We start from the raw sequence: 56941 nt of genomic DNA, 5'->3' as shown, positions 1-56941 counted from the left end.
GCCCGGCCAGCGCCGGCAGCAACAGCGCCAGCAGGGTCTTGGCGGCGAAATACAGGGGCGCCACCGACTGCCCGCGCCAGCCGGCGTTCATGAAGCGGGTGCGCAGGGGCGACTTTTCCCAGCCCTGCTCGGGCAGCGACAGGGCGCCGAACGGCTGCGCCACCTTGGCCACCTTTTCCACCCAGCCATCGCTGCGCCCGACGCTGGTGTCGGCGGCGGCGGCGCCCACGCGCTTGAGGCGCTGGCGCATGTAGCCGGGCCAGAAGGTGGCCATGGCCAGCGCCGCCAGACCGACCACGACCCCGAACACGATCAGCAGAAACAGTAATTGCGAGCCGCTCATGGCTTTCTCCTAGACGCGAATATGAATCAGTTTGCGCAGCCACAGCACGCCGATGGTGATCATCGCGCCGGCGTAGTACAGCAGGGTGATACCTTCGGGATCGGTCCACAGCATGCTGATGTACTCGGGATTGGCGAAGTACATCATGGCGGTGACCCCGAACGGCAGGATGCCCAGGATCCAGGCCGAGATGCGCCCTTCGGCCGACAGCACCCGGATCTGGCCCAGCAGCTTGAGGCGCTCGCGGATGATGTGGCCGATGTTGCCCAGGATTTCGGCCAGGTTGCCGCCCGACTCGCGCTGGATCAGCACTGCGATCACCATGTAGCGCAGGTCGGTCAGGGGAACCCGTTCGGCCAGGCTGTGCAGCGCTTCGTTCATCGGCACGCCATAGTTGATTTCCTGGTGCACGATGCGGAACTCGCCGCTGAGCGGTTCGGGCAGTTCGCTGCCGACCATTTGCAGCACGTTGGTGAATGAATGCCCGGCACGCATGGCGCGCGCCAGGAAGTCGGCCGCCTCGGGCAACTGCTGCTCGATCTTGCCGAGGCGCTTGGCGCGCGCGCTGCGCAGCACGCCATACGGCAGGCCGGCCCCGGCCAGCAGCAGCGCCCAGGTCAGCAAGCTCGGCGTGTCCCAGGCATGCACCGCCAGCGCCGCTGCGCACAGCATCGCCAGCGAGGCTCCCAGGAACTGCGCCACCATCCAATTGACCCCGGCCTGCATCAGCAGGCGGTCGATGGCGTGCGCCAGGCCAAAGCGGTGCAGCGCGCCGTCGAGCGTATCGGAGGCGCTGTAGCGGCGCCGCTTGAGGATCGAGATCGTGCCGCCCTCGCTGTCGGTGCCGCCCGACATCACGCGCAGGCGGCGCGCGATGCGCAGGGCGCCGCCGCCGCGCGTTTCCGACCACAGCAGCCAGCCGCCCTCGACCATCAGGATCACGGCCGCGAACAGCAGCACGGCAAAGGCATAGAAGACATAATCCATGGCCGGTCCTATTCGAAAATGCGGCTGGGGTCGAAGGCCGAGTCGGGCACGGGCGCGCCGAACAGGCGCAGGCGGTCGGCGAAGCGCGGGCGCACCCCGGTGGCGCGGAAATGCCCGACCACCTTGCCGTCGGCGTCGACCCCGGTCTGCTCGAAGCAAAAAATCTCTTGCATCGCGATCATCTCGCCTTCCATGCCGGTGATTTCCTGCAGGCTGACCAGCTTGCGCGCGCCGTCGGTCAGGCGCGTGACCTGCAGCACCACCGTGATGGCCGAGCAGATCTGCTGGCGCACCGCGCGCGGGGTCAGGGTCACGCCGGCCATGCCGACCATGTTTTCCAGACGCGCCAGGGCGTCGCGCGGGGTGTTCGAGTGGATCGTCGCCAGCGAGCCTTCGTGCCCGGTGTTCATCGCCTGCAGCATGTCCATCGCTTCAGCCCCGCGCACCTCGCCCAGGATGATGCGGTCGGGCCGCATGCGCAGGGCGTTGCGCACCAGTGCGCGCTGGGTCACTTCGCCCTTGCCTTCGATATTCGGCGGACGCGTCTCGAGGCGCACCACGTGCGGCTGGCGCATCTGCAGTTCGGCCGCGTCTTCGATGGTGATGATGCGCTCGTTGGCCGGAATGAAGCCCGACAGCAGGTTGAGCAGGGTGGTCTTGCCGCTGCCGGTGCCGCCCGAGATCAGGATGTTAATCTTCGAGTGCCCGAGCGATTGCAGCACCTGCACCATGGGCGGGGTCATGCTCTTGAAGCGCAGCAGGTTCTCGACCGTCAGCGGGGTCGCCGAAAAACGCCGGATCGACAGGATCGCGCCATCGACCGCCAGCGGCGGGATGATCGCGTTCACGCGCGAGCCGTCCGGCAGGCGGGCGTCGACCATCGGGCTCGATTCGTCGACCCGGCGTCCGACCCGTGAGACGATCTTGTCGATGATCTTCATCAGGTGGGCGCTGTCGTGGAAGGTGATGTCGGTCAGTTCCAGCTTGCCGCGCCGCTCCACATACACCTGGTTGAAGGTGTTGACCAGGATGTCCGAGACGGTGGGGTCGGCCAGCAGCGACTCGAGCGGGCCGAAGCCGAGCATTTCGTGCTGGATGTCGAGCACCAGGTCGTGCCGCTCGTGCTGGTTGAGCACGATGTGCTCTTCTTCGATGATGTGCTGCACCAAGAGGCCCAGCTCGTGCTTGAACTGCTCGGGCGTGAGGCGCTTGAGGCGCTCCAGGTCGATCCGGTCGAGCACCATCTGGTGCATGTTCTTCTTCAGGTCGTGATAAGCGTGGTTGGACGACTCCGGCTCGGCCGGCTGGCTGTGGCGGCTGTCCTCGCTCGCCGTCAGGCGGTCGCGTAAGGTCATGGGATTCTCCTGGGCGGGTGATTGTTCGGCGATGGTTCGGCTACCGTTCGGCTATTGTTCGACTTCGGCGCGCCCGAACAGGCGCGTGAGCAGGCCCTTCGCTTCCGGCACGCGGCGCGCGGTCACCAGCTCGACCAGTTCGGCCAGGCTGCGCGCCACCGGGCTGGCGCGCGACAGCTGCAGCACCGGCACGCCCTGGTTCACCGAATCGGTCACGTTCACGTAGTCGTTCGGGACCGTGTGCATGACCTCGGCGCCGAGCGAGGCTTGCACGTCCTGCAGGCGCAGGCGCCCGCCCTTTTCGTAACGGTTCACGATCAGGCGCGTGTTGTCGTTGGCGTAGCCGAGCGAGCGGAAGATGTCGAGCAGGCGGCGGCCGTCGCGCAGGTCGGGCAGCGCCAGTTGCAGCACCGGGTAGATGGCGTCGGCGTTGTCGAGCGCGCGCAGCGAAATGGCGTCGATCTGGCGCCCGACGTCGAGCACCACGTAGTCGTAGTGCTGGCGCGCCACGCGCAGGATCGCGTCCATCTGCTCCGGTTTCAGTTCGACCGCGTGGGCCGGGTCGTCGGCCGCGGCCAGGATCCCGAAACTGGGCGTCACGTGCACCAGGCAGGAGTCGAGGAAGGCGCCGTCGATGCGCGCGATCTGGCTGCACACGTCGGACAGGGTCATGGCCGGCTTCTGGTCCGACACATACAGGGTGGCGTCGCCGAACTGGCCGTGCAGGTCGATCAGGATCACCTTCTTGTCGGCCAGGCTGGCCAGGGCGTAGGCGAAATTGGTCGACAAGAAGGTGGCGCCGCTGCCGCCCTTGCAGGAGATGAAGGCCAGTACCTTGCCGTCGCACACCTTGCCCGCGTTGGCGGCGTCGGCGATGCGGTTGATGGCGTCGTGGAAGGCGCTGTGCACCAGCGGCAGTTGCAGCACTTCGCGCACGCCGGCGCGCATGGCGCGGATCAGGAGGTTCTGCTGCTGGTCGCGGGTGAGCAGCATGAAGACCGCGCCCGGATACAGCCTGGCCAGGCGCACCAGCAGTTCGGCCTCGTCTTCATCGAGGCCGCTGGCGTCGACGATGACCAGGGCCGGGGTCTCGGGAAGCACCCGCTCGATCGCATCGCGCAGGCGGCTGCGCACCGCCACCAGGGTCACGGGCGGCATGCGCGCGGCGCCCTGGGCGGCGATTTCGCCTTGCAGCTGGCTGTCTTGGGTAATCAGTAAAGCTTTCATGGAACATCCTCGTGGGTGGTGGCGCGCGCCTCAGAACGCGGGGCAGACTTCGGTCACGCCGCTCTGGTGGCCGAGCGAGCCCGCCGGCGTGACGGTGGCGAAGGTCGGGTAGGAAAAACTCCAGTTGAGATACGAGCCGCTGAACAGCGGCTTGTAGCGGGCCGGCACGCACTCGGGGCCGCTGCCTGGTGCGCACAGGCGTGCCTGGATGTAACGCACGCAGGCGCCCCCGTTGGGATTGGTGTTGCAATTGATGATGTTGCGCGAGGGGCAGGGCGGGACCGCATCGACCCGGTTCAGGTCGCTGCGCAGGTGGGTGATCACGATCCGCCCGTCGAGCCCGGACGTGCCGAGCGCCATCCCGCCCGCGCGCGCCGCCACGCTGGCCCGCTCGCCCAGCGCCGCCAGTGCGTCGCTGTCGGCGGCATCGACCGTGGCGGCGGCGCGCGCGGCGGCGCGGGTGGCGTCCGAGAGCGCGCTCCACAGGTAAATGGCGCGCGCCACTTCGAACAGGCCCAGCATGAAGAGCAGGAAGATCGGCAGGGTCATGGCGAACTCCACCACAGTGCCGCCGCCCTCGCCGCTGCGGCGCTGCGCCCGGGTGCGGCGGGTTGCTTGAAGGATCATGGTCGGCTCCCGCTGCTCAGTTAGTGTAAGGAACGGTGACAGTGGTGAAGACCAACAAGGTGCCGCCGCCGGTGTCGAACATATTCATCACCCCCACCATCGGGATGTTCATCGCCAGAGTGACCGTGATCGACTCGGGCCGGTCGATGCCGCCGCAGTTCTGGCTCGGCATCCCCCCGCGCACGCAGGTGATGACGACATTATCGAGCGCGAGGGTGGGCGTGACGCCGGTGTCGGCCAGGGCCCGCTCGACGAGCGCGATGGCGCGCAGCTTCATGGGACTGGTCGCGGACGCACTGGTGACCCACTCGGCCATCGGGACCGCGGCCAGCGAGGCGGCGGCGTCGTTGTTGGCCTGCTTGAGCGCCGCGGACACATAGAAAATCCGGCCGAAGCTGAAAATGAGCGGCAGCAGTATCCACATGACCGACAGGACCAGCGCCAGTTCGATATGGGCGATGCCGCGGACGCGGCGGCGGACAGGGGGCGTCATGGAGAATCCTTTCATCGGAACAGGACGGTGGTGGAAACCAGGTTGGCGGGCGTGGCCAGGCCGCCGAATTCACCGAATACCGCGCCCGGGCTGCTGGTGGCGCGCGAGGTCATCAGGAAGCGCCCGACCGCCAGCACCGTGGCCGTACCGCCTGTCACCGGGCACGACAGCAGCGGGATGTTGAGGATCCTGCGCCCCCTCAGCCCGGGGGCGCTGGGCGCGCCCGGCGCCGTGCGGAATGCCGGCAGGGTCGAGTCGTACGGCATGACGTCGTTGTCGCCCGGGGCGGTCGCATTGGTCTTGACCGTTCCCGCATCGACCGGGTACAGGCTGCTCCAGGAACTCTTGAGAAATTTGGTGCCGGGACTGGCCGGGGTAGCGCCCTGATAGCGCAGCGGCTTGGAAAACGCCCACAGCGGACCATAGCTGGCCTGGCCGGTCAGGGGCACCTTGAAGCGCTCCTCGGCAATCGTGACGAGCCGGTTGTCCATGACGTGGCTCAGTGCGCTGCCCTCGATGCGGGTCGGGACCGGGGGCCCCGCCGGCAGCTCCATCCAGAACGCGGGCAGCGTGTATTCCTTGACGTTGGTATCGGCCGGGGCCGCGGCCGGATCGCAGCCGGCCACGCTGCCGAAGCGCGAATTGAGTTCGCTGGCGAGCGAGGATGGAAAATCCTGGCGCACATACACGCTGGTATTGTCGGGCAGGAAAGGCAGCGCCATGCTGCCGCTGCACACCATGGGGCGCAAGGCGTCGAGCGCGCGGTTGGACGCGCTTTCGGTGGCGGGTGGAAAATCGACCGGATTGACCTGGAAATGCAGCGGCGCCGTGCCGACCGGGTTCAGATTGAGCAGATTGTAATTGACCCCGCGCCGGAATCCATGTTCGATCCACTCGAGCGTGCCGTCCGGGGTGTTGTGCGCGCCGAAGCGCTGCTGGTCGAGCGCGCAGATGGCCAGCGGGGTGACCTGCACCTGGCTGCGCCCGGCCACCGCGCTGGCGTTCACGTTCAGCGTGGCGTACGCGCCGTCGATGGCGCCGGCGAACACGGTGCGCACAATGCCGTACACGGAGTCCAGCCCGGCCGTATCGACGCGCGCATAGCGCATCCGGGACACGTTGGCGCCGCTGCCGGCGGCGTTGGCCGGGAGCCAGTTGCCGTTGCGGTCGGGGCTGTCGCTGAAGCGCAGCGCGGCGGACGACCAGCTCATCCGGGTAAAGCCGAAAAAGCTGGCGTTGATGATTGCCGCGGCGCGCAGATCGGCATTGTCGATGCCGGCCGCGGTGCCGTCGAGCGCGCGCGCCGCGGCCAGCGCGGCCGCGTCGACCGCGCTCTGCAGGTCGGTGCGCCGCTTGAACGCCATCGACATGTCGATCGCCATGCCGCCGAGCAGTATCAGCGGCGTCAGCATCAGCGCGAACATGACCACGTAGGAGCCGCGCTGGCGCCGCCGGCGCCCGGGCGCAAGACGCGGCGGCTTCATTTTGCGGCCCCGACGGCCAGCGGCGCCAGCGCGGCGGGCGCCTCGGCCGAGCGCTGGTAGCGCTCGTGGGCGGCGGCCGCGGCCTTGCCGTCGAGTCCATTGACGGGCGCGTTGGCGCGCGCCGCGCCCGGATGGATCACTTGGGCCGCGAGCGAAGCGCGCACGGACTGGCCGAAGCGCGCGTCCCAGTGCGGGGTGCTGGAGCAGGCGCCCAGCCAGCAGGCCGCTGCCAGCACGCCGGCGATACGGCGAACGATGTGTGGATTCATGGCATTCTCCTATTTCAATTCGAAACCGCTGTGCGTGACCGGCCGGGCGGGGACGCCGGGCGCCGTTGCGGACGCCGTTGCGGGCGCCGGCTGCGCCTGTCCTTCCATGCGCGCGCCGAGCAGCGCCTCGCTGCGCGAGAGCGGCGCCAGGCCGTCGGTGGGCAGGGTGTAGCCGGGCGCCAGCGGCTTGACCAGGTGGGCCGTGACGACAAACACCAGTTCGGTGCGGTCTTGCTGGAAATCGGTGCTGCGAAACAGCGCTCCCAGCACCGGCACCTCGCCCAGCAGCGGCAAGCCCTTGCGGTTGGCGATCAGGTTGTTCTTGATCAGGCCGCCGATGGCGAAGCTCTGGCCATCGTGCAGCTGCAAGGTGGTGCTGGCGCGCCGCGTGGTGATCAAGGGCAGCACCGCGCCGCCGCTGAACCCCGCGGCCGAAATGCCGATCCCTTCGCGCGAGACTTCCGACACTTGCGGCGCCACCTTCAGATTGATGCGCCCGCCGGCCAGCACGGTCGGGGTAAAGCGCAGGCCGATCCCGAATTCCTTCTCTTCCAGGGTGACCTTGTTGTTGTCCTGGGCCACCGGGATGAAGATGCTGCCGCCGGCCAGGAAACTGCCTTCCTGGCCGCTGACGGCCATCACGTTCGGCTCGGCCAGCACGCGCACGATGCCATCCTGCTTCTGGGCCTCGAGCGTGGCGCCCTTGCCGCTGGCGCGGCGCACCCCGAGCGCGCCCTGGGCATTACCGGTGATGAAATCGGCCAGCAGGGTGGTGGCCCAGCTGCCCGAGCCGAAGCCCCACTTGACGCCGCCTTCGAGCCGTTCGAGCAAGCTTTTCGAGACTTCGGCGATTTTCACTTCGAGCATCACTTGCTGGGGTGCCCCGACCGCCAGCAGGTTGATCACGCGCGCCGCCGGCGCCGCACTGCCGGCCCCCGCCGCACCGCCGGCCGCGCCGGTGGCGGCGGCCGCGCCGCCGGTGGCGGCGTCGCCGCCCTGCTGCGCCAGCGAACGCAGCGGCCGGCTGACGAAGGCGGTCGCCAGTTCGACCGCGCGCAGCACGGCGGCGCCATCGGCCACGGTGCCGCTGAGCACGAGCGAATCGGCGGCGCTGTGCACACGGATATCTTTTTCTTCCGGCATCAGGAGCGCCAGGCTCGCTTGCAGCGCGGCCGGGTCCATGCCGACCACGATGTCGATGATGCTGCAGGCGCCGCTCTTGCCCTGCACAATCATATTGGTGGTGCCGACATCGACCCCGAGCAGATACAGGGTATCGGGCGCGACCAGCATGGCTTGCACCACGGCGGCGTTGCCGATGCTGCGGTTGCGCACCGGTTCGGGCAGGCGCATCAGGTTCGACTTGCCCACCAACAGGGTCATATTGCCGGGGCGCGCGGCCTGGCCGCTGCAACGCGGGCCGCTCTCGGCGCGTTCGGCCTGGGGCTGGGATGGCTTGTCGGCGGCGGCATGCGCGCCGCCGGCGGCCAGCGCCAGCAGCACAGCGAGTGCGCCGGCCCGGGTCATGTTGCCTTGCTTGATGCAGTTGTTCATAGAGGCCATCCTGTGAGGTGACGGAAAGGACATTGCACGGACATCAAAAACATTCTTGCGAGGTGGTCACGCCATTCAAGACGCTGACGCAGTCGCGGCGGGCATGCGCCACCACCACCGGCGCGCTGCGCGGCGCGGCGCGCGCGCCGGCCTTGGGCCGGGCCGGCGGCGGCGCGCTTTTGGCCGGCGCCGGCGTCACCGGCGCGGCGGCGGCGGCGGCCAGCTGGTCCAGCAGGCTGGCCTTGGTGGCGCCGGCCGTCTGCGGCGAACCGGGATCGACCTGGTTGCGCAGCGCCAGCGACAGCGAGCCGACCCCGCGCGCCAGGTCGAGCGATTCGGCCTGTTCCGGCGTGACTTCGAGGGTGACCGCGTTGACCACTTTCGGCTTGGTTTCGTCGCGCCCCACTTCCTGCGCCACCGCCAGCACCAGGATGCGTTCGAGCACGATTTTCGAAATGTGCAGCCCGTTGCGCGCCTGTTTGGCGTGCTCGTCCGGATCGCGCTCGGTGTGCACGATGACATCGACGTAATTGCCCGGCAGCGCAAAGCCGGCCACGCCGATGACATCGTTGACGCGCACCGTGATGGCGCGCTTGCCTTCGCTGATCAGGGCCGACAGGCCGCCCAGGGTGCCGGGCGGAGCCAGCTTGGTTTCGGTCAGCGGTTCGCCCTTGAGGATGTTGGCCTTGAGCACCCGGTCGCTCAGCTTGAGGCTGTCCTTGAACGCATCCTTGGGCGTGGTGGCGGCCGGCCAGTCGACCAGGCGCAGCATGTCGGGCGAGAGGCGCTGGCCGCGGCTGATGTCGCCACTGGCGACGACGATGCGGCTGGAGGCATTGCCGGGCTGGCGCAGCAGCCACAGCGACGCGAGGACGACCGCGGCGATCCCCAGCAGGACCGCCACGCCCATGGTCAGCAAGGCGCGTTTGTTTTTCATATGATCCTCTCGTACAGGGTGGTGCCGCTATCGGCGGAAAAAGTCATCGGTGAGGCGGGGGCGGCCGCCGCTGTGCCGTGGCCCAGCGCCATGCTGTGCCAGGCTTGCTCGATGGCGGCCGCCGAGAGGCGCGCGCTGGTGCCGGCGAAGGCGGCGAAATCGTGCAGGCGCCCGAGCAGCTCGGACGGGTAGCTGGCCAGCAGCGGGCGCCCGCTGCCGTAATGCAGGCGCGTGATCAGGTAGTACAGCACGTCTTCGTCGCAGGCCAGCGCATGCTGGTGGCACTGGCGCCGGAACAAGGCCGCGTACGCTGCTTCCGACAGCGGCCCGACCAGGATCTTGTAGCCGATGCGGCGCAGGAACGATTCGTCCAACAAGATCTGCGGCGCCAGATTGGTGGCCAGCACCACGGTGACGTCGAACGGCACCGCGATCTTGCAGCCGCCCTCGATGGTGAGCTGGTCGCAGCCGCTGTCGAGCGGGGCGCTGAAACGGTTGAGCAATTCTTCGGTGGGCAGGCGCTGGCGTCCCAGGTCGTCGATCACCAGGATGCCGTTGTTGGCCATGAAGTGCGGCGGCGCGCGGTACACGCCGCTGGCGTGGTCGAGGCGCAGGTCGAGCATCTCGTAGCCCAGCTCGGCGCCGACCTGGACCAACGGGCGCCGGCACAGCGTCCAGCGCGCGTCCGGGTTGCGCCGGTCCTCGTTCTGGCGCCCGTGCTGGGGCGGGGCCGGCAGGTGCACGGCGGGATCGTGGAACTGCACGATATGGCCTTCGACCAGGATCGCATGCGGAATGGCCACCAGCCCGGTTTGCAGCTGGCCCAGCTTGCGCGCCAGGGTGGTCTTGCCGCTGCCGGAAGGACCGTGCAGCAGCAGCGGGCGGCGCGACTGCAGGGCTGCGCCGAGCAGGTCGCGCACATCCGGCTCGAGCACGTCGTCGGCAAAGGCGGCGGCCATCTCGGCCATGCCGATGTGCCCGACCCCGGCCTGCCGGCCCGACTGGCGCTGGGCCAGGTCGCGGTAGGCTTGCAGGGTGACCGGCGCCGGCCCCACATAGCGGCAGCGCGCCAGGAATTCGGCCGCGCGCAGGCGTCCGCCCTCGGTCAGCTGGTAGTGGACGTCGAGGTCGGAATCGCCGCGCCCCGCCACTTCGGCCAGGTGATCGGCCTGCATGGCGTCGAGCGCTTCGCGCAGGACCGTGATCGACAGCTTGAGCTTGCCGGTAAGGACGGGCAGGTGGATCTTGCCGATCGAATACATCGCCTTGGCGACCAGTTCGACGATCAGGCTCAGTTCGAGGCCGGTGTCGCGCACGCAGCGCGGCTGCGGCGGTGCGCTGCCGCCGGCGTAGTCGGGAGAAGCGGCGCGCATCCGCAAGCCGCTGGACGGCAGCGCTCCGGTCGGGGCGGTATGACTCATCTTGGATTCCTCGCATAAACAGGTGGCGTTTCCTGAAGCCACAATTTATTTTAGTCACCAGTCCCCGCGCCGGTTTGATGCGGCACAAGCTATGGCCGCACGGAAACTAGAGCCAGGGCCGCGCCAGAGTGAAAAACGACCCGGCGGCGATCGCGAGCGCATATGGCATATTTCCCACACTCGGGGTCGGCAGCGGCTCGGCCACCACCGGCATGCCGCACAGGCGCAGGAACAGGGGGCGCAGCAGCGCCATCAGGTTGGCGCCGGTGTCGCGCAGGCGCCCGCTGGCCAGGATCATCACCAGCGCCATCAGGCCACCGGCGCAGAACGCGGCGAGGGCGATCTGCAGGGCCATGGCCGGACCGGTAAAAGCGCCCACGGCGGCCATCAGCTTGACGTCGCCGGCGGCCATGCCGCGCAGGCAGTACAGGGGCAGGAACAGCAGCAGGCCGGTGGCGAAGCCGGCCAGGCCGGTATCGAGCAGGGCCAGCGGCCTGCCGGAACACAGGTGCAGGATAGCGGCGCAGGCAAGACCGGCGGCCAGCAGGCGGTTGGGGATGCGGCGCGACGCCAGGTCGGTGGCGGCGGCGGCCAGCAGCAGGGCGATCAGGACGAATTGCGAAAGGGTCAGGGCGGGCATGGGCGGCTCACGTGAAAAAGCTCCCGGAACAGGGTACTGTCCCGGGAAGCGAGATGCGGCGAACGATGGCTGATCAGCGCCAGGATGGCGTCAGGGAACTGTCAAGCCGGCGACAACCTGCTGGAACAAGACCACCAGTTGGCTCTTCACACTGGTGAGGGCCGTGACGAGTCCGACAGCGATCAATGCTGCGATCAGGCCATACTCGATGGCGGTGGCGCCGTCTTCGTCGTTGATAAAAGCTTGCACTGCGGTGGGTATGGTGCTCATGATGACCTCCGGTTAGATTGAAACTGCCACTTTCTGGCCAAGATGCGGCAGCGCTGCTGCCTTACCTGGAGGTACCTTGCTTCTGTACTCCAACTTCCGCCATTGAGTTCACTGTAACGATGTTGGGCGACAGCAACTTGATCTAAGACAATTTTCCCAAGTGGAATTATTCAGTGAGGGAAAGGGGAGTACGCGGATGCGCAAGGCCATGGCGGCGGACGTGAAAAAGCTCCCGGAACAGGGCCCTGTTCCGGGAAGCGGGTGTGGCTAGCGAACAGCTTGTCCGAGCTGCAAAGGATTACGGCGTAACCGTCAGGCCGGTGACAACCTGGCCGAACAAGGTTTTCAGCTGGACTTGCACAGACTTCAACGACGTGACGATCGCGACCGCGATCAGCGCGGCGATCAGGCCGTACTCGATGGCGGTGGCGCCGTCTTCGTCGTTGATAAAGGCTTGCACTGCGGTGGTGATGGTGCTCATGGTGACCTCCGGTTAGTTAAAAACTGCCAACTTCTGGCACAGGGTACGGCTGCGCTGCTGCCTTACCTTGAGGTACGTTGCTGCTGTACTTCAATTTTTCCGCCATTGAGTTCACTATAAAGACGCCGCCAAACAGTAACTTGACTTAACGCAACTTTCCTAAAGGTACTATTTTTGTTATTATGGAAACGGTCGATATACGACAGGATGGCGAAAAAGTTGCTGTGCGGTGAGCCGCAATGCGTCACACAACGGTAGAATCGGGTGAACGCGAGCGTTTATGCATGACAATTGCCTTAAAAGCAAAATGGGGTTATCGTGCAGGCGTCGCCTGATGCTGCGATGCCAGCCGAGGGAGTCCGGCGTCCGGTCACCGGCATCCGGCGCCCGCTCATCCGGCGCTCGCCCATGTCGATGGACATGCCCGCACTACGTGGTAGTTGTTTGATTTACATTTCCGAGAACGACATGGATTCCCTTCTTAAACACATGGTGGACATGACTGGCCACCGCGACCACACGATGCTCGACATCTCGGTGATCTCGGCGGTGCAGGAACTGGCACGGGCGTCGCAGACGCGCGTGCTGACCATCATGCATGTGCGCGGCCAGCAATACGTACGCGCGCGCGCCAGCATTTGCGCCGGCGGCGTGGCGCGCATGGAAGAGCCTGCCGATGTGAATGCACCGGGCGAGCCGATCGACAGTTTTCCGGAACTGGCCGCCTGCATCGCCAACAAGGACACCAGCGCCGAAAGCTTGTCGGCCGATGGCAAGCGCACCCTGTGGCTGCCGATCTGGATCGGCGAGAAGGCCGACACCTGCCTCGAAATCATCCACCCGACTCCGTACACGAGCGACACCATCCACGTCATCGGCGGGATTGTCAGCGTGTACCGCAATTTCCAGAACCTGCTCGACTACAGCGAGCGCGACTCGCTCACCGGGCTGCTCAACCGCAAGACCTTCGACGACCAGCTGGCCAAGATGCTGCACGTCACCGCCGAGCAGGAATCGCTGGAACCGGGCCAGGAAGAGCGGCGCCAGCATTCGGATGCCGAAAAGCAGTGGCTGGCGGTGGTCGATGTCGACCATTTCAAACTGGTCAACGATAAATTCGGCCACCTGTACGGCGACGAAGTGCTGATCCTGATCGCCAACCTGCTGCAATCGTCATTCCGCTCGCAGGACCGGGTGTTCCGTTTCGGCGGCGAAGAATTCGTGGTGCTGCTGCGCTCGACGACGCTCGACAACGCGCAAAAAATCATCGACCGCTTCCGCATCAATGTCGAATCGCACGATTTCCCGCAGGTGGGACAGGTGACGGTGAGCGTGGGCTTCGTGAGCATCAGCCCGTACGAGTCGCCGGTGATCATTCTGGGGCATGCCGACCAGGCGCTGTATTACGCCAAGAGCCACGGGCGCAACCAGGCCTGCCACTACGACCAGCTGGTCTCGGGCGGCCTGCTGCACGCGGTGGCGTCGAACGATACGGCGGAGTTTTTCTAAGCGAAGCGTCGCGCCGCCCTAAGCGACGCTGATGAACTGCATCGGATCCACATTCCACTTCTGGGGCGACTCGGGGCGCACGATCTTGTCGCCGCCGCCGAAGCCGACCGGGCGCGCTAAATCGACGGTTTCCGGCTTGATGTAGACATTGCGCCTGGTGTTGAAAAACACATTCACCTTGGGCGCCAGCAGGTTGGTCTCGTGCGGCGCGATCACCACCCCCAGCCGGCCCGATTCGAGCATCACCAGGGTGCCGACCGGATAAATCCCGACGCAGCGCATGAATTCCTGCGCGTAGGTGGGATGAAAGTGGAACTTGCTCCATTCGTAAATCTGGCGCAGCGCTTCGGCCGCCGACATGCCCTTGTGATAGCAGCGGTCGGCCGTGATGGCGTCGTACACGTCGACAATCGCCGCCATCTGCGCCAGCTCGCTGACCGTGCCCTCGCCCTGCTTGTCCGGATAGCCGCTGCCGTCGCGCCGCTCGTGGTGGTGCAGGGTGATGTCGAGCGGAATCGGGCCGATCTCTGGCGACTTGAGCAGGATATCGTAGCCGTCGCGCGGGTGCTTCTTGACGATGGCGAATTCCTCGTCCGTCAGCGGCCCCGGCTTGTTGAGGATATGGTCCGGCACCAGCGCCTTGCCGGTATCGTGCAGCAAGCCGCCCAGGCCGGCCTGGTAGGTGGTGTCCGTATCCATGCCGCGCGAGCGGCAAAACGCCACCAGCAAGGTGCACACGCTGACCGAGTGCAGAAAGGTGTAGTCATCCTTGTTCTTGATGCGCAGCATGCCCATCAGCGCGCCGGGATTGCGCAGGATCGATTCGGTGATGTTCTCCACCATCGGCGACACGCTGTCGAGTTCGATGGCCTTGCCCAGCCGCGCATCCTGCATCACGGTGCGCACCAGGCCGCTGGCCTGCTGGCGGATCACGGCGGCGCGCTTGAGTTCCTCGCCCAGGGTGGTGCGGGTGACGATCACCGGCCGCGCGGCAATCTCCACCAGCGCTTGTTCGGTACTCTGGCGGGTTTCTTCCAGGGTCGGCGCATGGTCGACATCGAGCCCCTTGCCGCAATCGATGACCACGTCGTGGATGCCGGCAGCGACGATCTTGCGGATTTCCTCCTCGCTGGTGAGCAGGAAACGGTTGCGCACGAACGGATGCGTCATCCAGTCGCAGCTCAGGTCATGGATGTACATGCCTGGCCTGAGTTGGGAAGCGTCGACTTTCTTCAGCATAGGTCCGTCTGTGGTGTAATCTCGCGCAATTGCGGCAACCCGGCCAGTATAGCGTCAATATTTCTTTATTGCATCTATGCTTTCCATAACTCACTAATCTGCGGACGACCATGGAATTACGCCAGCTGCGCTACTACGTCGCCATTGTCGACCACGGCTCGCTGTCGCGCGCGGCGCTGGTGCTGCACGTGGCCCAGCCGGCCCTGACCCAGCAGCTGCGCCAGCTCGAAGACGACCTGGGCGCGCAACTGCTGCACCGCTCGGCCCAGGGGGTGCTGACCACCGATGCCGGCAAGGTGTTTTACGAGCATGCCCAGGCGATCCTGAAGCAGGTCGGCGACGCCCGTTCAGCCGTGATTCAGTCTACCACCAGGCCATCGGGAAGTGTCACCCTGGGGCTGCCGCACAGCATCTCCGGCGCCCTCGCCCTGCCCTTGTTGATGGCGGCACGCAAAACCTATCCCGAGATCACCCTGCAGCTGACCGAGGAGCTGTCCGGCAACCTGAACGAACAGTTGAAATCGGGCCGGATCAACCTGGCGGTGCTGTTCGACGATGGCCAGCTGGGCGCGTTTGCCAGCAGCGCGCTGGTGGAAGAAGAACTGAGTTTCATTTGCCGCGCCGGTTCCGCTTTCAGCCCGCCGGGCGAGCGGGTGGCGCTGGCCGACGCGCTGGCCACCACCCTGATTTTGCCGGCCCAGCAGCAGGGCGTGCGCCCGCGCATCGAGAACGTGGCGCGCGAAGCCGGCCTGCACCTCTCCAACGTCATCGAAATCAACTCGATCGCCATCCTCAAGTCGGCCATCCTGGCGGACATGGGCGCCACCATCCTGCCGGTCGCCCCTTTGCTGGCCGACATCGAACGCGGCGCCATGCTGGCCCGGCCGATCCACAGCCCGGCGCTGGCGCGCAGCGTCACCCTGTGCGCGTCGCGCAATATTCCGCTGACCAACGCGGCGGCGGCCGTCAAGCGCCTGGTGCACCAGGTGACCGAAGAGCTGTGCGCCGGCGGCGCCTGGCCGGGCGCGCAGTTGCCCAAATAAGCGGCAGCGGCCACCAGCCATCATTTTTTCTTATACCCCCATCCGCAAACCGTATTTCCCCTAAGGACGGGAAGGTCATACACTCCACGCCATCGGCGCTCCATACCGGAGAGTCTTGTAGAATCAAGCTGCCTATAACAGCACCCTACCCCGTCATCGACGCGCCTACCCGGCGCCGAGCTGGCGGGGCGAGAACCCGAATACCCTTTTGGAGACACACCATGCCAGATACCACGGCAACGACGCCTGCGAAGCAGGACGTCGCTTCACGCCTGACCACGGTCACCCTCGACGACAAATACACGGCGACCACGGGCAATATTTTCCTGTCCGGTATCCAGGCGCTGGTGCGCCTCCCGATGATGCAGCGCGAACGCGACCAGGCCGCCGGCCTGAACACGGCCGGTTTCATTTCCGGCTACCGCGGCTCGCCCCTGGGCGGCCTCGATGAAAACCTGTGGAAGGCCAAGGCCCACCTTGAAGCCCACCACGTCAAGTTCGTGCCGGGCGTGAACGAAGACCTGGCCGCCACCGCGGTGTGGGGCTCGCAGACCGTCGACCTGATCGGCCCGGCCAAGTACGACGGCGTCTTCGCCATGTGGTACGGCAAAGGCCCGGGCGTGGACCGCTGCGGCGACGTCTTCAAGCACATGAACCATGCCGGCACGAGCAAGCACGGCGGCGTGCTGCTGGTGGCCGGCGACGACCATGGCGCGTATTCCTCGACCCTGCCGCACCAGTCCGACCACATCTTCTCGGCCTGCATGGTGCCGGTGCTGTACCCATGCAATGTGCAGGAATACCTGGACCTGGGCGTGCACGGCTGGGCCATGTCGCGCTTTTCGGGCTGCACGGTGGCCTTTAAGGCGCTGGCCGACACGGTCGAATCGAGCGCCTCGGTCGACGCCAATCCGTTCCGCGTGCAGGTGAAAATTCCGCAGGATTTCGTCATGCCCGAAGGCGGCCTGAATACGCGCCTCTCGTCCGACCCGCTCGGCCTGCAGGCGCGCAAGCAGGAAGCGCTGATGCAGGACTACAAGATCTACGCCGCGCTGGCCTATGCGCGCGAGAACAAGCTCAATCACACCACCATCGACAGCGCCAACGCCAAGCTGGGCATCATCGCCTCCGGCAAATCCTACCTGGACGTGCTGGAAGCGCTGGAAGAACTGGGCATCGACGAGAAAATGGCGGCCGATGTGGGCCTGCGCCTGTTCAAGGTCGCCATGCCCTGGCCGCTGGAGCCGGACAGCGTGCGCGAATTCGCGCAGGGCCTCGACGAAATCCTGGTGGTCGAAGAAAAGCGCCAGATCGTCGAATACCAGCTCAAGGAGCAGCTGTATAACTGGCGCGACGATGTGCGTCCGAAGGTGATCGGCAAGTTCGACGAAAAGGGCGAATGGGTCGCGCCGCGCGGCGAATGGCTGCTCACCTCCAAGGCCGACTTCTCGGTCTCGCAAGTGGCGCGCGTGATCGCCTCGCGCATCTCGCGCCTGATCACCGATGAGCGCACCTGCGACTTGATCAAGGCGCGCCTGACCTTCCTGGACGCCAAGGACGCGGTGCTGCGCAAGGCCATCAACACCCCGTTCCGCCCGGCGTTCTACTGCTCCGGATGCCCGCACAATACCTCGACCAAGGTTCCCGACGGCAGCTTCGCGCTGGCCGGCATCGGCTGCCACGTGATGGCCACCGCGATCTACCCGGGCATGAACAAGCTGACCACCCACATGGGCGGCGAAGGCGCGCCGTGGATCGGCCAGCAGGCGTTTTCGGAAGTGCCGCACGTGTTCCAGAACCTGGGCGACGGCACCTACTTCCACTCCGGTTACCTGGCGATCCGCGCGGCGGTGGCGGCCAAGGTCAACATGACCTACAAGATCCTCTACAACGATGCGGTGGCGATGACCGGCGGCCAGCCGGTCGACGGCCAGACCTCGGTGCCGATGATCGCCCAGCAGATGGCGGCCGAAGGCATCAAGCGCATCGCGCTGGTGACCGAAGACCTGTCGCGCTACAGCGACCGCTCCTCGCTGCCGGCTATCGTCAGCCTGCACGACCGCAAGGAGATGGACGCGGTCCAGCGCGAGCTGCGCGAGGTCGAAGGCGTATCGGTGCTGATTTACGACCAGACCTGCGCGGCCGAAAAACGGCGCCGCCGCAAAAAGGGCGAGTTCCCCGACCCGAACAAGCGCATGGTCATCAACGACGCCGTGTGCGAAGGCTGCGGCGACTGCGGCGTGCAGTCGAACTGCGTGTCGATCCTGCCCAAGGAAACCGAATTCGGCCGCAAGCGCACCATCGACCAGTCGTCCTGCAACAAGGACTACTCGTGCGTGAAGGGCTTCTGCCCGAGTTTCGTGACGGTCGAAGGCGGCACGCTCAAGAAAACCAAGACCGGCGTCACCAAGGGCAATGTGGATGATGGTTTCGGCGCGCTGCCGGAACCGGTGCTGCCGAATATCGACCAGCCGTACAACATCCTGATCAACGGCATCGGCGGCACCGGCGTGATCACCGTCGGCGCGCTGATGGGCATGGCCGCCCACCTCGAAGGCAAGGGCGCGTCGGTGCTGGACATGACCGGGATGTCGCAGAAAAACGGCTCGGTCACCTCGCACGTGAAAGTGGCGCGCTCGCCGGAACACCTGCGCGCGCAGCGCATCGCCACCGGCGAAGCGGACCTGATCCTCGGCTGCGACATGCTCACGGCCGGCGCGCAGGATGCGATTTCCAAGATGCGTCCGGGCCGCACCATGGCCGTGATCAACCTGCACGAGCAACCGCCAGGCACCTTCGCGCAGCAGGCCGACTGGGAATATCCGGCCGAGGAAGTGCGCGCGCTGATCATGGAATCGGTGGGTGCGCCGGCTAATGACGCGGCCGACTTCATCGACGCCACAAAACTGGCGACCGCGCTGATGGGCGACTCGATCGCCGCCAACCTGTTCATGATGGGTTACGCATGGCAGAAGGGCCGCATTCCACTGACCGAAGCATCGCTGCTGCGCGCCATTGAACTCAATGGCGTGGGCGTTGAGCCGAACAAGAAGAGCTTCCTGTGGGGCCGCCGCGCCGCCGTGGATCTGAAGCGTGTGGAAAAGGTGGCAACGCCGACCCAGGCCATCGTGGTGCAGATGCCGCAAAGCCTGGAGAACGTGATCAAGAAGCGGGTCGAGTTCCTGACCGAGTACCAGGATGGCGCGTATGCGGCGCTCTACGAGCAGCTGGTGGCCAAGGTGCGCGCGGCGGAAACGGCGCAGGGTCTGGGCAACCGGCTGTCGACGGCCGTGGCCAAGTACTACTTCAAGCTGATGGCGTACAAGGACGAATACGAAGTGGCGCGCCTGTACACCGACGGGCGCTTTGTGGAGCAGCTCAAGTCGCAGTTCGAGGGCGATTTTTCGGTCAAGTTCAACCTGGCGCCGCCGATGTTCGCCAAGAAGGACGCCAAGGGACACCTGGTGAAAGCGGAATTCGGATCGTGGATGTGGAAGGCGTTTGCGCTGCTGGCCAAGTTCAAGGGCCTGCGCGGCGGGACCTTCGATATTTTCGGCCGCACCGAAGAACGCAAGATGGAGCGCGCGCTGATCGTGGAGTATCGCCAGATGATCGAGGGTTTGATCGCCGGACTGAATGCGGACAATCACGCGACCGCGGTGGAACTGGCCAACCTGCCGGAGCAGATTCGCGGGTATGGACACGTGAAGGAAAAGGCAGTGGCGCAGTTCCGCGTGGAGAAGGCGCGGCTGCTGGGGGATGGGGCGCGCAAGCACGCGGCTTAACCTTACGTCGTCCCCGCGCAGGCGGGGACGACGGTTCAGTAATTGCGCTCCTCCCGTTACGGCTGTGTCGCTTGACGTTTACGTAAACGTCATATACCTTACAAGAACGCTATCGCAAGGATCATCATGAACGACCTGACTGCCGCCGCCAAACTCACTCCCCCCGAACAGCCGAAACTGGCCAACAAAGTCCGCTTCGTTACCGCCGCCTCGCTGTTCGACGGCCACGACGCATCGATCAACATCATGCGCCGCATTTTGCAATCGAACGGCGTCGAAGTGGTCCACCTCGGCCACAACCGCTCGGTCGACGAAGTCGTCACCGCGGCCCTGGCCGAAGACGTGCAGGGCATCGCCATCTCCAGCTACCAGGGTGGCCACGTCGAATACTTCAAGTACATGATCGACCTGCTGCGCGAACGCGGCGGCGCCCACATCAAGGTGTTCGGCGGCGGCGGCGGCGTGATCGTCCCCGACGAAATCGCGGACCTGCATGCCTATGGCGTGACCCGCATCTTCAGCCCCGAAGACGGCCAGCGCATGGGCCTCGTGGGCATGATCCAGTCGATGATCCAGACCTGCGACATCGACCTGTCCACCTATTCCCCGACCACCTTGGCGCCCCTGCAGCAGGGCGACGTGGCCTCGCGCCACCGCCCGCTGGCGCAGCTGATCACCGCCCTGGAGAACGACAAGGCCACGCCGGAACTGCGCAAAGCCATCGTGGACGCGGCCGAAGGCCTGCACGTGCCGACCCTGGGCATCACCGGCACCGGCGGCGCCGGCAAGTCGTCGCTGACCGATGAACTGATCCGCCGCATCCGCCTCGACCAGAACGACGCGCTCAACATCGCCATCATCTCGATCGACCCGTCGCGCCGCAAATCGGGTGGCGCGCTGCTGGGCGACCGGATTCGCATGAACGCGATCAACCCATGGACCGGCCAGGCGGGCGCGCAGTCTCGTGTATTTATGCGCTCGCTCGCCACGCGCGAAGCCGGCTCCGAAATCTCGCAGGCGCTGCCCGACGTGATCGCCGCCTGCAAGGTAGCCGGTTTTGACCTGGTAATCGTCGAAACATCCGGCATCGGCCAGGGCGACGCCGCCATCGTGCCGCACGTGGACGTGTCGATGTACGTGATGACACCCGAATTCGGCGCCGCCTCCCAGCTCGAAAAAATCGACATGCTGGACTTCGCCGACTTCATCGCGATTAACAAATTCGACCGCAAAGGCTCGCTCGACGCCCTGCGCGACGTCGCCAAGCAGTACCAGCGCAACCGCGAAATGTGGAGCAAGCGCCCGGAAGAAATGCCGGTGTACGGCACCCAGGCATCGCGCTTCAACGACGATGGCGTGACCGCCCTGTACCACGGCCTGCTGCCGAAACTCGGCGAATTCGGCCTGCACATCGCGCCGGGCAAGCTGCCGCAGGCGGACATCCGCCATTCCAGCGGCAAGCATGTGATCGTGCCGCCGGCACGCGCCCGCTACCTGGCCGAAATCGCCGACACCGTGCGCGGCTATCACAAGAACGCGTCGAAACAGGTCAAGCTGGCACGCGAACGCCAGCAACTGACGGAAGCGAAACGCATGCTGGCGCTGGCGTCCAAGACTGCGGACTTCGACGAACTGATTACGGAGCGCGACAATGCGCTCGACGCCACCGCCAAGAAGCTCTTGGCGATGTGGCCTGAAATGCAGGCCGCGTACGCGGGCGACGACTACGTGGTCAAGATCCGCGACAAGGAAATCCGCACGCGCCTCATTGCCCATACCCTGTCGGGCACCAAGATCCGCAAGGTGGCGCTGCCGCGCTACGAAGACCACGGCGAAGTACTGCGCTTCCTGATGCTGGAAAACGTGCCGGGCTCCTTCCCGTTCACGGCCGGCGTGTTCGCGTTCAAGCGCGAAGGCGAAGACCCGACCCGCATGTTCGCCGGCGAAGGCGATTCGTTCCGCACCAACCGCCGCTTCAAGCTGGTATCCGAAGGCATGGACGCCAAGCGCCTGTCGACCGCGTTCGATTCCGTGACCCTGTACGGCGCCGACCCGGCGCTGCGCCCGGATATCTACGGCAAGGTCGGCAACTCGGGCGTGTCGATCGCGACCCTGGACGACATGAAGGTGCTGTACGACGGCTTTAACCTGTGCAGCCCGAGCACGTCGGTGTCGATGACGATCAACGGCCCGGCGCCAACCATCCTGGCGATGTTCATGAACACCGCCATCGACCAGCAGATCGACAAGTTCGTGGTCGAGAACAAGCGCCAGCCGACCGATGACGAAGCCGCGAAAATCCGCGCCTGGGTGCTGCAGAACGTGCGCGGCACGGTGCAGGCCGACATTCTTAAAGAAGACCAGGGCCAGAACACCTGCATCTTCTCGACCGAGTTTTCGCTGAAAGTCATGGGCGACATCCAGGAGTATTTTGTACACCACCAGGTGCGCAATTTCTACTCGGTGTCGATCTCGGGCTACCACATCGCCGAAGCGGGCGCGAACCCGATTTCGCAGCTGGCGTTCACGCTTTCGAACGGCTTCACGTTCGTCGAAGCGTACCTCGCGCGCGGCATGCACATCGACGATTTTGCGCCGAACCTGTCGTTCTTCTTCAGTAACGGCATGGACCCGGAATACACGGTGCTGGGCCGCGTGGCGCGCCGCCTGTGGGCGGTGGCGATGCGCGACAAGTACGGCGCGAACGACCGCAGCCAGAAGCTCAAGTACCACATCCAGACCTCGGGCCGCTCGCTGCACGCACAGGAGATCGACTTCAACGATATCCGCACCACTTTGCAGGCGCTGATTGCGATCTACGACAACTGCAACAGCCTGCACACGAATGCGTACGACGAGGCGATCACCACGCCGACCGACGAATCGGTACGGCGCGCGCTGGCGATCCAGTTGATCATCAACCGCGAATGGGGCCTGGCCAAGAACGAGAATCCGAACCAGGGTTCGTTCATCATCGAAGAACTGACCGACCTGGTGGAAGAAGCGGTACTGCAGGAGTTCGAACGCATCGCCGAACGTGGCGGCGTGCTCGGGGCGATGGAAACCGGCTACCAGCGCGGCAAGATCCAGGAAGAGTCGATGCTGTACGAGCACCAGAAGCACGACGGCACCTTGCCGATCATCGGCGTGAACACCTTCCGCAATCCGAAGGCCAACGACACGCCGCAGAAGATCGAACTGGCGCGTTCCACCGACGACGAGAAGCAGTCGCAGTTGACGCGTTTGGACGACTTCCACAAGCGTAACGCCGAGCAGGCGCCGCAAGTGCTGGCGGCCTTGCAGCAGGCCGCGATCGACAATGCCAACGTGTTCGAGAAGCTGATGGAAGCGGTGCGCGTTTGCTCGCTGGGGCAGATTACGACGGCACTGTTCGAGGTGGGTGGGCAGTACCGCCGGAATATGTAATCACGCTCTCACTGGGGAAGCATGCGCCGCACGAATTCGGCGTATGCCTCGCCTGTCGGCAAATCGAAGTCGGTCTTGATCGCGCGCTTGCTAGAGACGACTTCCACCTGTTCTTTCGGGTTGTAGCCGCGCTTTTCCTCGTCCACCCAGTAAAACCCGGTGCCGCGCAACTGCCACGATGGCAGCGTGTGGAAATCGATGCCGCGGCTGGCCAGCAGCGCTACCTTGTCCTCGATGCCGCGGCCTTCGATCTGCGCCGCCGCGGCGCCCTTGGCCACGCCCTCTTTCCTCAACATCCAGTAGCAGTGCGCGTTCAGGCCATTGCGGTGCGCGTCCTCGTTACGCCAGCGGAAATAGTCGACCACGGTCTTGTGGTCCGGCAGCTCGCAAATGCGGCAATCGAAGGCCGCCAGCTCGCCCAGCATCAGGCTGAATTTGGCCGATGCCTCGCCCGCCAGGATCGAGGTGTACTTGCGCAGCTTGCGCCCGTACAGATCGATATCCGGATCGAACAGCAGCGAGATTTCGTCGCTTTCGGTGTAGGCGTAGACGACCTTGAAGCCGCAGTTCATCAGATGGCGCGTGGTGTCCATCATCAGGTCGCGAAAGCGCACGTCGAAGGGCGCCTCGAAGCTGACCTTTTCCTTGGTCAGTTTGGTAAAGCTGCGGCCGTCGATGCGCGCCACCATGTACACGCCCGGTTCGACGTAGCGGTCGGTCACGGTTTCGTGGGCGCGCATCATGGCGTCGAGTTCGTCAAATTTCATTCCATGCCTTTACGATAAATTGGTCGTCGATGATATCGACATAATGCATCGCGTCGAAGCCTTCCGCCATGGTGGGAAGCTCGATGCGCCTGTGGGTGTCGAAAATGCCCACGTCCGGGATCAGCGCGGCACCGCTGCGGCTGCGGTTCCAGGCCAGCGAGCGCTCCAGGTCGATGCGGAAGTACACGCAGCGAATCTTGAACTTGCTGCCCTTGAGGAGGTCGATGTATTTCGCCCGCACCTCGCGCGTGGGATTGGTGTTGTCGACCACGAAGGGCATGTCGGTGTCGAGGCAGATCTCCAGCAGCTTTTTCTCGCGGTATCTGGTTTTCAGCAGGTCGTTGCTGATGCGCAGATGGGTATTGAAATAGTGCTGCTTGTAATAGGTCGACTTGCCGCTGGCTTGCAGGCCAACGAAGATAATGGCTTCCACTTATGTCCTTTGTTGTTCCAGCGTGGGGAGCGAGTCGAGAAAGCCGGGCGCGCATCCTTTCAGGTGGATGTGGTGGTTGGTAATCCGCACCGGCACCAGCAGGCGCGCACTGGCGGTGGCGAACTGGATACCGATTAGCAGCAGCACCCCGGCAGGCAGCATCGCCCAGTAATTGCCCAGTGCGCATGCGCCAAGCAGTCCGATGGCGCCAAGCGGGCAAGCGGCATGCGCAAGGATCGAGAACCTGTGGCGCCGGCGGCGATGTTCGCTGCACAGCCCCAACACGACCACCGCCCGTTTTCTGACGAACAGGCAGACGACCATGTATACGAGAACGGGCATCAGGGCATACCAGCCGGGATGATGCCACAGATAGGCACGCGGACTGTCCATGGTGGCCGGCCGATTGCACTTGACGCAGCGCGGCGGCAGATGCGCATCCACAGGAGCGATCAGGATATCGTCCTCACGCCAGCATGCTCCGGCGTCGGGCGCGCTGGGTATGCTGGTCCCGGGCGCGAAGGCGGCTTTCGGTGGTGCATACGGATTGAAAGTGGCGGGCGTTTTGCTCATCGGCCCGGGAGCGAATCGAGAAACGCGGGGCCGCAGCCTGTCAGGCGGATGTCGTGCCGGTCGATGAATACCGGCCGCAGGACGCGCATGGCGGCGATGCGCAGCAGCAGGCTGGCCAGGATCACCAGGCAAGACAGCAACCACAGCAAGGAGTTACCCGACCGGGCGGACAGATACAGTCCGGCCAAGCCCGAGAAAAACACGGCGAGCGACGCCAGCGACAGATACAAGCGGCGGCGGCGATGCTGGTCGCACAGGCCCAGCACCAACGTCGCCTTCTTGCGCACGAAGCGGCCCACGATCACATACACCACCAGCGGAACCAGCAGATACCAGCCCGGATGGTGCCACTCGAAGGTGCGCGGCTTGTCCATCGCGGCGGGGGCGTTGCACTTCACGCAGCGCGGCGGCAGGTGTTCCGTCGTCGAAGCGACCAGAATGGGGCCTTCGCGCCGGCATCGTCCGGTCTGCACGCCATCGAAGGATGCGGTGGGCGCGGAATAGGGATTGGGGGAAGTCGGTGTCATTATGCGCTCTGCGAAAAGGGGAATTGGTCTGTAGTCCACGCTGCGACAGCAGCCAAGCTGTGTCGATCCTGCCTTACAACGGAGGATGCGGCCAGGCGATGGCGTCGAACAGGCGCTGCAAGCGCCCACCGCGCTGGGGATTGACCATGGTGACATACGCCACCTTCCCTGCCAGCCAGGCGCGAAAATCCGGCCGGTTCTCGCGGTCCTGCCCTTGCGGGCCGTGGCGCACGCAGTTGGTCAAGGTCGCCTTGAGCACGTCGAACTCGTCGCGCGCGATGTTGGGATGGCGGTTGACCACGATGCCGGTGACTTGCTGGCGCACGCCGGCGCGCATCACGCGCGTCTTGCGCGTGTTGATGGCGAAGCCTTCTTCGAGGGCGATGGCGCCGACCTGCGCGTGGACGCGGTCCATTGCCCGTTCCAGTTCGCGCCCGCCCGACAACACCAGGTCGTCCGCATAGCGGCTGTAGCGCGCGCCGAGCAATTGCGCCAGCGTCTCCAGGCGTACGTCGAGCCGCCAGGCGCAGGCGTTGGCCAGTGCCGGCGAACACGGGGAGCCCTGCGGCAGGTGCGGCGCGCGCAGTGCCTGGCGCTGGGTCCAGGTGAGCGCATTGCCGCCAGCCGGTTCGCGCAGCACGCCGGCCGGCACGCGGTTCACGCACAGGCGCGCCAGCACGCCGGCTACCGTCTGCGAGTAACCGAGTTTGGCGAACAGCGCGTGAATGCGCGAGGCCGGAATGCTCGGAAAGAAATCCTTGAGGTCCATGCGGATCACCACGCGCTGCCCTGTGTGCAGGGCCGCATGGGTGACGCAGGAATGCCCGCGCCGGAAGCCATGCGCGGCCGGATGCGCGGGCACGCGGTCGAGCAGCTCGCGCAGAATGATCGCCTGCATGGCGCGCAGGCGCGGCTTGGGAATTTCGATCAGGCGCACGCCGCCGCTGCGCTTGGGCACCCAGCGATAGTGGTAGTGCTCCAGTTGCGCGGCCGGCATCGGGTCCTTGCGCCACTGGCCGGCGAACCAGCCAAGTTCGTCGGGGCGCAGGCCCAGCCACCGCGCCAGCTCGCCCACGGACGGCAGCGCCGGCAGCGCGAGCGCGGCCAGCCAGTCGGGCGCAGGCGGAACCACGGGCAGGTCGAGGCAGTAGCGTTGGAGCTGTGGCGCGGGTCCCTCGCCGTCCCAGGCGGCATGAAACACGTCCAGCTCGAAAATGATCCGCGCCAGCTCATCGCGGCTGAAGTAGTAAAAGTGTGCGGCGGTGCGCGCGTGGATTTCTTCGCACAGCGCCGGTATCCACGGCCACGGATGGTCGAACGCCCAGGTCGCGCTGGCGATCAGGCCGGCGAGCGTTGCGTCGCGCGCCAGCATGGTGTCGGCGAGCGCCAGGGCGACGGCGTCTTTGGGAATCATACTTGGATAACTTTGAGGGGGCGGAGAGCCTTCAACCAGTCTCGTGAAGCTTGAGCTTAAGTGCGCGGCAGCGCACGGCGGCTCATGCGGTGAATTGCACAGCAATATAGTTCCCACGGGGTAGCCCCGCAGAGGCATGTCCCTGCACCAGGCAAGAACAGGCCGGCTTGAAGGATCCGCCCGCGTAGAGAGTAAGGCAATTTTGCATGAACGTCAATGCGGTTGCCGCACCGCAAGTCAGCCGATGCAGCGCCCCACAGTGGCGCCGGGCAGCAGCACCGGCTGCCACAGGACCTGCAACTGCGCCGGCGGCGTGCCTGCCACCAGCGCCGAGAGCATCTCGGTCATCTTGGCGCCCGCTTCGTTGGGGTCCGGCTGGTCGATGGTGGTAACGTTCGATCCGACCAGGCTATCTTCGATGCTGCCCCAGACGATGACCGACATGTCCTTGCCGATCTCGATACCGGCATCGAGCAGCGCGCGCACCGCGCCCACGCCGGAGAGGTGATTGTCGACGATGACGGCGGTCGGCCGCGGCGAACAGGCCAGCAGCTCCTGCATGGCCTGGTAGCCGGTGCGCCGGTCGAGCGTGTTCTCGACCAGGTGGCGCGGATCGACGGCCAGACCCGCCGCCGTCATGCAGGCGATGAAGCTGTTCTTGCGCTGGCACGCAAAATTGAGTTCGAGCGGTGCGCTCACCAGCGCGATGCGGCGGTGGCCATGCCCGATCAGGTGCGCGCAGGCCAGACCGATACCGGCCTCGTTGTCGTAGTCGAACCAGGCATAGGGCTGCTTGAGTTCCGTGCGGCCGTGCGCCACGAACGGAAAGCCCTTCTTCACCAGGTACGCAATGCGCTCGTCGTGCACCAGGGTGCGGCTGACCACCAGCCCATCGACGCGGCGCCCGCGCACCATCTGCTCGTACGAGGGCAGCTCGTTTTGCGGCGAGACCGGCGCGATGATCAGGTTCATCTTGCTCTTTTCGAGCGCGGCCGACATGCCGCCCACCACGCCCAGGAACATCGGATCGCCCAGGTCGCTCGGCAGCAGCGGATAGATGATGCCGAAGACGTTGGTGCGGCCCACCGCGAGGCTGCGCGCCATCGGATTGGCTTCGTAGCCGGCTTCCTTGGCGGCGGCCAGCACGCGTTCGCGGGTGTGGACATTGACTTCGGGGTAGCCGTTCAGGGCACGGCTGACGGTGGTCTTCGAAATCCCGAGCGTACGGGCCAGGCTCTTGAGATTCATGGTCGAACTTCGTTGGTCAATGGCGTAAAGACTGCAATTATAGCAATACGATCAAGCGGCATGATCGACCTGCCGCTTAAAGAAGTACAAGGTGATGAGCACCAGCGTGATCGGCACCAGCGTGAGGTAGAACGCGAAGTGGCCGCTGAAATTGCCGAACACGTAACCGGTGACGAACGAGCCGGTGGTGCCGCCCAGCGCCGAAAAAATCACCAGCAGCCCGGTCATCGACGAGTGCTGGTGCGGCGGCAGTGAACTGAGCATGACCGAATTGATGCCGGGGTAGATCGGCGCCATGAACAGGCCAATCAGCGGGAACAAGAAGGTCGCCAGCGGCGCGCTGGACCAGCTGATATTCGGATCGGCCACCACGTCGTGCGTGAGCGGGAGCGCCAGCAGCACCATGGCGGCCATGCCGATCACGCAGATGTTCATCACCGGGTACCAGTTCATGCGGCGCATGACGAAACCGGCCGACAGGCGCCCGATGGCGAGGCAGGCGGCGAAAATGCTGGTGACCTGCACGCTCATGGCAGCCGGCAGCTTGAGGATTTCGTTGTTAAAGGTCGGCAGCCAGGTACCCACGCTCTGCTCGATCAGCACATACAGAAAAGCCGTCATCACGAATACGCACACCAGCGGCTTGAAGAACAGCTTGAGCATGGCGGTGAAGTCATCCCAGCGGCTGCGCCCTTGCGGCAGCTGCGCCGTGCCTTCGTCGAAAGACGTGGACAGCACCAGCACGAAGGTGACCGCGCACAGCGCGGCCAGCACCCAGTACACCTGCAGCCAGCTGCGCGAGGCGGGATCGGACGAATCGATAAAGTAACCGAAGATCCAGTAGGCGCTCAAGACGCCGACCATGAACACGCCTTCCAGGGTATTCATGATGCCGGCGTGGTGGCGGCGGTCGCGCGCGATCAGGCCAAGGGTCGAATACACCGACACCTTGACCAGCGCGAACGCCACGCCCACGCACAGGAACAGCAGCTTGGCGGTCCAGAAGGCGGGCAGCAGCGGCATGGCGATGCAGGCCGCGGTGACCAGCGCCAGCGCGGCGAGCATGGCGTTCTTGTAGCCGATGCGCGGCAGGAAGGACGCCACCAGAAAGGACACCACCGCGATCGGCAAGTCCTTGAATCCTTCGAGGCTGCTGGCGCTCGATTTGCTCACGCCGTAGTTGCCGATGACCTGGAGGATGACCGTGCCGACGCTGTTGAGCAGGATCGCAAAGACGAAGTAAATCAGAAAAAGGGCTAACATGATGCGTTGGTTTTTCACACGGTCTCCAATATTTTTTTGTTTTGGTGTGCTACTTCCTGCCACTGACGCTTACTGGTAATCCTCCAGCTTGAAGCGGTCCAGCGCCGGGATCACCCGGTCGGCCTGCGCGAGCACGTCCGGGTTGCCGATGCCGAGCGCCCACATGCCGGCACTCTTGATCGATGCCACGCCGGCCACCGCGTCTTCCACGCCCAGGCAATCGGCCGGGGCCACGCCCAGTTCGCGCGCCGCCGTCAAAAAGATCTCCGGATGCGGCTTGCTGTTGGCGATCAGCGCGGCGTCGACCACGTAGTCGAAGCGCTCGCGAATGCCCAGGCGTTCGAGTACCGTGAACGCATTCTTGCTGACCGAGGCGAGGCCGATGCGCAGGCCGGCCGCGCGCACCGCCGCCAGCGCATCGACCGCGCCGGGCAGCAGGTCGGCCGCCGACATGGTGGCGATCAGCTCCTGGTAATGGCGGTTCTTGGCGTCGGCCAGCGCCAGCTTCTCCGCATCGCTGTAGCTGCGCGGCGCGCCGGTCAGGATCAAGTCCAGGGAACCCATGCGGTCGATGCCCTTCAACTGTTCGTTGAAGGCTTCGTCGAAATGCACGCCTTCCGACTCGGCCAGCCGCTTCCACGCCAGGTAATGATAGTGCGCGGTATCGGTGATGACACCATCGAGATCGAAAATGACTGCCTTGAACCTGCTCATGCTGTTTGCTCCTGACGTGGACGGGCGACCGAGACCGATGGCGCGGCGCGGGTGAGCGATACGCGCTCGCCGCAGTGGCTCAGCGCCAGCGACTCGCCCTGGACCAGCGTGTAGCGCGCTTCGGCGGCGTCGATGCGTACCGCTAGCCGCGCGCCGTGGATGTGAATCTGGAACTGGTAGTGCTGCCAGCGCGCCGGCAGGGTGGGCGCAAAGCGCAGCGCGCCGTCGGCCACGCGCATGCCGGCAAAGCCGTAGGCGACACCCATCCAGGTGCCGGCCATGGCTGCCGTGTGCACGCCGTAGTGGGTGTTGCCGTGCGTGTCGTCCAGGTCCAGGCGCGCGGTCTCCAGAAAATAGTCGTAGGCCTTGTCGTGGTAGCCCACTTCCGACGCGATGATGCTGAAGATGCAGGACGAGAGCGACGAATCGTGCGTGGTCACCGCTTCGTAGTAGTCGAAGTCGCGCTTTTTGTCGTCCTGGGTGAACTGGTCGGACAGCAGCAGCAGCGCCAGCACCACGTCGGCCTGCTTGCAGACCTGGTGGCGGTAGATCACCAGCGGGTGGTAGTTCAGCAGCAGCGGATAGTTTTCTTTCGGGGTGGCGGCGAAGTCCCAGGGCTTTTTGCCGAGGAAGCTGTCGTCCTGCTCGTGGATGCCGAGGGCGGCGTCGTACGGCAGCGCCATGCGGCCGGCGGCGCGGCGCCACGCGGCCGGTTCGGCGTCGTCAAGGCCGATGGCTTGCGCGATGCGCTCGAAGTCGTGCGGACGCGCGCCGCGCAGCTTGTCGACCATCTCCGCCGCGAAGCGCAGGTGCATCTGCGCCATGGCGTTGGTGTAGTAGTTGTTGTTGACCAGCGCCGTGTATTCGTCGGGACCGGTGACTTCGTTGATGCAGAAGCGCCCGGCGCGGTCGTAGTTGCCGATGCCGATCCAGATGCGCGCGGTTTCGAGCACGATTTCGGCGCCGGCCTGCGCCATGTAATCGAGGTCGCCGGTGGCGTCCAGATACAGCTTGATGGAGTAGGCGATGTCGGCGTTGATGTGGTACTGCGCGGTCCCGGCCGGGAAGTAGGCGGAGCACTCTTCGCCGGCGATGGTGCGCCACGGGTACAGGGCGCCTTTGGCGTGCGACATCTGGCGCGCGCGTGCGCGGGCCTGTTCCAGGCCGGCGTAGCGATAGGCCAGCAGCTGCTTGGCGATCTCCGGTTTGCTGTACAAGAAAAACGGGAAGATGTAGATCTCGGTATCCCAGAAGTAGTGGCCTTCGTAGCCTTCGCCGGTCACGCCCTTGGCGGCGATGTTGGTCTTGCCGTCGCGGCCGACCGATTGCAGCAGGTGGAACTGGTTGAAGCGGATGCCTTGCTGGAGCGCGTCGTCGCCGGCGATCTCGACGTCGGAACTGGCCCAGAAGTCGGCCAGATAGGCCGCCTGGCGCGCGCACAGGGCGTCGAAGCCATCGAGCCTGGCCTTGGCCAGCGCGTCTTTTGCGAGGCCCGCCAGTTCGGCTTCGGGATAGTCGCGCGAAGAGAAGTAGACCCCGTATTTGGTCAGACTTTGCGGCAGCATCACGTCCAGCTCGAACGTGAAACTGTGGCTGGCCGCCAGGTCGTGGTGGCTGGCGCTTCCCGCGACCGCCGCCACGGTGTCGATCGCGCTCACCAGGGTAAAGCCGCTGTTGTGGGTGCGCTGGGCGAGGCTGGACATGGTGGCGCCCTGCTCCACCGCCAGCAGATGCAGCGCGGGACCGGAGACGGCGGAGCCGATGCGCGGATCGTCGCCGGCTTCCTGGTTGCGCACGGCGCCGTCGATGGTCGAGACCACGCGCACGGACCCGGAGAAATTGAGCGCGGTCAGTTCCACATCGAGCGCGAACAGATGCTTGTCGGCCAGCGAGACCACGCGCCGCGTGACGAGGCCCAGGCGCTTGCCGCTGGCCGAGGTCCATTCCAGGCTGCGGCGCAGCACCCCGCTGCGAAAATCCAACACGCGTTCGTAGCGATCGAGCGTGCCTTGCAAAGGGTCGAAGCGTTCGTCGCCGAGCCAGACTTCGATGCCTTTGGCGTTGGGCACGTTGAGCATGAACTGGTTCGTTTTGGCCAGGCCGAAGGCCGCTTCCGGGTAGACGATGGGTTCGGACTCGTAGAAGCCATTGAGATAGGTGCCGTCGAGCGAGGTGCCGGCCGGGCCGCTGTAGCCTTCTTCGGGCGTGGCGCGCAGGCCGATGTAGCCGTTACCGAGCGCGAACAGGGTCTCGTTCAGAAAATGCGTGGCAGGGTCGAAGAAGGTCTCGCGAAGGCACCATGGGTCAAGCGGGAGAGCGTGGGGGGAGCTGGCGTGCGGCACGGTTTTGTCCTTTGTCTGTCTTTTGAAATTTGCGCTTCAAACCGGTTTGGATTCGAGCCGAGTCTATTTCAAATCGGTTTGGAATGTCAATTTATTTAGATTTGTTCGGGGAAATCAGGTCTGGCGGGCGATCAGGGTGGTCGGCAGCATTTCGGACTCGACCTGCTCGCCGTTCATCAGCGCCAGCATTTTTTTGGCAAGCAGCACGCCGCCATCGCGCAGGTACTGGTGCACGCTGGTCAGCGGCGGAACAAAACTGGCCGCGCCGGGCGTGTCGTCGTAGCCGATGACGGAGACGTCGTCGGGCACGCGCAGCTGGTGTTCGGTGAGCGCGCGGATCGCGCCCATGGCCAGCAGGTCGCTGGCGGCGAACACGCCGTCGAAGGCGTGGCCCTTTTTCTTGAGCAGCGCGGTCATGCTGTCGAAGCCCGATTCGAAAGTGAAGGCCTTGGGACGGATGATGTGCACCGTGCCCTGCCCGCCCAGCGCGTCGATGAAGCCGGCGCAGCGCTCCTGGACTTCGGCGTGATCGACATCGCCCAGGAACACCAGCTTGCGCCGGCCCTGCGCCAAAAAGCGTTCGGCCACGCTGGCGCCGCCGCGGCGGTTGTCGCTGCCGACCACGATGGTGGTGGCGCCAGCTTCCGGCGCGCCCCACACCACCAGCGGCAGGTTGGCCTTTTGCAGGAAGCGCACCGCTTCGCCGTGCGAGCCCTGGCCGAGCAAAATCAGGCCGTCGGCGCCCTGCACCGGGGCGGTGTCCATCAACTGCTTGGAAGTGAGCACCACGCTGTAGCCGGCCGTGGTCAGTTCCTGGGTGATGCCGCCCAACAGTTCAAGCGGATACGGGTCCGACATCGGGCGGCCCTTGACGGGCGTCATTTCGACCACGACCGCGACCGAGTAGCTGCGCCGCATGCGCAGGTTGCGCGCGCTGATGTTCAGGCGGTAGCCCTGCTCGTCGGCGATGCGGCGGATTTTTTCACGCGTCTTTTCCGTCACCAGCGGGCTGTCGCGCAGCGCGCGCGAGACCGTGATCGTGGATACGCCCGCCAGGCTGGCGAGGTCTTCCATCGTCAGGGCGGCGTCGTTCTTGCGCGGCGCGATCGTGCTTGCTGGGATAGATGCAGTCTTGCTTGCTGCCTTGCTTGCGGCCATGGGAACGCTCAATTTTGGTAAGAAAACAACGACACCGCCGCATTATGACAGGTTTACGCCGCGCCACAGGCCAAATGACATCGATAACATTTCGATTGACATCGATATCATTTCTTGTTTCAATGATTCGTCTTTTCTTGCCATCATAATAAATTGCAGACCGGCCCGATGCGCGGCGCGGCAGGAACAGACAGGGGACACGCATGGGGCAGGCACTCGGAAAGCGAATGCACCGCCAGTCCAGGAGGGGACCTCGCAAAACCGTAGCGAGCGGCGTCAGTTTCGTCCGAGAGCGCAGCCGTACGAAGGTACGGTGAGCATCGCAGGGCGAAAATGACGCCGCGCAGTAGGTTTTTCGAGGTCCCCAGGAGACGGATTTCAATAAGAACACAGATAAAAAGCGAGCATAACGATGAACAGTCACAAGCACTTCCTGCTTTCCTCAGTCACGCTGGCCGTGCTGACCCTGATGAACCAGGCCCAGGCAGCCGGCCAGGCCGCGCCCCCCGCCCCGGCGGCGCTGGACGCGGCGGTCGCGACCGAAATCCAACAGGTGGTGGTGACCGGCACGGCGTCGGCGCGCGGCACGCGCAAGATCGACACCAGCTTTTCGATCACCACGGCGACCGAGGAACAGCTCAAATCGGCCTCGCCCAGCAGCACCGCCGACGTGCTGAAACTGGTGCCTGGCGTGTATGCGGAGTCGACCGGCGGCCAGTCGGGCGCGAATATCGAGGTGCGCGGCTTTCCGTCGGGTAGCGATTCGCCCTTCGTGTCGGTGCAGATGAACGGCAATCCCCTGTATCCGGTGCCGGTGCTGTCGTTCTTCGAGGGGTCGTCCGCCTTCCGCCTGGACGATACGGTGGCGCGGGTGGAAGTGCTGCGCGGCGGGCCGAGCACGATTTACTCGGTCGGGCAGCCGGGCGCGACGATGAACTTCATCCTGAAAAAGGGCGAAGACACGCTTGACGCCACCCTGCGCTTTACCACCGGCACCGGCAAGCTGCGCCGGCTCGATGCATTTGTGGGCGGCAAGATCGCCGACGGCTGGTACGGGACCATCGGCGGCTTCGCGCGCCAGACCCAGGGCGTGCGCGATCCGCAATTCAAGGCCGACGACGGCAAGCAGCTGACCGCGTCCGTCACCCGCAAGCTCATTGATGGCGAAGTGACCGCCTACATGCGCACCACCAAGGACAAGAACGCGTTTTACACCGGCGTACCGCTCATTTCGAGCAACAACGGACGCACGATCACGGAGTTTCCCGGCTTCGATCCGCGCACCGGTACCTTGATGAGCAATGAGATGCGCCACTTCACCATCGACGCGGCGCCCGGCAAGACCCTCACGCGCGACCTGGCCGACGGGCGCGGCATGGATGCGACCGTGTTCGGCGCCGAGTACGAGCAAAAGCTCGGCGGCTGGGATGTGTCGAACAAGGCGAATTACTTCAGCGGCGACCTGAACACGATCTCCATGTTCACCGGGAACAATCCGCTGACGGCGGCGGCCTACCTGGCCAATGCCAACGCCACCCACAATCCCCTGGCGGCGGCCGGTTCGGGCAGCATCAGTTATGTGAAGGGCGGCGTGGTCGATCCCAACGACCAAGTGGTACAGGCGGGATTGTGGTCGGTCGAGAAGAAACTGAGCTCGTTCACCAACGAATTGCGCATCAGCCGCGAGCTACTCAAGAGCAACACGACGACTGCCGGCGTGTATGTGGCGCGCTACAAGTCGAATGACGAATGGTACCTGGGCAACAGCCACCTGATGACGGCCACGCCCAACGCCAGCCTGATCAACGTGCAACTGAGCAACGGCACCATCGTTTCGCGCAACGGGGTGGACGGGAATGTGTTTTATGCGCCAGTGGCATCGTACAAGGGCAACAATACCGCCCTGTTCGTGGCCAATGAATGGAAGGTGAACGAGCAGATCAAGGTGGACGTGGGTGCGCGCCGCGAAAAGCAGAGCCTGAAAGCGACAATCTCGAACCTGAGCTCGATGGATACGGACGCCAATCCGCTGACCGTCTACAACAACGGCACCTCGGTTCCGACCGGCACCAACACCCAGCTCAGCCGCGACGACAGCGTCAATTCCTTCACGGTGGGCGGGATCTACAAATTTTCCAAGGACATGAGCGTGTTTGCGCGCGCCAATACCGGCCACACCTTCATCTATTTCGACGACCTGCGCAACGCCGGCACCCAGGCGGCCGTCAACGACCGCAAGGGCGTGCCGACGCCGAAAGCGACGCAGTACGAAGTCGGCTTCAAGACCGTTGGGGAAATGTACAGCGCCTACATCAACGCGTTTTACACGGACTTTACCGGCATTTCGTTCCAGCAGATCACGACCGACGCGGTGTTGAACTCGGTGAGCGGTTCGCGCGGGCATGGCGTGGAGTTCGAACTGGCCGTGCGGCCGGTGAAAAACCTGCAGGTGAGCTTGATGGGCAACTATCAGGAGTCCAAATACCGCGACAATCCGGCGATTGCGGGCAAGCTGGTGCAGCGCCAGCCGAAGATGCAGTTCCGCCTGTCGCCAAGCTACCGGATTCCGATGGGCGACAATTCACTGAAACTGTATGGCACTTACGCGCACGTGGGCAGCCGCTGGGCCGACCAGGCCAATCTGTCCTACCTGCCATCGTACAAAACGGTGGACGCGGGCATCCTGGCATCGGTGGGCACGCATTGGGAATTCCGGCTCGCGGGCACGAACCTGGGCAATGAACTGGGGCTGACGGAAGGCAATTCGCGCCTGACCGGGGCGCAGAGCAGCGGTCCGATCAATGCACGGCCGATCTTCGGACGCGCGGTGGAAGCGTCGGTGCTGTACCGCTTCTAAGGTTTTCAGAGCAGGCGGCAGGCGTGGACATCTTGCATGTCCACGCCGGGGCCACGGCCCATTTACTCGACGACCCACGAATACTTGACCTTGGCCCACGCCAGCGCAGCCTGGCCGTCTTTTGCACCTGGTTCAAACTTGCAGCGGGCGCCGGCGCGGACCGAGGCACGATCGACGCGCACCGCGCCGCTCGATTCCACCACTTTCGACTGCACGACTTTGCCATCGGTATCGATCAGGTAAGCGACGGTCACGGTGCCGCTTTCGCCGTCATCCTGCCACCGCACTGGAAATTCCGGTTTTTCGCAGCCGGCTGCATCGAGACGGGCCGGGCGGTCCGCAGCCATGGCGTGGGTCGCGCTCAGGCACAGCAACGTTGCGGACAATACGGTGGCGAAACGGGTAGTGGCAAACATAAAACCTCCAGAGGGGATGATGGATAAGTCCGGCGCTTCTGGCGCTCGAATCGTCTGCTGCGTAGCCAGCTGACAGTTCAAAATATACTGCGCCGCAGCATATTTTCTCAATTTATTATCCCAATGGCGCTTATGTCAGTTTCGCATAACTTGTTGCCACGCACCAACATATCGCATTCACCAACCGCATAACAGTTATGTAAGAGCCATGTTGGTGCACATAGTCATGAAAACGGTTTCAAATGACCCGATTTATAGCAAAATCCTCTTTTAGTGCGTGATATTAGCATGTGGAAATTATGCGACGCCGATGCAAATAGTTTTCAGCCCGGTGCTGGATCGACCCGCTTCCACCACGCCTGACCGGGTGCCGGGTTGTTCAGGTCGAGTGCCTGCCCCATTTCGGGGGTGGTCAGAGGCACCCCGCGCGCGCTGGCGAGCGCGGCGATGCGGTCGAAGGGCTCGTGCCATGGATGCAGGCTGAGGTCGAAGGTGCCGTTATGCACCGGCATCAGCCATTTTCCCTTGAGGTCGAGAAAAGCTTGCAGGGTTTGTTCCGGCTCCATATGGACGTCGGGCCATTGCTTGTCGTAGGCGCCGGTTTCGAGCATGGTCACGTCGAAGGGGCCGAACTTGTTGCCGATGGCCTTGAAGCCGTCGAAGTAACCGGTGTCGCCGCTGAAAAAGACGCGCAAGTCTTTATGCACAAACACCCAGGACGCCCACAGGGTCGAATTGCCGTCGCTCAGGCTGCGTCCCGAGAAATGCTGGGCCGGGGTGGCGACCAGGCGCACCTTGCCGACCTTGCGCTCTTGCCACCAGTCGAGCTGGGTGACCTTGGCGGCGTCGATGCCCCAGGCCACCAGGCGGTCGCCGACGCCGAGCGGGGTGAGGAAGTGCTCGGTCTTGGCGGCCAGCGCCAGCACCGATGCATGGTCGAGATGGTCGTAATGGTCGTGCGAGAGGATCACGGCCTTGAGCGGCGGCAGCTCCTCGATGCTGATCGGCGGCTGGTGAAAGCGCGCCGGACCGGCCCACTGCACTGGCGATGCGCGCTTGGAAAACACCGGATCGGTCAGGTAAAAGGCGTTGTCGAGCTTGAGCAGCAGGGTTGAATGGCCGAGGCGGAACAGGGTGTTGTCTGGCGCCGCCAGCAATTGGGCGCGGGTCAGCGCCTGCACCGGAATCGCGCCACTCGGCACCGTATCCTTGTTCTTGCCCGTCAAAAAGGTCCACGTGAGACGGGCCAGCTGCGCAGGGCTCTGCTTGTACATGGGAACCGGGTTGCGGAATTTGCCGTCGCTGAACTGGGGCGATGGATGGTGCGGCGCGGGGCTGCCGGCGAAGGTGCAAGAGGCCATGAGGAATGTCCCTATTAACAGGAGGCTGAGAAAAAGTCGGTGCACAGGTGATCCAATCAGAAATGTACACTACACAGTGTAGTTTCAATTTTTGGAAAAGTAAACTGGTGGGTGTAAAATATTGGAATGAACGCACCGCAAACAAGCTCACCGCACACCAACGCGCCCCGGCGCCTGACCGACCGCAAGCGCCTGGCCATCCTGGCCGCCGCCGCCGAGCAATTCCGCAGCCTGGGCTTCGAAGCGAGCAGCATGGACAAGATCGCCGCCAATGCCGGCGTGTCGAAACGCACGGTCTACAACCACTTTCCCAGCAAGGATGAGTTATTCGCCGAGACCCTGGTGCAGTTGTTCGAGCGCAGCGCCGCCGCGCTGGACTTGCCTTATCGCGTAGACGTCAGCCTGCGCGCGCAGCTGACCGAATTGATGACGATTAAAGTCCGGGCGATGGCCGACCAGGACTTTCTCGACCTGGCGCGAGTGGCCATTGCCGAAGGGATGCACGCACCCGAGCGGGCGCGGGCGATCGTGGCGCGCCTGGGCGAGCGCGAGGAAGGCGTGACGCGCTGGATCCGCGCCGCCCTGGCCGACGGCAAGCTCAAGGAATGCGATCCGGTTTTCGCCGCCACCTTGCTGCAAGGACAGGTCAAGGCGATGGCGTTCTGGCCACAAGTGACCATGGGCGTGCCGCCGCTGGCGCCGGAAGGACAGGCGGCCGTGGTCGACGCCGCCGTGAGCATGTTCCTGAGCTACTTCGCTCAGGCAAAACACGCCGCGTAGACGGGCGGCATGGTGGTCGAGACCGTGTGCCAGCTGTCGCCGGCATTGTCGGACATCCACACCCCGCCGCTGGTCGAGGCCATCAGCAAGGTGGCGCCATCGTCGGCCACCGCCAGCCCGTGGCGGTACACCAGGTCGTAGCAATGCTGCTGCGGCAAGCCCGCATTGCCCACTTTGAAACTGTTGCCGCCATCGCTAGTGCGGGTGACCGCCATGGCGGCGCCGACCGGAATGCGGCGCTGGTCGGCTTCGGCCGGGGCGAACCAGGCGCTGCCGCCGTCAAGCGGGTGCGCGGCCACGGCAAAGCCGAAGTTCGACAGTGGCGCTTGCGTGATTTCTTTCCAGTGGTGGCCGTTGTCGCTAGAACGCCAGATGCCGTTATGGTGCTGGCACCACAGCACGTCCGGATCGCCGGCGCAGCGCACGATGCGGTGCGGATCTTGCACGGCTTCATTTTCGTTGAGTTCGGGCGGCATGTAGTCGGCGCGCATGCCGGTGGCGCTGATGGCCCAGCTGGCGCCGCCATCTTCCGTGCGCCAGACGCCGCCGCAGGAAACGCCGACCAGCACGTGGCCGCTGTTGCGCGGATCGACGCAAATGCTGTGAATGCCCGGCACGTCATAGCCGCCGCCGAACCATTCGGCGCGCTGGGGCACGTCCCACAGCGAACGCACCAGCTCCCACGACGCGCCGCGGTCGCTTGAACGAAACAGGCCGCCCGGCAGGGTGCCGGCCCACAGCACGCCGGGCTGGTCGGCGCCGCCCGCTTCCAGCGACCAGATGAGCTTGTTCTTCCACGCGACTTTGTCCGCGCTGTCTTCCGGTTTGAGCGGATAGGCGGGCGCGGCGATCTCGGTCCAGACCGCGCTGCCGGCCTCCTTGCGGTGCAGCTTGACGCCGAAGTGGCCCAGGTTCAGCGCCGCGTACAGGGCGCCGTCGCGCGGATCGGCAAGCGCGATCGAGACCGGCTCGCCGAGGAAGTGGCTGGGGCCGATGTCCCATCCGGTGCTGCCGCGCTGCAATTCAAACAGGCCCTTGCGGGTGGAGAGATAGGCACGCGCTTGCATGTTCAGCCTCCGGAAAGTGCTTGAAGAATGTAAACAGTACTGTGGGGTGCGAGGGGGTCGTCGAGCCGGATGCGTTCGTCGCTGCGGCGGCCATCGATGAAGACGACGACGTTCTCGCGCAGGTGGTCTTGATCGTCGAGAACATAGCCACGCAGCAGAGGATTGACGGCGAAGGCTGTGTCGAGCCCGGCGCGCAGGGTGGCGGCGCTGGTGTCGACCTGCGGCACGGCGGTAAATCGGGCAAGCTGCTGGGTGAAAATGAGACGCGCCATGGCATCCGATCACGTGGCTGACGACGATGGGGAATCAAAGCTGCTCAATTTTATCGCGGATCGGCGTGCTTGTCGCGTACCGGCCTAGAATGGAAGCGAGTCAACTTTCTGGAGACGGACATGCCGATCAAACCTCACGAACTTGCCGCGCTGATGCAGGAAGTCGAGCAGGAAGACCCCATCGATTTCGCCGACCTGCCGTTCGGCGAGGCCGAGCTGCGCGAGCTGGTGGCGGCGCACCTGTGCGAGATGGCGGCCGCGATGGACAACTTCAGCACCGAAGATCGGCTGATGACCTTGCTGGCGGTGTCGGCCAAACTGGTGCTGGAAAACCTGGTGCTGCACCTGCAATTGCTGCGCCAGCACGGTTTGCCGGTGAGCGACAGTGTCGAAGAATTGTTGAGTCGGCTGCGCAAGCAAGACGGGACTTGATTCGCCGGCGCGGCGCTTACCAGCCGTCGGGCCAGCCACCCGGCGGCGGGTCGAGCTTCGATGTGACGAAGGCCAGGTATTTGGGATCATCTTCCTGGAAAATGGCCTTGCCTTCCAGAAGGTATGCACGGGCCAGTTCATCGGCCGCGCTCGTCAGATTGCCCAATTCAAACTGGCTCTGGCCCAGCCGCATGTGGATAAATGGATTGCCAATGGCGCCCGGGCAATGCATGGCATCCTGCAAGGCCAATCGGGCCGCTTCATACTGTTTTGCATTGAAACGGGCGTCGCCGATTGCCGTCAGCAGCCATGTGGCGGCGCTCCAGTTGCTAAGGGGCTCCGGAACAAGGCCGAGCGCCTTGACATAGGCGGCCACTGCTTCACCGGTTTTGCCTTGCCGTGCCAGCGCATCGCCGGCCGCCGCCAGGACGTTGACCTGGGCATGAATGGCATCGGGCAACTCAAGCGGGTCGTCTGCGGGATGCGTCATGGCGCCACCGGCGGCAGCGCTGCCGCACGCGAGGGGCCAGGACCAACAGCACTAGCGAGTGGAGATTTCATGCGGACGATTGTGGCACAGGCCAATGCATCTGTCGCGATCGTCGATCGCGCCGGCCGGGGCGGCAACCATTCCTGGCGATCTCGCAATGTTAGAATCGACCGGTTCGTCTTTAGAAAGTGCGCATGCCGTCGCTCAAACCCTTCTTGTTCGTATCCGCCGCGCTGTTCAGCGTGACTACGCTGGCAGCCGACAAAGTGCAGGCCGATTTCGTGCCTGACGCGGCGGTCCAGCGCGCAGCCACAGCCTACGCGGCGCAGGCCGTGGCGACAGCGCGCGACCAGTTCGGTATCAAGCTCGACGGTACCGATGCCAGCATGGCGCAGCTCGACACGGTGCTGGCGCGCGCCCACACCTCATACACAGCCAAATCGCCGCGCCCCTCGGAAGAGCAAGTCATGGCGGTGGCGCGCATGTATGGCAGTTACCTGGGTGAAGTTTATCGCCTGAAACAAGGCGGCGCCTGGGGCATGGCCACGCGCGACGGCCAGACATTGCCGGCGATGCGGACCAGGTCGGGGAGCAACTTCTGGCCATGGACACAGGCGGCGCAGCGCATCAGCAAGGGAGCCGGGAATGACGTTGCCGGCTACTACAACGCGCTGGTGAACAAATGACCAGCCTCCACCCTGCCCCAGCGCTGCAACTGCTGTTTCCCTGCGATCCCTTCAACAAGCGCATTGCCGACGAAGCCTATGGCGAGGAATACGATGCCGCGCGCGCGGCCGGATTCGCGTGCTCGCTGTTCTCCTTCGAAGATTTTGAAGCGGGGCGATTCAAGGCGCAGCCGGCCCTGTCCGCTGGCCTGGACGTGCTGTACCGTGGCTGGATGCTGAGGCCGGATGGCTACGCGCGCCTGCATCAAGCCATCGCCCAGCTTGACTGCGCGATGCTGACCAGTCCGGCCCAGTACCGCCATTGCCACTACCTGCCCGAGTGGTACGCGCTGTGCGAAGAATTCACGCCGGAAACGGTGATCGTCGCGCGCGATGCGGACTTTGCCGCCGCCGTGGAAGGCAAACACTGGCCCGCCTATTTCGTGAAAGACTACGTGAAATCGCTGACCACCCAGCGCGGCTCGGTCGCGGCCACGCCGCACGAGATTGCGGAGGTGGTCGGCTTGATCGAACGCTACCGGGGCGCGGTCGAGGGCGGCGTGTGCATCCGCAAATTCGAACAGTTGCAAGCCGACAGCGAAGAGCGCTATTTCGTGCTGCGCGGACAGGCGTTCGGCCGCGACGGCAAGGTGCCTGCGCTCGTGGACGCCCTTGCAAGCCGCATCGACAGCCCGTTTTTCTCGGTGGACGTGGTCGCTTCCAGCGCGGGGATGCTGCGGCTGATCGAACTCGGCGACGGCCAGGTGTCGGACCGCAAGCAGTGGCCGGTCGAGCGCTTCATGGCGATGCTGGAAAGCAAGCCAGCCTGAACGGGGGCGGTCGTCAAGGGCTGGCGTCAACGCCGATGACGGGCGCCGTACGGTACAGCTTGAGGAACTTGAACATCTTCGGCCATGCTTCGCGCGGACGGAAGACGATGGCCACTTCGCGGTTGCCGAGCGCGGACTCGGTCAGCACGAGATGGTCGGCCACCTGCTTGGCATTCTCGAATTCCCTGGCGTTGACGATGCAGACGGCCTTGAAGAACGGCCCGGCCAGCCACGCCTCGACGTCGGGCGTGTCCTTGAATTTCAGATAGCCGGCCAGCGATGCGTGGGCCACGGCCACCATCGCAAAACCGAGCGGCACGTCGTCGCGCACCAGGATAACCATTTTCATCGTTACGGAAATTCACAAAGCGGATTGGAAAGATACTGCCCGCGCCAAGTGTAATGCACAACACCGGGCATGGTCAGTATCTGCGCTGCCGCCGCGCTGCTGCTTACTGCGTGATGTGCATGTCAAAACGCGCACCGCTGGAAAACACGCAGGTGCCCGACCCCATTTCGGCGCGCGTCATCGCGTAGTCGCAACGCACATAGCCGCCACGGTTGCCGGACGCGTTGGCCACGCCCTTGGCCGCGCCCGGATCGCGCGTCGCTTCGCCGGAAAACGCTTCGCCGCCGGCAGCGAACGAGAATTCGCCATGGCCGCGTTCAGGATTGCTGATCGTGCCTGAAATGCGGCCCATGCGCGATGCCTCGTCGTTGGCCGGATACAGGCGCGCCGTGTAAATCGGGCGAACGGCCGGCACCGGCACGATGGCGACACCGCCGCCGTTGTTGTTGTAGTTGCCGTTGCCGTTGCCGCGCGGCGGATATTGATCGATCGGAACGACGTAGCATGCCGACAGCAGGCTCGATACAGCTACCAATGCCAGAATATGTTTTGCCTTGACCATGTTACCAATCTCCTGAGTAGAAACACACTGCCGGGAACCTCGAAAGACCTACTGCGCGGCGCAATTTTCGCCCTGCGATGCTCACCGTACCTTCGTACGGCTGCGCTTCTCGGACGCAACTTGCGCCGCTCGCGACGGTTTTCGAGGCCCCCTCAACCCGCCTTTGCAGCGTCATCCATTTTGGCTAACGCACTGCAAGTTCGAATGAGGCGCAGTATAGGTACCCAGGTTTCAAAAAAGTAAACGCTGCCTCCAGTAGCGTTATTTAATACCCGCCGTAAAGAAACATGCTACCGTCGTCCACTTGCGCAGGTAGCACTCAATGCTTGGGATGCATGACGACCTTGATGCAGCGGTCCTGCTTGTGCTTGAACATCTCGTAGGCCCGCGGGGCGTCGTCCAGGTCGAGGTGATGGGTGATGATGCAAGCCGGATCGATGTCGCCGTTCATGATGCGTTCGAGCAGGGGCTGCATGTAGCGCTGCACATGGCACTGTCCGGCGCGGATGGTCAGTCCCCGGTTCATCACCGCCCCGAAGGATATCTTGTCGCTGAAGCCGCCGTATACGCCGGCGATCGACACCACGCCGGCATTGCGGCAACTGAACAGCGCCTCGCGCAAGGCGGTGGGCCGGTCCGATTCGAGCCGCATGGCCTGCTTGACCCGGTCGTAGGCATAGCCCGCGCCGGCGCCGTGCGCTTCCATGCCGACGGCGTCGATGCAGGCGTCCGGGCCGCGCCCGCCGGTCATCTCGCGCAGGGCGTCGATGATGTCGACCTCGTCGAAATTGAGCACCTCGGCATGCGAGACATCGCGCGCCATGTCGAGCCGGTCCTGATAATGGTCGATGGCGATCACCCGTTCGGCCCCGAGCAGAAAGGCGCTCTGGATCGCGAACTGCCCGACCGGCCCGCAGCCCCACACCGCCACCACGGCGCCGGGCACGATGTCGCAGGCGTCGGCCGCCATGAAGCCGGTGGGCAGTACATCGGACAGGAACAGCACCTTGTCGTCGGGGAGTTCCGGCGGCACGACCAGCGGCCCCACGTCGGCATACGGCACCCGCGCGTACTCGGCCTGGCCGCCGGCGTAGCCGCCCGTCAGGTGCGAATAGCCGAAGATGCCGGCCGTGGCATGGCCCCACATTTTTTCGGCCAGCCAGGCATTCGGGTTGGAGTTCTCGCACACCGAAAACAGTTTCTGCTCGCAGAAAAAGCACTGGCCGCACGCGATGGGAAACGGCACCACCACCCGGTCGCCCACCTTGAGGCGCTTGACCCCGGAGCCGATCTCGACAATCTCACCCATGAACTCGTGGCCGAGGATGTCGCCCTGCATCATGCTCGGCACCACGCCGTTGTACAGGTGCAGGTCGGAGCCGCAGATTGCGGTGGAGCTGATTTTGACGATCGCGTCGCCGGGATTGATGATGGCCGGGTCGGGCACCTGTTCGACCCGCACATCGCGCGCTCCGTGCCAGCAGGTGGCTTTCATTGGTCTGCTCCTTTGTGAAACAGGGTCGACAGCAGGCTGCGCGCACCGCTCGGCTGGCCGCGCGTGGTGGGGATTTCGCCGGTCTCGATCAGTTGCTTGAAGCGGCGCAGGTCGTCGCGCATCTGGATCGACGGCTCCTCGCCGAACAAGCGGGCGACGATGGCGCCGGCGCGTCCGGCCGGCGGGAGGTAGCTCATCCGCACCTGCAGGACCGTGGCGCGGCCGCCGTTGGCGGGGATGAAATGCACGGTGCCGGCGTTCTCGACATCCGCCCCCGGCACCGAACGCCAGCCCAGCAACTGGCCGGGATGGTCGTCGGTGATCTCGGCATCCCACTCGACGCGGCTGCCGGCCGGCCCGCGCGCGCGCCAGTGCGAACGGCGCTCGTCGATGACGCTGACCGATTCCAGATGCCGCATGAAGCTGGGCAGGCGCGCAAGGTCGCGCCAGAAGCGGTAGCAGGCGTCGGGCGGGCGGTTGATGCTGACCGAGTGCTGTATGTGCTGGCTACTTTGCCGGCCATCTTGCCGCCCCATTTGCCGACCCATTTGCCGGCCATCCTGCCGCCCGCCCCGAGGCCGCTCCAGCGCGACACGCGAGGGCGCCAGGCGCGGCGGATTGGCGGCGCGCAGGTCGAGCGCGCCGACCGTGGCCAGCGCCAGCGCGGTCGACGCCAGCCGGCGCCGGTTGGCGTACGGATGGGTGGCGGCCAGGCCGACAAGGGCCAGGTCCATGGCGTCGCCCGCCACGCGCGACCAGCGCCACAACTGGTCGCCGGGCCGGTTCAGCAGCCCGACCCCGCTGACCAGTTCGCGCATGCCCACGGCGCGCAGCACGGTGGGCCAGGGCGGCATGCCGGCCGCGCGCGCCATGAAGCGCGGCGCCACCACGCTGGCGGCGCCGAGGCCGATGCTGATCCAGCCCAGAACGATGCCGAGCCGCTGTTCGCGCGCGGCGCGCCCTGCCCCGCCCGGCTGCGCGGGCACGGACCGGGGTGCCGCGGCGTCGTTATCATCCGGGCCAGGCGAGGCATCGGGGTATTGCCAGAAACCGGGGCGGCCCTGGCGCCGGCTGGTATCGGTCGTGCTTTCCATGACATCTCCTGTAGGAAGGGACCTCGAAAAACCTACTGCGCGGCGTCATTTTTTCAAGGTCCCTTGTACACAACATGGCGTCGCCGAACAGGCGCGCCGTACTGCTTGCGATCGGGTTGGAAGTTAGGCCGCGGCGGGCGCCGCATGTTCCCGGATTCTTTTCATATTCAAGCTGGTGGCGACGCACTTTGCGCACGCGCAAACTTAGCTTGGATACCCTGCTCACATAGCGGAAAAAGCCGTCAGGGCGAAAACGCAACAGTTACCAAGAATACTTATTTGGCCCGCTTGCACGTCATTACAATAAGGATTCATGGCCCGTCTTATGCGGCCTTTTCCGGGCCGCGGCGAGCCTTGCGCCGCCGCATCCGGACGCGTCCGGGTGCGCCGCTCCCGCGAACTGCCAGCCCTGTCATGGACAGCTAAAAATAACAACACGAATTTCTCTAATAGTTAGTTAAGTTGTAACGAACTTTGCTATTTCGCAAGGAAAGAGTGTATATTCCTAAGAATATAGTTCCGATCATTATTTATTGCTCGGCGACAGCTGCCGCGTGTCGGCCTGAAACGCTGCTCCGGCGTTAAGGGGGTGGCCGATAGCGTCACTTGCAAGAGAGAAAAGCGCGCGCGCCGGAGCCCGGCGTGGCACAGACGCCGCAACACCAGGGCGCACGTTTGTTTTCAAGTTGTAAATTATGCAGGCGTAATTCTGTTGCTATAATAACAAAATACGTTTTGAACAGGGAATCCGAGATGGAAGCAGCAGCAAAAGTAGTGGCCGTCGTTGGCCTCGGTTACGTCGGCCTGCCATTGGCGGTCGAATTCGGCAAGAAACGCACGACCATTGGTTTCGACCTGTCGACCAGCAAGATCGACAGCTATCAGCGTTTCATCGACCCTACGGGCGAACTGAGCAGTGAAGAGTTGCGCGCCGCGGAGCACCTGACCGTCAGCGCCGACCCGGCCGCCATCGCCGGCGCCGACTACATCGTGGTGGCTGTGCCGACCCCGGTCGACAACGCCCACAATCCCGACTTCACCCCGCTCGCGGGCGCCAGCAAGACCGTCGGCCTGCATATGAAGAAGGGCGCGATCGTCATCTTCGAGTCCACCGTGTATCCGGGCGCGACCGAGGAAGTCTGCATTCCGATCCTGGAACAGCATTCGGGCCTGAAGTGGATGGACGATTTCCACGTTGGTTTTTCGCCGGAACGCATCAATCCGGGCGACAAGGAACACACGCTCACCACCATCCTCAAAGTGGTCTCGGGCGACGACGCCGCCACCCTCGACGACGTGGCCAAGCTGTACGAATCGATCATCACCGCCGGCGTGTACCGCGCGTCGTCGGTCAAGGTGGCGGAAGCGGCAAAGGTCATCGAGAACACGCAGCGCGACTTGAATATCGCGCTGATGAACGAACTTGCGATCATTTTCGATAAAATTGGCATCGATACGCTGGAAGTGCTGAAAGCGGCCGGAACCAAGTGGAACTTCCTGCCGTTCCGCCCGGGCCTGGTGGGCGGGCATTGCATCGGCGTCGATCCGTATTACCTGACGCACAAGGCCGAAATGATCGGCTACCACCCGCAGGTGATCCTGGCCGGGCGCCGCATCAACGATGGCATGGCCAAGTTCGTGGCCGAAAAAACCGTCAAGTCGATGATCGCCGCCGGTTTCAACGTCAAGGGCGCGAAGGTGAACGTGATCGGCCTCACGTTCAAGGAAAACTGCCCGGATCTGCGTAACTCGAAGGTGGCCGATATCATCACCGAACTGGCTACCTACGGCGTGCAGGTGCACGTGCACGATCCGGTGGCCGACGCCGCCGAAGCCATGCACGAGTACGGCGTCAAGCTCGACAGCTGGGAACAGTTGCCGCAGGCTGACGCCATCATCGCGGCCGTGTCGCACAAGCAATTGCTGGCACGCCCGCTGTGCGACCTCCAGGCCAAGCTGAACAAGGGTGGCTGCTTCATGGATGTCAAATCGCTGTTCGACCAGGACGCCTTGCGCGCCGCCGGTTTTTCCGTCTGGCGCCTGTAGGGGCCGTTGGGAGGCGCCCGCTGGCGCTTCCTTGTATGCAGCATGAATAAGAAACTGGAGTCTGCCGTGGGTAAATTTATCGAGGTTCAACAGCACTTGCGCGCGCATCGCAGCCACTGGCTGGTTACGGGCGCGGCCGGTTTCATCGGGTCCAACCTGGTTGAAGCATTGCTGCGGCTCGGCCAGAAGGTCACCGGCCTCGACAACTTCGCCACCGGCCACCAGCACAACCTGGACCAGGTGCGCGAGCTGGTCGGCAGCGCGGCCTGGGACAACTTCACCTTCATCCGTGGCGACATCCGCATTCCAAGCGACTGCGCCAGGGCCGTGGCCGGCGCCGACTATGTGCTGCACGAAGCGGCGCTCGGCTCGGTGTCGCGCTCGATGGAAGACCCGATCACCACCAACGACACCAATGTCACCGGTTTCCTGAACATGCTGGTGGCCGCGCGCGACGCCAGGGTGAAACGTTTCGTGTACGCCGCCTCCAGCTCGACCTACGGCGACCATCCGGCCCTGCCCAAGGTCGAGGACGAGATCGGCAATCCGCTGTCGCCCTACGCCATCACCAAGTATGTCAACGAACTGTACGCCGAAGTGTTCGGGCGCTGCTACGGCACCCAGACCATCGGCCTGCGCTACTTTAATGTGTTCGGCCCGCGCCAGGACCCGGATGGCGCCTACGCCGCCGTGATCCCGCAATGGATTGCCGCGCTGATCAAGAACAAGCCGCTGTTCATCAATGGCGACGGCGAAACCAGCCGCGACTTCTGCTACATCGACAATGTGGTGCAGGCCAACTTGCTGGCCGCCCTGGCCGACGATCCGGAAGCCAGCAACCAGGTCTACAACGTCGCGCTCAACGAGCGCACCAGCCTGAACCAGCTGCACGCGATGATGTGCGAATTGCTGGCAGAACAGTTTCCGCACGTGCGAGAACATCAGCCGCAGTACGCGCCGTTCCGCGCCGGCGATGTGCGTCACTCGCAGGCGGATATTTCCAAAGCGATCAAATTACTCGGTTTTGCCCCCACCCACCGGATCGGCGAGGGCATGCGGCAAGCCATGGCGTGGTACATCCGGAATTTGACTTACAACAATTAAAAGCGTTGCGGCCGGGCGCCTTGATGCCCGCCACGCAACGCCACTTATCCTGTCCAGGGGTGGAAAAATGCTTCGGATTTCTAATCACTATGTCTCACGGGTTGTGTTCGTGCTGCTGTTTGTCGAGGTGCTGATCCTGATCGGTTCGGCGTACGCGGGCGCGGCGCTGCGCGTCTACGAAGACGGCAAGACCTCGCTGCCGCCGCATCTGGATAATTTCCTGATTTCGGCGATCGCCTACGCCATCGCCATCGTGTTCAGCATGAGCGCGCTCGGCATGTACCAGCTGAACCTGACCGAAGGCTTGCGCAATCCCTTCTTCCAGAAGCTGCTGCCCTCCTTCGCGATGGGCTTTTGCATCCTGACATTGCTGTTCTACGTGGTGCCGAACCTGTATTTCGGGCGCGGCATCATGCTGCTGGTGTTCATGATCGGGGCCGCCGGCATCTTTGTGGCGCGCACGATTTTCCTCAAGACATCGGAAGCGCGCAAGTTCGAGTCGCGCATCCTGTTCGTCGGCGGCGGCGCCCTGGCCAACGAATGCCGCGAACTGGCCAACCGCGACCAGGTTTACCACCGCTACGAGATCGCCGGCTTCATCGCCATGCCGTCCGAAGTGTCGCGTGTGCCGGCCTCGTCCCTGCTGGAAGTGCGCGGTGACGAATCGCTGCTGACCCTGGCGCGCCGCCATGATGTCGAAGAAATCGTGGTCTCGGTGGAAAACCGCCGCGGCGGCGCTTTCCCGATCAAGGATTTGCTCGAATGCAAACTGTACGGCGTCAAAGTGATCGACGCCGCCACCTTCTTCGAGCGCGAAACGAGCCAGATCCGGGTCGATTCACTGCAGCCGAGCTGGCTGGTGTTCGGCGGCGGCTTCGACCAGAGCTTCATCCGCATTTTCGTCAAGCGCACCTTCGACCTGGTGGTCAGCGGCACCTTGCTGCTGGTATCCCTGCCGGTGATGTTCCTGACCGCGCTGGCGATCTTCATCGAAGACCGCGCCCCGATCTTTTACCAGCAGGAACGGGTCGGCACGAATGGCCAGACCTTCAAGGTGCTCAAGTTCCGCAGCATGTACAACGACGCCGAAAAGGGCGGCAAGCCGCAGTGGGCGGCCCAGAACGATCCGCGCGTCACGCGCGTGGGCAACTTCATCCGCAAATGCCGCATCGACGAGTTGCCGCAGATCCTCAACGTGTTCAAGGGCGAGATGAGTTTCGTCGGTCCGCGCCCGGAGCGGCCGTACTTCGTCGAACAGTTGAACGAGCAGGTTCCCTACTACAACGTACGCCACAGCATCAAGCCCGGCATCACCGGCTGGGCCCAGGTCCGTTACGGTTATGGCGCATCTGTCGATGACGCGGTGCAAAAGCTCCAGTATGATCTGTATTATGTGAAAAACAACAGCCTGTTCCTCGACCTGCTGATCCTGATCGACACCCTCAAGGTGGTCATGGGCAGTCACGGGCGTTGACCGCTGCCTGCACCTTGGGTCCCCCCTTGGGGCGGGCGCCAGCGCCGGCCTCGCCCGGCGCTTCACTCCACACCGTGATCCACACCGGAAAGACAAGCGCACCGGAATGCTGAGCAACATCGCCACCATGAGCTATTCAACCGCCGCGCTCGCGTTTGCGCTGCTCGGCGTCGTCCTGCTGACGCGCTGGCGCAGCCGCCAGCATGCGTCCGTGCTGGCCTGCGCCTGCGCGCTGACCATGCTGTGGGGCGGCGCGCTGGCGGCCCAGGCCTGGGGCGTGCTGGCCCACATCTGGGCCGGCGAACTGCTGGAAGTGGCGCGCAACGGCGCCTGGACCGTGGTGCTGCTGTCGCTGCTGGGCCACTTCGAAGGCACCAGCTGGCGCCAGCTGCGCCGCACCCCGGCCCTGCCGGCCATCGCCCTGCTCTACCTGCTGGTGCTGGGCGACAAGATCATGTCCGAATTCATGCCGGCCGTGCTGGGCCAGCAAAGCGGCATCGTGGGCGTGATGGCGCGCATCGGCATGGCCGTGCTCGGCATGCTGCTGGTCGAACAGTTGTACCGCAACAAGCCGGTGCAGGAACGCTGGGCCATCAAGTTCGCCTGCCTCGGCATCGGCGGCATCTTCGTCTTCGATTTTTATCTGTACAGTAACGCCCTGCTGATGCGCCAGATCAATCCCGAAATCTGGTCCGCGCGCGGCGTGGTCAACGCCCTGACCGCGCCCCTGATCGCGGTGTCGGTGGCGCGCAGCGCGTCGTGGTCGTCGCACATCGCGGTCTCGCGCCGCCTGCTGTTCCATTCGGCGGCCCTGTTCGGCTCGGCCGCCTACCTGCTGGCCATGGGCGCGGCCGGGTATTACTTGCGCTACTTCGGCGGCCAGTGGGGCTCGCTGATGCAGATGGCCTTCCTGTTCGGCGCCCTGGTGCTACTGGCCGGCATTTTGTTCTCGGGCACCTTCCGCTCCTGGCTGAAAGTGTTCATCAGCAAGCATTTCTACAGCTACAACTACGACTACCGCGAAGAATGGCTGCGCTTTACCCGCACCCTGTCCGAAGCCGGTCCCAACCTGGGCGAGCGCACCCTGCAAGCGGTTGGCGAGCTGGTCGAAAGTTCCGGCGGCATGCTGTGGATCCGGCGCGAAGCGGGCCTGTGCGAACCGGTGGCCAACTGGCACATGCCGGAACTGGCCCCGTCCGAGCCGGACGAGTCGGCCTTCTGCCGCTTTCTGGAATCGCGCCAGTGGGTAGTCGACCTGCAGGAATTCGCCAAGGACCCGGACAAGTACGAAGGCCTGGTGCTGCCCGAGTGGATGAATAAATTTCCGCGCGGACGCCTGGTGGTGCCGCTGATGCTGCAGGGCCGCCTGTTCGGTTTCATGCTGCTGTTGCAGCCGCGCAGCGCCATTACCCTGAACTGGGAAGTGATCGACCTGCTCAAGATTGCCGGCAGCCAAGCCGCCAGCTACCTGGCCCAGCACGAAGCGGCCAGCGCCCTGATGCTGGCGCGCCAGTTCGAATCGTTCAACCGCATGTCGACTTTCGTGGTGCACGATTTGAAAAACCTGGTGTCGCAACTGGGCTTGCTGATTCCAAATGCCGAAAAACACAAGGACAACCCCGAATTCCAGCGCGACATGCTCGAAACCGTGACCCTGTCGGTGCAAAAAATGCGCCTGATGCTGCAAAAGCTCAGCCGCAGCGCATCGCAGGAGCGCCCGGCCCCGCTCTCGATCGAAAAACTGCTGGTCCAGGCGGTGGCCAACAAGGCCGCCTTCGAGCCGCGTCCGCTGCTGACGATTAGCGAAGCGCGCCTGCGCGTGGTGGCCGACTGGGAACGGCTGGAACGGGTGGTGGGCCACCTGATCCAGAACGCCATCGAAGCCACGCCCAAGGAAGGCCAGGTGGCAATCACGCTCAGCCGCGCGGACGATTCGGTTATCATCGAGATCCGCGACACCGGCGAAGGCATGAGCGAAGAATTCATCCGCGAGCGCCTGTACAAACCGTTCGAATCGACCAAATCGGCCGGCATGGGCATTGGCGCTTTCGAGAGCCGTGAATACATTCATGAGCTCGGCGGCAACCTGGCGGTCAGCAGCACGCCGCCGCAAGGCACCACGTTCAGAATCACCCTGCCGCTGTGCCAGCAGGACACTCAAACTGTCGATAAAGCCGCATGACGGCCAGAGGATCGCTGTGACCCAAAACAAAATGAAGATGCTGATCATCGAAGACGACCCCGGCCTGCAAAAGCAGCTGCGCTGGTGCTTCGATGCCTACGAAGTGGTGGTGGCGGGCGACCGCGACGCCGCGCTGGCGCAAGTGCGCCGCCACGAACCGGCGGTGGTGACCATGGACCTGGGCCTGCCGCCCGATCCGGACGGCGCCACCGAAGGGCTGGCCACCCTGCGCCAGATCCTGGCACTGGCGCCCGACACCAAAGTCATCGTCCTGACCGGGAACCAGAACCACGCGCACGCGGTCGAAGCAATTGGGCTGGGGGCCTACGACTTCCACCAGAAGCCGTTCGACCCCGAAATGCTGGGCCTGGTGGTGCAGCGCGCCTTTTATCTGCACGCCTTGCAGCAGGAAAACCGGCGCATGCGCCAGTCGCAGGTCGATTCGCCGCTGAGCGGCGTGATCAGCCGCGACGCCGGCATGCAGCGCGTGTGCCGCAATATCGAAAAAGTGGCGCCGACCTCGGCCTCCGTCATGGTGCTGGGCGAAAGCGGCACCGGCAAGGAAGTGCTGGCGCGCGCGCTGCACCAGTTGAGTCCGCGCGCCAACCAGCGCTTCATGGCGATCAACTGCGCAGCGATTCCCGAGAATCTGCTCGAAAGCGAATTGTTCGGCTACGAAAAAGGTGCGTTTACGGGCGCGGCCAAGCAAACCAAGGGCAAGGTCGAACTGGCGCACGGCGGCACCTTCTTCCTCGATGAAGTGGGCGATTTGCCGATGTCGCTACAAGCCAAACTGCTGCGCTTTTTGCAGGAGCGCGTGATCGAGCGCGTCGGCGGGCATGAAGAGATTGCGGTCGATGTGCGGATTGTATGCGCGACGCACCAGAATCTGAAGGCGCTCTCGGCCAGCGGGCGCTTCCGCGAGGATTTGTATTATCGCCTGTCGGAAATCGTGGTGACCATTCCGCCGCTGCGCGACCGGGTCGGCGACGCGGCCTTGCTGGCGCACCATTTCAAGAACAAGTTCTGCGCGCAGGAATCGCGGCCGACCTTGCATTTCAGCCAGGAAGCGATTGGCGTGATCGAAAGCTATCCGTGGCCGGGCAATGTGCGCGAGATGGAAAACTGCATCAAGCGCGCGATCATCATGGCGGACGGGCCGCAGATTACGGCGGAGGATCTGGGATTGTCAGCCTCGGCGGAACCGGAACAGCCGATCAACCTGCGCCAGGTGCGCGACGAGGCCGAGTATGCGGCCATCGTCAAGGCGCTGGCGCGGGTCGACGGGAACATCGTGCGCGCGGCGGAGTTGCTGGGGATTAGCCGGCCGACCTTGTACGACCTGATGGGCCGGCACGCGATCAAGTCGGCGACGGCGGGCGGCGCTTAAGGTCGGCTCATGGGGCTCAGGAGGCGCTGGCTGCTGACGCGGCGCCAGCCAGTTTGGCCTTGCGACCTTTTTGCCGCGACAGGGCGGTAGCGCCTTGCACCAGCCAGTACAGCGCAAGGGCCAGGGCGACCCAGGCGAACACATTGCCCGGGCTCCCGGCCAGCATGGCGGCGGAACCCAGTCCAAAGAACAGGCCGGCGCCAAGGTCCACCAGCGGGTGGGTCAGGAACAGGCTAAGCAGTTCGGAAATGGCTTTCGCTGCCAGCAGGCAGAGGAATATAGTAGACAGGGTCATTGGTGGAATGCTCGAATGATGACGATGATTCTGAAGGGTGACTGCTCAATTCTGGTTCACAGCGCCCAGGTAGCGTTGCCTGCCATTGATTGTCTCAGAAAAGCGTCGCCCTGGTGGCGCTTACCCCGTCCGCAGCGCTGCCGGCCTCCCCCCGTCAAAGGGCCAGGCGATGAACTGGCCAGACATGGCGACGGATTGGACAAGCCCCTTGGGCTCGTCCAACCCTTATTCCTGACCGTACGATGGACGAAGCGCCGCGACGGCTTTTTGAATGGCTGCCCGCACAGCTGGCCTGTCGATCATCTCGACACAGTGCAGTATAGGCAACACCTTGCCCTTTTGCGGCTCTGACTCGTCACGCATCACAGCCACCCCACTCGCTGCGTTTTCCCGTTTGACCTGCTCTGCGATCTCCCCCATGGCATCAAGATCGCCTTTCATCCGCTGCACAATCACGGACCCCCAGGCATCGCCTTGATCCTTGGTAAAAGCATCCGCTTGATAAGTCATGCAGCTCGCTATTGCATAGCCTTCGACGTCGCGCTGTACTGCAGGCCGTGGCGCGTTCGCCGTATTCACGCTGGAGGCGCAGCCGGCAAGCGCCAGCCCCCATGCGATGCAGACCATGCGCATCATGCAAGTTCCCAAAATTCGCCCTTTGACGTTTTAACGTCAGAATTAGCCGGGTTGACATAGCTTGAATAATTATCGTGGCCTGGCTCACGATAGTTCGATCCATTCCACAGAGCGATATGTCCGGTAGCACCGGTCCAATTGACGCTGAAGGCGATAATACCTTTGCGATTCTTGAACTCGTCGTCATAGGGACTCATGTTATCCACGCTTGGTTTGCCCAGGACTTTGAGCAGGTACTTTCTGAAGTCGGCCACGCCGTAGATAATTCGCGAACCGTCGCTCGTACCCAGCGTGCGCGCGTTGACTGCATTCGCCATTGCTGTGCTGATAGGAGCACCGGCTTTGTTGAAGGCCACGCTCAAGCGACTGGCACACGCATTTCCGGTAGGCCCGAAACCAAGCGAATATATGTTTTTCTCAGCGGCGCCGCCGAGCATGGTGTACAAGTCTTTCATCGTCTTATATTGAACATGGTCTGGAAACTCCAGCCATAGCCTCTGAAAATTTGGCTTGATCACAAAATACCTTTCTTTGTCACTTAATTATTCATTAAATCCCATAGAATCATTCCCATTTCGCGCCAAACTGCCTTTGCGCTGACAGCGCTGCCGCTCAAACAATATAGACATTATGCGGGGCGTTGTCAATGTGCTATTGTAGAATTATCGGCAAAATTGCGTTTGGTAGGGAAACACGATGTCACGATTAGGGAAGCGCTGATAGTACTCTTCCGGCCTTTGTAAATGCAACCAAATCAAGGCCAAAAAAGGAGAGAGGGTCAGTGCCGACAAACGAACACGAACCGGACAGTCGCGCCACGCGAATAGGAAATGGGAGACGTCAGCTGTATTTGACATGCCCTACTCTACTTAACTGCTCTGTTCGTGTGCGAATATAGGCACTGCCCCTTGCCCACCTGACCTTGCCCACCGTTCGGCGCATTATGCATCTATTTATGTCTGCAAGAATTTATGAATGGCCACCAGGCTGATCAATGTTCTATCAGGGCTTCTGAAGCAAAAAACCGCTTTCAGTGCATGACGCAGGCCTCCAATCAGCCAGAAAAATAACAATTTTTTGATCGGCATTCAGGTCGCTATTGTCAAAATCAATATTGTTAACCCATCGAATACGCACACTCTTCTGAATGACTTTGCCATCGCCATATAAAATTGCGCCACTCTGCGTATCTACTACCTCTGCAACACGACCGATCGTCAGTGCAATCACAATCATCAAGTTGCCCATAGTGGCGAAGAAAATTGCACAGGCAATTGCCAGCAGGACAAATTTTCCCTCATTCGCTCGCCCGAGTCTGTCTGCCTCCATGAGCAGATAACTGAGAGAAAAAATCAGAGCCAACCCGCCCAGCGCAAGAATGGTGTAAAGCAATGCACGCTTTTTGAACATCATTCCCGCCCAATAATCCAATGTTTTTTCTTCATCGTCTTCTATATCTTCAATCAAGTGATTTTTAGAGCATCTTCGACGTAGCCGTTCACACCCCGAGCGGAATCTTTGGCAGCGCCGGCACCGTCAGACCGTTTCTGGCTGCGGCAATGACGCTGGCAATGAAGGTCCAAGAGGAGGCCGAACGTTTTCTGCACGTCTCGAT

At 63.9% G+C, this 56941-nt stretch carries 52 protein-coding genes (1 of these 52 cut by a window edge); 14 read left to right on the top strand and 38 right to left on the bottom strand.

Translation table 11 applies throughout. The features are described from left to right. The 14 genes from F2P45_RS25495 to F2P45_RS25430 form a co-directional block, all read right to left on the bottom strand. On the bottom strand, positions 1-343 hold the 5' portion of the coding sequence (locus F2P45_RS25495; protein ID WP_166881016.1) for a type II secretion system F family protein. 596 nt of this gene lie to the left of the window's left edge; 343 of the gene's 939 nt are visible here — the first part of the coding sequence; its start codon is at positions 341-343; the stop codon falls past the left edge of the window. A gap of 9 nt (positions 344-352) precedes the next feature. Then, entirely contained in the window at positions 353-1330 is a 978-nt protein-coding gene (locus F2P45_RS25490) for a type II secretion system F family protein (RefSeq protein ID WP_166881015.1), read from the bottom strand. Positions 1331-1338: 8 nt separating this feature from the next. Next, positions 1339-2685 (bottom strand): TadA family conjugal transfer-associated ATPase, encoded by a 1347-nt coding sequence (locus F2P45_RS25485; RefSeq protein WP_166881014.1) that lies wholly within the window; start codon positions 2683-2685, stop codon positions 1339-1341. A 51-nt stretch (positions 2686-2736) separates the two neighbouring features. After that, positions 2737-3912, bottom strand: a complete 1176-nt coding sequence (locus tag F2P45_RS25480) for a CpaE/TadZ family protein (RefSeq protein WP_166881013.1) — start codon at positions 3910-3912, stop codon at positions 2737-2739. A gap of 30 nt (positions 3913-3942) precedes the next feature. Then, positions 3943-4539: a TadE family protein gene (locus F2P45_RS25475; RefSeq protein ID WP_166881012.1), complete on the bottom strand. Its 597-nt coding sequence runs from the start codon at positions 4537-4539 to the stop codon at positions 3943-3945. A 16-nt stretch (positions 4540-4555) separates the two neighbouring features. After that, a complete protein-coding gene (locus F2P45_RS25470) occupies positions 4556-5032 on the bottom strand; it encodes a TadE/TadG family type IV pilus assembly protein (RefSeq protein WP_166881011.1) in 477 nt (158 codons plus the stop codon). Between the two features lie 11 nt (positions 5033-5043). Continuing rightward, complete coding sequence (locus tag F2P45_RS25465) at positions 5044-6516, bottom strand: TadE/TadG family type IV pilus assembly protein (RefSeq protein WP_166881010.1); 1473 nt, start codon at positions 6514-6516, stop codon at positions 5044-5046. Next, positions 6513-6785 (bottom strand): hypothetical protein, encoded by a 273-nt coding sequence (locus tag F2P45_RS25460; RefSeq protein WP_166881009.1) that lies wholly within the window; start codon positions 6783-6785, stop codon positions 6513-6515. The genes F2P45_RS25465 and F2P45_RS25460 overlap by 4 nt, the downstream gene beginning before the upstream one ends. Positions 6786-6794: 9 nt before the next feature. Further along, entirely contained in the window at positions 6795-8339 is a 1545-nt protein-coding gene (locus F2P45_RS25455; RefSeq protein WP_229505293.1) for a type II and III secretion system protein family protein, read from the bottom strand. A 43-nt stretch (positions 8340-8382) separates the two neighbouring features. Beyond that, a complete protein-coding gene (cpaB, locus tag F2P45_RS25450; protein WP_166881008.1) occupies positions 8383-9276 on the bottom strand; it encodes a Flp pilus assembly protein CpaB in 894 nt (297 codons plus the stop codon). Beyond that, positions 9273-10697 (bottom strand): ATP-binding protein, encoded by a 1425-nt coding sequence (locus F2P45_RS25445; protein ID WP_166881007.1) that lies wholly within the window; start codon positions 10695-10697, stop codon positions 9273-9275. Before F2P45_RS25445 ends, cpaB begins: the two co-directional genes overlap by 4 nt. 106 nt (positions 10698-10803) lie before the next feature. Then, the gene (locus tag F2P45_RS25440; RefSeq protein ID WP_166881006.1) at positions 10804-11337 is read right to left on the bottom strand and encodes a prepilin peptidase; all 534 of its coding nucleotides are present in this window, start codon (positions 11335-11337) and stop codon (positions 10804-10806) included. Positions 11338-11427: 90 nt separating this feature from the next. Next, a complete protein-coding gene (locus tag F2P45_RS25435; protein ID WP_166881005.1) occupies positions 11428-11607 on the bottom strand; it encodes a Flp family type IVb pilin in 180 nt (59 codons plus the stop codon). A gap of 298 nt (positions 11608-11905) precedes the next feature. Further along, positions 11906-12088 (bottom strand): Flp family type IVb pilin, encoded by a 183-nt coding sequence (locus tag F2P45_RS25430; RefSeq protein ID WP_166881004.1) that lies wholly within the window; start codon positions 12086-12088, stop codon positions 11906-11908. Between the two features lie 468 nt (positions 12089-12556). Between F2P45_RS25430 and F2P45_RS25425 the strand changes: the two genes are divergently transcribed. Next, on the top strand, positions 12557-13597 hold the full coding sequence (locus tag F2P45_RS25425) for a GGDEF domain-containing protein (protein WP_166881003.1): 1041 nt from the start codon (positions 12557-12559) through the stop codon (positions 13595-13597). A gap of 18 nt (positions 13598-13615) precedes the next feature. Here F2P45_RS25425 and F2P45_RS25420 read toward each other — a convergent pair whose 3' ends face one another. Further along, positions 13616-14836, bottom strand: coding sequence for an HD-GYP domain-containing protein (locus F2P45_RS25420; protein ID WP_166881002.1), 1221 nt, complete (start codon positions 14834-14836; stop codon positions 13616-13618). 110 nt (positions 14837-14946) lie between these two features. On the opposite strand from F2P45_RS25420, the gene F2P45_RS25415 reads away from it, so the two are divergent. From F2P45_RS25415 to icmF, 3 genes are all read left to right on the top strand, one after another. Further along, positions 14947-15879 (top strand): LysR substrate-binding domain-containing protein, encoded by a 933-nt coding sequence (locus F2P45_RS25415; protein ID WP_166881001.1) that lies wholly within the window; start codon positions 14947-14949, stop codon positions 15877-15879. A 221-nt stretch (positions 15880-16100) separates the two neighbouring features. Then, positions 16101-19664, top strand: a complete 3564-nt coding sequence (locus tag F2P45_RS25410; protein ID WP_166881000.1) for an indolepyruvate ferredoxin oxidoreductase family protein — start codon at positions 16101-16103, stop codon at positions 19662-19664. Between the two features lie 126 nt (positions 19665-19790). Next, on the top strand, positions 19791-23090 hold the full coding sequence (gene icmF / locus F2P45_RS25405; protein ID WP_166880999.1) for a fused isobutyryl-CoA mutase/GTPase IcmF: 3300 nt from the start codon (positions 19791-19793) through the stop codon (positions 23088-23090). Between the two features lie 8 nt (positions 23091-23098). Here icmF and F2P45_RS25400 read toward each other — a convergent pair whose 3' ends face one another. The 10 genes from F2P45_RS25400 to F2P45_RS25355 all read right to left on the bottom strand — a co-directional run bounded on the left by F2P45_RS25400 (position 23099) and on the right by F2P45_RS25355 (position 33529). Further along, complete coding sequence (locus F2P45_RS25400) at positions 23099-23857, bottom strand: tRNA(His) guanylyltransferase Thg1 family protein (RefSeq protein ID WP_166880998.1); 759 nt, start codon at positions 23855-23857, stop codon at positions 23099-23101. Next, the gene (locus F2P45_RS25395; protein ID WP_166880997.1) at positions 23847-24290 is read right to left on the bottom strand and encodes an AAA family ATPase; all 444 of its coding nucleotides are present in this window, start codon (positions 24288-24290) and stop codon (positions 23847-23849) included. Before F2P45_RS25395 ends, F2P45_RS25400 begins: the two co-directional genes overlap by 11 nt. Further along, a complete protein-coding gene (locus F2P45_RS25390) occupies positions 24291-24863 on the bottom strand; it encodes a hypothetical protein (protein WP_166880996.1) in 573 nt (190 codons plus the stop codon). Continuing rightward, positions 24860-25390, bottom strand: a complete 531-nt coding sequence (locus F2P45_RS25385) for a hypothetical protein (RefSeq protein ID WP_166880995.1) — start codon at positions 25388-25390, stop codon at positions 24860-24862. Before F2P45_RS25385 ends, F2P45_RS25390 begins: the two co-directional genes overlap by 4 nt. A 73-nt stretch (positions 25391-25463) precedes the next feature. Beyond that, entirely contained in the window at positions 25464-26804 is a 1341-nt protein-coding gene (locus F2P45_RS25380) for a reverse transcriptase family protein (RefSeq protein WP_166880994.1), read from the bottom strand. A 237-nt stretch (positions 26805-27041) separates the two neighbouring features. Beyond that, positions 27042-28052 (bottom strand): substrate-binding domain-containing protein, encoded by a 1011-nt coding sequence (locus F2P45_RS25375; protein WP_166880993.1) that lies wholly within the window; start codon positions 28050-28052, stop codon positions 27042-27044. Between the two features lie 51 nt (positions 28053-28103). Next, positions 28104-29315 carry an MFS transporter gene (locus F2P45_RS25370; RefSeq protein ID WP_188130221.1) on the bottom strand — a complete coding sequence of 404 codons (1212 nt, stop codon included), beginning with the start codon at positions 29313-29315 and terminating at the stop codon, positions 28104-28106. Positions 29316-29384: 69 nt separating this feature from the next. Beyond that, positions 29385-30029, bottom strand: a complete 645-nt coding sequence (gene pgmB, locus F2P45_RS25365) for a beta-phosphoglucomutase (RefSeq protein WP_166880991.1) — start codon at positions 30027-30029, stop codon at positions 29385-29387. After that, the gene (locus F2P45_RS25360) at positions 30026-32371 is read right to left on the bottom strand and encodes a glycoside hydrolase family 65 protein (RefSeq protein WP_166880990.1); all 2346 of its coding nucleotides are present in this window, start codon (positions 32369-32371) and stop codon (positions 30026-30028) included. The genes pgmB and F2P45_RS25360 overlap by 4 nt, the downstream gene beginning before the upstream one ends. Before the next feature lie 114 nt (positions 32372-32485). Then, the gene (locus tag F2P45_RS25355) at positions 32486-33529 is read right to left on the bottom strand and encodes a LacI family DNA-binding transcriptional regulator (RefSeq protein ID WP_229505292.1); all 1044 of its coding nucleotides are present in this window, start codon (positions 33527-33529) and stop codon (positions 32486-32488) included. Between the two features lie 412 nt (positions 33530-33941). On the opposite strand from F2P45_RS25355, the gene F2P45_RS25350 reads away from it, so the two are divergent. Beyond that, on the top strand, positions 33942-36386 hold the full coding sequence (locus F2P45_RS25350; protein WP_166880989.1) for a TonB-dependent receptor: 2445 nt from the start codon (positions 33942-33944) through the stop codon (positions 36384-36386). 62 nt (positions 36387-36448) lie between these two features. On the opposite strand, the gene F2P45_RS25345 is transcribed toward F2P45_RS25350, so the two are convergent. Together F2P45_RS25345 and F2P45_RS25340 are read right to left on the bottom strand one after the other, a co-directional pair. Then, on the bottom strand, positions 36449-36802 hold the full coding sequence (locus F2P45_RS25345; RefSeq protein ID WP_166880988.1) for an energy transducer TonB: 354 nt from the start codon (positions 36800-36802) through the stop codon (positions 36449-36451). Between the two features lie 323 nt (positions 36803-37125). Then, a complete protein-coding gene (locus F2P45_RS25340; protein WP_187367229.1) occupies positions 37126-38163 on the bottom strand; it encodes an MBL fold metallo-hydrolase in 1038 nt (345 codons plus the stop codon). Positions 38164-38289: 126 nt separating this feature from the next. Here F2P45_RS25340 and F2P45_RS25335 point away from each other — a divergent pair, with 126 nt between their 5' ends. Beyond that, positions 38290-38943 carry a TetR/AcrR family transcriptional regulator gene (locus F2P45_RS25335; RefSeq protein WP_166880986.1) on the top strand — a complete coding sequence of 218 codons (654 nt, stop codon included), beginning with the start codon at positions 38290-38292 and terminating at the stop codon, positions 38941-38943. On the opposite strand, the gene F2P45_RS25330 is transcribed toward F2P45_RS25335, so the two are convergent. Further along, positions 38922-40010: a WD40/YVTN/BNR-like repeat-containing protein gene (locus F2P45_RS25330; RefSeq protein ID WP_166880985.1), complete on the bottom strand. Its 1089-nt coding sequence runs from the start codon at positions 40008-40010 to the stop codon at positions 38922-38924. The genes F2P45_RS25335 and F2P45_RS25330 overlap by 22 nt on opposite strands. Positions 40011-40012: 2 nt before the next feature. After that, positions 40013-40282 (bottom strand): ubiquitin family protein, encoded by a 270-nt coding sequence (locus F2P45_RS25325; protein ID WP_166880984.1) that lies wholly within the window; start codon positions 40280-40282, stop codon positions 40013-40015. Positions 40283-40402: 120 nt separating this feature from the next. On the opposite strand from F2P45_RS25325, the gene F2P45_RS25320 reads away from it, so the two are divergent. Further along, positions 40403-40714: a hypothetical protein gene (locus F2P45_RS25320; RefSeq protein WP_166880983.1), complete on the top strand. Its 312-nt coding sequence runs from the start codon at positions 40403-40405 to the stop codon at positions 40712-40714. Between the two features lie 16 nt (positions 40715-40730). On the opposite strand, the gene F2P45_RS25315 is transcribed toward F2P45_RS25320, so the two are convergent. Beyond that, positions 40731-41204, bottom strand: a complete 474-nt coding sequence (locus F2P45_RS25315; protein WP_166880982.1) for a tetratricopeptide repeat protein — start codon at positions 41202-41204, stop codon at positions 40731-40733. A gap of 194 nt (positions 41205-41398) precedes the next feature. Here F2P45_RS25315 and F2P45_RS25310 point away from each other — a divergent pair, with 194 nt between their 5' ends. Both F2P45_RS25310 and F2P45_RS25305 read left to right on the top strand, forming a co-directional pair. Beyond that, positions 41399-41890 (top strand): hypothetical protein, encoded by a 492-nt coding sequence (locus F2P45_RS25310; protein ID WP_166880981.1) that lies wholly within the window; start codon positions 41399-41401, stop codon positions 41888-41890. Further along, positions 41887-42699: an ATP-grasp domain-containing protein gene (locus F2P45_RS25305; RefSeq protein WP_187367228.1), complete on the top strand. Its 813-nt coding sequence runs from the start codon at positions 41887-41889 to the stop codon at positions 42697-42699. Before F2P45_RS25310 ends, F2P45_RS25305 begins: the two co-directional genes overlap by 4 nt. Before the next feature lie 13 nt (positions 42700-42712). Here the strand turns inward: F2P45_RS25305 and F2P45_RS25300 are convergent, their stop codons facing one another. The 4 genes from F2P45_RS25300 to F2P45_RS25285 all read right to left on the bottom strand — a co-directional run bounded on the left by F2P45_RS25300 (position 42713) and on the right by F2P45_RS25285 (position 46199). After that, positions 42713-43048 carry an aminoacyl-tRNA hydrolase gene (locus tag F2P45_RS25300; protein ID WP_166880980.1) on the bottom strand — a complete coding sequence of 112 codons (336 nt, stop codon included), beginning with the start codon at positions 43046-43048 and terminating at the stop codon, positions 42713-42715. Positions 43049-43151: 103 nt separating this feature from the next. After that, positions 43152-43610, bottom strand: coding sequence for a hypothetical protein (locus tag F2P45_RS25295; protein ID WP_166880979.1), 459 nt, complete (start codon positions 43608-43610; stop codon positions 43152-43154). Between the two features lie 319 nt (positions 43611-43929). Then, entirely contained in the window at positions 43930-45105 is a 1176-nt protein-coding gene (locus tag F2P45_RS25290) for a zinc-dependent alcohol dehydrogenase (RefSeq protein WP_166880978.1), read from the bottom strand. Then, the gene (locus tag F2P45_RS25285; RefSeq protein WP_166880977.1) at positions 45102-46199 is read right to left on the bottom strand and encodes an SRPBCC family protein; all 1098 of its coding nucleotides are present in this window, start codon (positions 46197-46199) and stop codon (positions 45102-45104) included. The genes F2P45_RS25290 and F2P45_RS25285 overlap by 4 nt, the downstream gene beginning before the upstream one ends. 753 nt (positions 46200-46952) lie before the next feature. Between F2P45_RS25285 and F2P45_RS25280 the strand changes: the two genes are divergently transcribed. The 5 genes from F2P45_RS25280 (at position 46953) to prsR (ending at position 54395) form a co-directional block, all read left to right on the top strand. After that, positions 46953-48245: a nucleotide sugar dehydrogenase gene (locus F2P45_RS25280; RefSeq protein WP_166880976.1), complete on the top strand. Its 1293-nt coding sequence runs from the start codon at positions 46953-46955 to the stop codon at positions 48243-48245. A 42-nt stretch (positions 48246-48287) separates the two neighbouring features. Further along, positions 48288-49349, top strand: a complete 1062-nt coding sequence (locus tag F2P45_RS25275; RefSeq protein ID WP_166880975.1) for an SDR family oxidoreductase — start codon at positions 48288-48290, stop codon at positions 49347-49349. A 67-nt stretch (positions 49350-49416) separates the two neighbouring features. After that, positions 49417-50823, top strand: coding sequence for a TIGR03013 family XrtA/PEP-CTERM system glycosyltransferase (locus F2P45_RS25270; RefSeq protein ID WP_166880974.1), 1407 nt, complete (start codon positions 49417-49419; stop codon positions 50821-50823). Between the two features lie 127 nt (positions 50824-50950). Then, a complete protein-coding gene (gene prsK, locus F2P45_RS25265; RefSeq protein ID WP_229505291.1) occupies positions 50951-53005 on the top strand; it encodes an XrtA/PEP-CTERM system histidine kinase PrsK in 2055 nt (684 codons plus the stop codon). A gap of 16 nt (positions 53006-53021) precedes the next feature. Beyond that, positions 53022-54395 (top strand): PEP-CTERM-box response regulator transcription factor, encoded by a 1374-nt coding sequence (gene prsR, locus F2P45_RS25260; RefSeq protein WP_166880972.1) that lies wholly within the window; start codon positions 53022-53024, stop codon positions 54393-54395. Positions 54396-54411: 16 nt separating this feature from the next. Here prsR and F2P45_RS25255 read toward each other — a convergent pair whose 3' ends face one another. From F2P45_RS25255 to F2P45_RS25240, 4 genes are all read right to left on the bottom strand, one after another. Next, positions 54412-54690 (bottom strand): hypothetical protein, encoded by a 279-nt coding sequence (locus tag F2P45_RS25255; protein ID WP_166880971.1) that lies wholly within the window; start codon positions 54688-54690, stop codon positions 54412-54414. A gap of 225 nt (positions 54691-54915) precedes the next feature. After that, the gene (locus F2P45_RS25250; protein ID WP_229505290.1) at positions 54916-55326 is read right to left on the bottom strand and encodes a hypothetical protein; all 411 of its coding nucleotides are present in this window, start codon (positions 55324-55326) and stop codon (positions 54916-54918) included. Then, a complete protein-coding gene (locus tag F2P45_RS25245; RefSeq protein WP_166880970.1) occupies positions 55323-55844 on the bottom strand; it encodes a T6SS effector amidase Tae4 family protein in 522 nt (173 codons plus the stop codon). The genes F2P45_RS25250 and F2P45_RS25245 overlap by 4 nt, the downstream gene beginning before the upstream one ends. Before the next feature lie 484 nt (positions 55845-56328). Continuing rightward, positions 56329-56793: a hypothetical protein gene (locus tag F2P45_RS25240; protein WP_166880969.1), complete on the bottom strand. Its 465-nt coding sequence runs from the start codon at positions 56791-56793 to the stop codon at positions 56329-56331. Positions 56794-56941 lie beyond the last annotated feature (148 nt).

It is taken from the genome of Massilia mucilaginosa, assembly GCF_011682145.1.
Lineage (GTDB): Bacteria > Pseudomonadota > Gammaproteobacteria > Burkholderiales > Burkholderiaceae_D > Telluria_A > Telluria_A mucilaginosa.
Note: the sequence above shows the minus strand (reverse complement) of the source record. Positions and strands in the feature narration are given on the sequence as shown.

Bases quoted from the DNA above. Each gene is read 5' to 3' on its own strand.
- F2P45_RS25430 (WP_166881004.1), bottom strand. From the start codon at position 12,088: ATGAGCACCATCACCACCGCAGTGCAAGCCTTTATCAACGACGAAGAC.
- F2P45_RS25455 (WP_229505293.1), bottom strand. From the start codon at position 8,339: ATGAACAACTGCATCAAGCAAGGCAACATGACCCGGGCCGGCGCACTC.
- F2P45_RS25420 (WP_166881002.1), bottom strand. From the start codon at position 14,836: ATGCTGAAGAAAGTCGACGCTTCCCAACTCAGGCCAGGCATGTACATC.
- F2P45_RS25285 (WP_166880977.1), bottom strand. From the start codon at position 46,199: ATGGAAAGCACGACCGATACCAGCCGGCGCCAGGGCCGCCCCGGTTTC.
- F2P45_RS25350 (WP_166880989.1), top strand. From the start codon at position 33,942: ATGAACAGTCACAAGCACTTCCTGCTTTCCTCAGTCACGCTGGCCGTG.
- F2P45_RS25330 (WP_166880985.1), bottom strand. From the start codon at position 40,010: ATGCAAGCGCGTGCCTATCTCTCCACCCGCAAGGGCCTGTTTGAATTG.
- F2P45_RS25270 (WP_166880974.1), top strand. From the start codon at position 49,417: ATGCTTCGGATTTCTAATCACTATGTCTCACGGGTTGTGTTCGTGCTG.
- F2P45_RS25335 (WP_166880986.1), top strand. From the start codon at position 38,290: ATGAACGCACCGCAAACAAGCTCACCGCACACCAACGCGCCCCGGCGC.
- F2P45_RS25300 (WP_166880980.1), bottom strand. From the start codon at position 43,048: ATGAAAATGGTTATCCTGGTGCGCGACGACGTGCCGCTCGGTTTTGCG.
- F2P45_RS25415 (WP_166881001.1), top strand. From the start codon at position 14,947: ATGGAATTACGCCAGCTGCGCTACTACGTCGCCATTGTCGACCACGGC.
- F2P45_RS25340 (WP_187367229.1), bottom strand. From the start codon at position 38,163: ATGGCCTCTTGCACCTTCGCCGGCAGCCCCGCGCCGCACCATCCATCG.
- F2P45_RS25375 (WP_166880993.1), bottom strand. From the start codon at position 28,052: ATGAATCTCAAGAGCCTGGCCCGTACGCTCGGGATTTCGAAGACCACC.
- F2P45_RS25250 (WP_229505290.1), bottom strand. From the start codon at position 55,326: ATGATGCGCATGGTCTGCATCGCATGGGGGCTGGCGCTTGCCGGCTGC.
- F2P45_RS25460 (WP_166881009.1), bottom strand. From the start codon at position 6,785: ATGAATCCACACATCGTTCGCCGTATCGCCGGCGTGCTGGCAGCGGCC.
- F2P45_RS25320 (WP_166880983.1), top strand. From the start codon at position 40,403: ATGCCGATCAAACCTCACGAACTTGCCGCGCTGATGCAGGAAGTCGAG.
- pgmB (WP_166880991.1), bottom strand. From the start codon at position 30,029: ATGAGCAGGTTCAAGGCAGTCATTTTCGATCTCGATGGTGTCATCACC.
- F2P45_RS25280 (WP_166880976.1), top strand. From the start codon at position 46,953: ATGGAAGCAGCAGCAAAAGTAGTGGCCGTCGTTGGCCTCGGTTACGTC.
- F2P45_RS25355 (WP_229505292.1), bottom strand. From the start codon at position 33,529: ATGGCCGCAAGCAAGGCAGCAAGCAAGACTGCATCTATCCCAGCAAGC.
- F2P45_RS25390 (WP_166880996.1), bottom strand. From the start codon at position 24,863: ATGAGCAAAACGCCCGCCACTTTCAATCCGTATGCACCACCGAAAGCC.
- F2P45_RS25410 (WP_166881000.1), top strand. From the start codon at position 16,101: ATGCCAGATACCACGGCAACGACGCCTGCGAAGCAGGACGTCGCTTCA.
- F2P45_RS25445 (WP_166881007.1), bottom strand. From the start codon at position 10,697: ATGAGTCATACCGCCCCGACCGGAGCGCTGCCGTCCAGCGGCTTGCGG.
- F2P45_RS25295 (WP_166880979.1), bottom strand. From the start codon at position 43,610: ATGGTCAAGGCAAAACATATTCTGGCATTGGTAGCTGTATCGAGCCTG.
- F2P45_RS25465 (WP_166881010.1), bottom strand. From the start codon at position 6,516: ATGAAGCCGCCGCGTCTTGCGCCCGGGCGCCGGCGGCGCCAGCGCGGC.
- F2P45_RS25290 (WP_166880978.1), bottom strand. From the start codon at position 45,105: ATGAAAGCCACCTGCTGGCACGGAGCGCGCGATGTGCGGGTCGAACAG.
- F2P45_RS25400 (WP_166880998.1), bottom strand. From the start codon at position 23,857: ATGAAATTTGACGAACTCGACGCCATGATGCGCGCCCACGAAACCGTG.
- F2P45_RS25440 (WP_166881006.1), bottom strand. From the start codon at position 11,337: ATGCCCGCCCTGACCCTTTCGCAATTCGTCCTGATCGCCCTGCTGCTG.
- F2P45_RS25380 (WP_166880994.1), bottom strand. From the start codon at position 26,804: ATGATTCCCAAAGACGCCGTCGCCCTGGCGCTCGCCGACACCATGCTG.
- cpaB (WP_166881008.1), bottom strand. From the start codon at position 9,276: ATGAAAAACAAACGCGCCTTGCTGACCATGGGCGTGGCGGTCCTGCTG.
- F2P45_RS25325 (WP_166880984.1), bottom strand. From the start codon at position 40,282: ATGGCGCGTCTCATTTTCACCCAGCAGCTTGCCCGATTTACCGCCGTG.
- F2P45_RS25310 (WP_166880981.1), top strand. From the start codon at position 41,399: ATGCCGTCGCTCAAACCCTTCTTGTTCGTATCCGCCGCGCTGTTCAGC.
- F2P45_RS25470 (WP_166881011.1), bottom strand. From the start codon at position 5,032: ATGACGCCCCCTGTCCGCCGCCGCGTCCGCGGCATCGCCCATATCGAA.
- F2P45_RS25275 (WP_166880975.1), top strand. From the start codon at position 48,288: ATGAATAAGAAACTGGAGTCTGCCGTGGGTAAATTTATCGAGGTTCAA.
- F2P45_RS25255 (WP_166880971.1), bottom strand. From the start codon at position 54,690: ATGACCCTGTCTACTATATTCCTCTGCCTGCTGGCAGCGAAAGCCATT.
- F2P45_RS25315 (WP_166880982.1), bottom strand. From the start codon at position 41,204: ATGACGCATCCCGCAGACGACCCGCTTGAGTTGCCCGATGCCATTCAT.
- F2P45_RS25485 (WP_166881014.1), bottom strand. From the start codon at position 2,685: ATGACCTTACGCGACCGCCTGACGGCGAGCGAGGACAGCCGCCACAGC.
- F2P45_RS25490 (WP_166881015.1), bottom strand. From the start codon at position 1,330: ATGGATTATGTCTTCTATGCCTTTGCCGTGCTGCTGTTCGCGGCCGTG.
- F2P45_RS25345 (WP_166880988.1), bottom strand. From the start codon at position 36,802: ATGTTTGCCACTACCCGTTTCGCCACCGTATTGTCCGCAACGTTGCTG.
- F2P45_RS25370 (WP_188130221.1), bottom strand. From the start codon at position 29,315: ATGTTAGCCCTTTTTCTGATTTACTTCGTCTTTGCGATCCTGCTCAAC.
- F2P45_RS25305 (WP_187367228.1), top strand. From the start codon at position 41,887: ATGACCAGCCTCCACCCTGCCCCAGCGCTGCAACTGCTGTTTCCCTGC.
- F2P45_RS25475 (WP_166881012.1), bottom strand. From the start codon at position 4,539: ATGATCCTTCAAGCAACCCGCCGCACCCGGGCGCAGCGCCGCAGCGGC.
- prsK (WP_229505291.1), top strand. From the start codon at position 50,951: ATGAGCTATTCAACCGCCGCGCTCGCGTTTGCGCTGCTCGGCGTCGTC.
- F2P45_RS25480 (WP_166881013.1), bottom strand. From the start codon at position 3,912: ATGAAAGCTTTACTGATTACCCAAGACAGCCAGCTGCAAGGCGAAATC.
- F2P45_RS25435 (WP_166881005.1), bottom strand. From the start codon at position 11,607: ATGAGCACCATACCCACCGCAGTGCAAGCTTTTATCAACGACGAAGAC.
- F2P45_RS25385 (WP_166880995.1), bottom strand. From the start codon at position 25,390: ATGACACCGACTTCCCCCAATCCCTATTCCGCGCCCACCGCATCCTTC.
- icmF (WP_166880999.1), top strand. From the start codon at position 19,791: ATGAACGACCTGACTGCCGCCGCCAAACTCACTCCCCCCGAACAGCCG.
- F2P45_RS25425 (WP_166881003.1), top strand. From the start codon at position 12,557: ATGGATTCCCTTCTTAAACACATGGTGGACATGACTGGCCACCGCGAC.